This window comes from Ruegeria sp. BF10, assembly GCF_056538725.1.
This window is the reverse complement of record NZ_JBQFTR010000002.1, coordinates 628904-686574: the sequence shown is the minus strand read 5'-3', so window position 1 is coordinate 686574 and position 57671 is coordinate 628904. Positions and strand designations below refer to the sequence as shown.

Here is a 57671-nt window from a genome sequence, read left to right as displayed (position 1 = left end):
CGGCTATCGGTATTGCGGTCGCCCTTTTCGCATTGATCCGGCGCGTTCAGGTGGCCGCGCCCGCCGACACCGGCGATGTGCAGGTCGTGGGGATTATCGGCACCGGGCAACCCGGGGTTTTGCAGGCCGAAACCTGGGTTCAGGAAGAAGAAACCAGGGCAAACGCGCAAACTTCATGACAGTTTTGGCTCTGGCGTTATGAAGCCTCGGGATTGCCCGTCGCGGAACCAGTTGGTCCAGGTCGGGTGACAGGCAGATTACGCACTCCAGTCCGTATGGACCAACAGATGACCCGGGGCGTTTCCCATCCCGCCATCCGAGATATATCGGTCAAAAAATCGCTTTTTGCAGCAGGGATAGGCGGCGTCCTTAAACAAGGAAATATGTTCATGCTGCGGGTAAAGGCGGTCCTCGTGTGTTATGCACAGGTCAATTCCCGTGTCTGGGAAACACACCCGAATCCGCGCCATGGCGGGCGCAACCCGGTTTTGGGCCAAGGACTGAAGAGCACTGACGGGGATGTGGGATCAGGCCTCGATCTCCATCGGCTATTCTGTTGCGCCGGATACCGCTGTCAGAGATCCAGAGATCACCGGTGCCCTGTCGACACTGGCAGCCATCGAAGTGAAGGACGCCTGCCAGGCAGTCGAATTGCGCGCACACCAGTGATCAATCGGGGCCGTTTCTGCAAGAAATCAATCTCGGATCCTAAATGCCGACCGTCCGCTTGCCAAGGAAATCGAAGAGGTGGCAAAGGTTGTCCGTCCGCTTCATTTGGAAGAAATCCCTGTTTGACATAGAATTAGGCGCATTTCTTCATTCGCTTGACGGCATAGGATCAGAGGATTCTGAAACAGCGTGTTTCTGACCGCTTAAAGCTGGTCGACGGGTTGGGCCGGTCAAAGCAGGCAGGAAGCCGATGATAAATGCCGTCCAGCCTGCGCACCATAAAGCCGCGCCCGCGAGTTCAACCTGAAGATCCGGGAAGATCGGCACAGCCAACCGCACCACGGCGGCCAGCCAGACCAAAGCAAGACCAGTGATGAACCCAAGGTTGGCCTGCATTCCACCTGTATCCGAATGCGCCGCCGCTCTGCCCGAGATGGCCATGATCAGCCCGGACATCCCGCCGATGGTGATCGCATGGAGAGCGGCACTTGCTGGATAAAGTGTCGGGACAAGCCCCGATACCCCTACAACCAAAAGCCCGATCGGCAACCATAAGAAAGATATGTGAAGCGCCACGAGCAGAAAGTTGGAACGCACCCGCAGTGTTCGCCATCCGAGCATTTCCCAGCACAGCACCAAGGCCACAGCGATCATCGCCAGATTTGCAACAATGGTCCATTCAAACAGTTGGGCAAGGATGCTGGAAATCAACCCTGTCTGAACCAGAAACACCGCAAAGGGCAATCCTTGCCTGAGGTCGTTCAAATGGCCGGTTTGAAGCATCCAGTTTGCCGAAAAGGCCGGAATGGCGCGCATTGCGATACTGTTCATCAGCATGACCAGTCCAATGAGCAGCCCATGAACCGTGTCCAGACTGACCCACAGAGCCCCGGCCCCAATGGGCCACAAAAACAGGATTTCCCCGATACCAAGCCCTATGACAGTGCAAAAAAAGCCGAGTTTTCTGTATGCTCTGGCCGGGAACAGATGGGTGCCCATTACCGCAGCCAGCAGCACGAAATAACCCGCGTTCAGAGCGATTGGCACAGCCGGGGCCACATCACACATCAGCGCGGTCGATACCCGAGCGGACAGCCAAAAACCCAGCAGCCATTTCAGGGGTGTCCCCTGAATCGGTGGCTTTCCTGTCCAACCGGGTAATGCCGTCAGAAGATACCCACCAATGGCCGCTCCGGCAAAACCAAAGATCAGCTCGTGGATATGCCAGAGGACCTCCGGTGTACATGCCGGACCGGGAAGTCCAAAGGCTGTCCCAAGAGGCCACCAAACCACCGTAATCAAAGCGCTGACATACGAGGCCAGAAACAACGGGCGGTAGGGGGCTTTCCAGAACGCATCAAACGCCCTGCCCCCACCCGCCGATGTGATCATAAGGCAGCAGACCCCGTACCGGAATCGCCCGACCATTCAGCGCCAAAGGACCCCGTCAGAAATCCGTCGCTCAACCGAATGGCAGGATCAGCGCCTCGCAGGGCGCGCTCCAGTTCGCCCTGGGGAAGATCGCCGTCGATACGTTTTCGATACAGTTCGCACAGCTGATGGAAACCGCCAGATTGCGGCGACAGACGCAATGCCGAGATGCCAGCCTGTTGCAGCAGGTCGATCTGATGGTCCGTACAGGCATGGCTGTCTGACAGAGTCTGCACACCGTTCATTGCCATGAACGGCTTGCCGTCACCGGTAAGAACGTCCAACCCATCAGGATCGTCTTCGCAGGCAAACTGGCAATTGTCCTTGCTGCGCCCATGCAATCGCGCGTGGTAACAGCGCCCGGAAATAGCCAGCGGCAATCTGCCATGCCCCCATATTTCGATCGCGACACCCAAGTCCGATGCGGCTTGCGCCAACGTTTTGACCGAAGCGATGGGCAGTTCCGGCGGAAGACACACCCGGCGCGCACCCCGAGCTGCCAACCATCTCAAAGTGCCTTCGTTGTAGACATTTACCAACGGGCCAACGGCAAACGTGCAGGTGCCGGGCAAATGTGCCAGCGCGGTCAGATCGTTGATCTCGACCGTGACGCCCATTTCTGCAAGCTCAGCCGTCAGTTTGCGCTCGCGTTTCAGGGTCACAAGGGCCAGGCTTGTCAGTGCAACCTCTTTGCCCGCTTCGACCAATCGGGAAATCGCCTCGGGGATACGATCCTGATAAAATGGCAAGCGCTTGGAACAGACCAGTTCTCCGAGCACGACGCGGTCGACGGGGGATCGGGCCAGATCATCGTAAAACGCAGCCCAGGTTTCGGCGAGCCAGAAGAACTGGTTCGGGCCTACTGTCAGTTCCATCGGATCACCTCCACGTCTTTTTGTAAGCGCCGGTCGTCATGGCCTGCCCTTCGGACAATCGCGCCAGCATTCCTTCAGGCATCGGCTGGCCTGACTCCAGCGCATCGACCGCAGCGCGAAAATTCCGAACGACCTGTGCGACATAGGATTTGGACCGTTGGCGCCCTTCGATCTTCAAGGCCGTCACACCTGCCTTTTGCAATTGCGGGATCAGCCGTTCTGCGTTCAGGCTGACGGGATCCTCGAACAGGTGCCCGGTTTTTTCACCTGCGGAAAAACACCCTTTGCACAAAGTCGGATACGGTGCGGGCTCATCCCGTTCGACCCGGTGGATCAGGTACCCGCCAAGGCGCGCGTTCAGCGCGCCCTGCTCTTCTTGATACTGCACATGGCTGGCAGGAGAGCAGACACCGTTCATGTTTGGCGACAACCCGGTGGCATAAGACGACAGCGAGCATCGCCCCTCGGCCATGACACAAAGACCACCGAACACGAAGACTTCGGTTTCGACGTCGGTTTCAGAGTTGATCGCGGCAATTTCCGGCACGGACAAAACGCGCGGCAAGACCACCCGTTTCACACCGAAGGTTTCGGCATAGAAATTGATCACGTCAGCATTGGCCGCCGCGGCCTGCACGGACAGGTGCCTGCGCAATCCGGGATGGTGTCGCGCGGCGTAGTCCAGCAAGCCCAGATCGGCGAGAATGACAGCATCTGCACCGCAGGTTTCGGCATCCGCCACCGCTTGTTTCCAGATCCCTTCATTGCCCGCCTGCGGGAAAGTATTGATTGCAACCAACACCTTCGATCCGTGATCATGGGCAAAGGCAATTCCGGCCCGCATTTCAGCGCGGTCAAAGTTGAGCCCCGGAAAGTTCCGCGCATTGGTTTCATCATTGAACCCACAATAGACCGTGTGGGCCCCGGCCTTGACAGCTGCACGCAGGGCCGCGGGCGTTCCCGCCGGGCAAACGATTTCCATTACCATAGGATCGCGTCCTCGGGTCGGGTCAGGCACAGGCCGGTCCGACGCTCTGCAAAGGCGATGATCTGCTTCAGCGGGCGTGCAAGCGGGCCGGAAAGGGTTGCGGCCTCGTGCGCGAGGTCCAGCTCTGCGTCGTCAATTGCGTTGCGCAGCGCCAGTGCCGCGGCTGTGTCGCCCTCGATCACCAGATCGCGTGAAAAGAACAGGGCATCCCCGTCAAACGCACCATGCACCAGCCCCAGCAGCGCGGCCAGCGGGCCGGATATTCGCGCAGCCCCAGCCACGTGCCCTCGGCTCAGTCTTATTCTCGGCGTGCCACCATTCGGTTCGAGTAGAAGGACAACCGGCAGATCCGTTGGATCAAGCACAAAGGCTGCACGGCTGTACTCACCGAGCCGGTTGAGCAGGTCGGGGTGTTTCTTGGTTATTTTGCGGGAAAACACTGTCAGTGACAGCGACAAGGGCGCAAGCGGTACAAACCGCAGGGCCGCGGCCAAAGCGGCAGGGCATTGCGGTATCGGGTTTCGGGGATCGGACAAACAGACCTCCTGCTGTCTCAATAAAGTGAACCGGTGCGGCCTTCCTAAAGCCGCCCCGGCGCCCGGGACTTGACGGTTGTCAATTCGACCGGCCTCTTTCGTTGCTAGAGGGTGGGCACCACCGCCGGAGCAAACCCATTCGCACTCTGCCGCCATATCCCAGCCTTCGACATTTTCTGAAATGGTGTCAGGAAACAGGGCAGTTCAGGCGCATCCCTGACCCGGTTTCCGTGTGCCATCAAATGACCGCCGTCCACCGCGCCGTGTTGGAGGCCAATGGGCCGGTGTTACAGTTTGACACACCGACAGGTGTGCCCTCGGGGCAGTGCGACATACCGGTTGTGGTCAACCTGTTCGGAACTACGGAACGCGTCGCCGCCGGACTGGGCGTTTCTTCCGAAGGGCTGGATGATCTGGGCGCATTTCTGGCGGCGCTTCGGGCCCCGACGCCCCCGGACGGGTTGCGGGATGCGCTGTCCCGGTGGCCGATGCTGAAGGCCGCATTGTCCACGCGACCGAAGCAGGTCAAAACCGCCGTTGTTCAGCAGGTTTGCCACCGCGGGGCCGATGTTGATCTCTGTGCGCTGCCGATCCAGACACATTGGCCCCAGGACGCGGGGCCTCTGATCACCTGGCCCGTGGTCATCACCCGGCCCCGTGGCAGCGAACCCGACGCGGCACAGACCTACAATGCCGGCGTCTATCGCGTTCAGGTGCTGGACCGGAACCGTCTGATCATGCGCTGGCTGCCACATCGCGGCGGGGCCGCTCATCATCGCAGTTGGGCGCGGCACGGCGAAAAAACGCCGGTCGCGATTGTTCTGGGCGCAAACCCCGCGACCTTGTTGTCGGCGGCTCTGCCCCTGCCCGAAATGGTGTCTGAGCTGACATTTGCCGGGGCCCTGAACCAGAACCGGCCACGTTTGGTTCCGGCCAAATCCGTCCCTCTGCTTGTGCCGGCAGATGCCGAGATCGTTCTGGAAGGCTGGGTGTCGCCAAACGAGACAGCACCCGAGGGGCCGTTCGGGGATCACACCGGGTATTACAATCCCGCCGAGCCGTTTCCGAGTATGCTTGTCACGGCCGTGACCCATCGCGAAGCGCCGCTGTATCTGTCGACCTATACCGGACGCCCGCCGGACGAACCTGCCATCATCGGCGAAGTGTTCAATCGCCTTGCCTTGCCGACCATTCGCGCTCAGATCCCCGAAATACACGACCTCTGGCTGCCGCCTTCCGCCTGTTCCTATCGCATCGCCATCGTCGCCATCGACAAGCGATATCCGGGCCAGGCCCGACGTGTGATGATGGCGCTTTGGGGAATGCTGCCGCAATTCAGTTATACAAAGATGATCGTTGCGGTCGACGCTGATATCGACCCCCGAAACTGGGACGATATCGCCTGGGCGCTTGCCACACGCATGGACCCGAGCCGTGATGTGATGACCCTGGACAGGACACCTATGGATTATCTGGATTTCGCCTCACCCGAACCCGGTCTGGCCGGAAAGCTGGGCATCGACGCCACGACGAAAACAGGCAGTGAAACACGGCGGGAATGGGGGACGGTCATGCGTACCGACAAGGTTGATCACGCATTTGCGGAAGACCTGATAAACAGATTGATGCCGGAGCTGAGAACATGACGAAAACCCGTGTAGTCTTAGGCGTATCAGGCGCTTCCGGTGCGGTTCTGAGCCTTGCGGTGGCACGACATCTGACGTCGGCGGATATCGAAATCGACCTGGTCGTCAGCCCCGCCGCCCGCCTGACGCTTGCACAGGAATGCGGCCCGGATGCCCTGAAGGAACTGCGGCAGTCGGCAACCCGTCATCACGCGCCCGCCGATATCGGGGCCAGCATAGCATCCGGTTCGGTGCCGGTATCCGGGATGATCGTCGCGCCCTGTTCCATGCGCTCACTGGGTGCGATCGCGCACGGACTGGACGACAACCTGTTGACACGCGCGGCCGGCGTTCAGCTCAAGGAACGACGCCCACTGGTTCTGCTGACACGAGAAGCGCCGCTGACACTGGCGCATTTGCGCAATATGACGGCCGCCGCAGAAATGGGAGCCATCATCCTGCCCCCTGTGCCTGCCTTCTATTTGAATCCGGTCAACATAACTGAAATCGCAGATCAGATCGCAGCGCGCGCAGTTGATTGTCTGAAGGTTTGCGAACCGGCCGCGAAACAGTGGCATCCCGGAAACGAGGCGGACCCTGTCGATCGGTCCGAAAGCAAATTGCACATCCCATAGCCACAGATCGCGGATGAGATCTGTGGCCTCGGGAAGACCTTTATCCGGCGGGCCGGTTGCTTCAGCCGCGCAACCTGCCGCCCAGAGGATCGAACGGCGCTTCTGCCAGCACCCGAGCCTTATGCGGTTTGCCAATCACCTGGATCACCACTTCATCCCCTGGCTGCGCCACGTCGGGGTTGCGGAAACCCAAGGCCAAAGATTTCCCGACTGAATACCCGTACGCACCCGATGTGACACGGCCCACGGGCGCACCATCAGGTGTAAAGATAGGCTCACTGCCAGTGGCGTCGGCATCCTCGGTCACGTCCAGTTCAAAGACGGACAGGACCTCGCGCGGTGCTTTGTCCTTGATGGACAGATAGGCGTCTTTGTGCAGGAAGTCCTTGTCCAGCTTGATCAGACCCGTCAGCCCGACCTCTTGCGGCCAGTATTCCTGAGAATACTCCCGCCCCCAGGATCCATAACCCTTTTCGATGCGCAGCGACCCAAGCGCCCGCCCGCCCACGGGGCCGCCGTCGCAGTCTTTGGCGGCTTCGAGCAACGCAGAGTAAAGCGCGACCTGATCGGACTCGGCGCAGTGCAGTTCCCAACCCAGATCACCGGTAAAGCTGACCCGGATGGCCACGCAATCAACACCTGCAACGGTGATCTTCCGGGACCGCATGAAGCGGAATCCTTCGTTGGAAAGGTCAGCATTGGTCAGGCGCGCCAGCGCCTCGCGAGATTTCGGGCCGGCGATGTTGAACCCCGCAACGCGGTCCGTTGCGACTTCAAAAGCTGTGCCCTCGGGCATTTCCACCATTTGAAAGAAGCGCTGATGATAGCGTTCAGCCATGCCCGAGCCGATCATCATGTATTCGTCTTCGGCCAGCTTGGTGATGGTGAAATCACCCGCCACGCCGCCGCGCACCGAGATCAGCGGCGTCAGGCAACTGCGGCCAACCTCGGTGGGCACGCGATTGGCAACCAGACGATCCAGCCAGTCATAAGCGCCCGGTCCTTTGATCACGTAATTGGCGAAGTTCGAGATATCGATCACGCCCACGCTGTCGCGCAGCATCTGCACCTCGCGCCCCACCGGATCAAACCAGTTCTGACGGGTAAAGCCAGCGGTCTCTTCGGTGCCGGGTTCATCTGCAAACCACAAAGGGTGTTCCCAACCACAGTTGAGACCAAAAACACAGCCCATCTGTTTCTGCATCTCGTAGGCGGGGCGCACACGGGCCGGGCGGCCTGCGCTGCGTTCTTCATTCGGGAAGTGGATTATGAAGCGATGGGTATAGGCGTCTTCGACCCGGGCCTTGGTGAACTTCTTGTCGGCCCAGTCGCCAAAGCGGGCGAGATCCCAGGCGAACATGTCATATTGCGGTTCACCCTCGATCATCCATTGCGCCGCCAGCAGCCCCAGCCCGCCGGACTGCGAGAAGCCGGGGATCAGACCGCCACAGAGGAAATAGTTCTTCAGCTCGGGCACCGGCCCCCACAGCATGTTGGCATCGGGCGACCAGATCATCGGGCCGTTTATCACCCGTTTCACCCCGGCCGTGGCAGCGACCGGTACACGTTCGGTGGCGCGGATCACGTTTTCCATGATCCGGTCCAGATCGTCGGGGAACAGATCATGGGCAAAGTCGAGCGGCGTGCCGTCTTCGGCCCAGAACTTCATGTCTTTTTCATAGGCCCCGATCAGCAGGCCGTTGCCCTCTTGTCGGAAATAATACTCGCCGTCCCGGTCGGCGATAGACGGCAGACGGCGGCCCAGACTGGCCACTTCGTCGATGCTCTCGGTCACGAAATACTGATGTTCGGTCGGTTGCAGAGGCAGGGTCAGACCCGCCAGCGCCGCCACCTCGCGGCCCCAGAGACCCGCCGCGTTGACCACCCATTGGGCATGAATGTCACCCTTGGGCGTACGGACGATCCAACTGCCATCGGATTGCTGTTCCGTGGCGATCACCGGGCAGAACCGTTCGATGGTGGCCCCCATCGCACGGGCCCCGGCGGCATAGGCATGCGGTACGCCGGACGGGTCCACATTTCCGCCATCGGGTTCGTACATGATGCAGCGGATGTCATCGAACTGCGCCAGCGGGTGCAGCTCTTTGGCCTCTTCCCGGCTGACCTCGTGGAAATTCAGCCCATAAAACCGGGCCTTCGCCTCTTGCAGGCGCAACTGCTGCTCGCGCTCTTCGGTCTGGGCCAGATAGAGCGATCCGGGCTGGAACACCCCGCAGCTTTGGCCGGTTTCCTTCTCCAGTTCTTTGTACAGGTTCATCGTATAGTGCTGGATGCGGGTGATATTGTTGTTGTCATGCAGACCGTGGATGTTGGCCGCCGCATGCCAGGTCGATCCGCTGGTCAACTCGTCGCGTTCCAGCAGGATCGAATCCGTCCAGCCAAGCTTGGCAAGGTGATACAGGATCGACGTACCGGCAAGGCCGCCGCCGATGACAACAGCTTGTGCATGGGTTTTCATGAGATATGTCCTTAGATATGGCGCGGCTCAGGCGGCAATTTCTTTCATGACGGCAAGGAATTTGGCGACTTCGCCGATCGAGTTGTAGTGACACATCGAGACCCGCACACAGGCGTCATAGCCAAGCGGCGTCAGGATATTGCCGGAATAGTGATCCGCCTTGCGCAGATGCGTGCGGATACCGTGTTCGTTCAGCCGTTTGACGACCTCGGACGAGGCCACACCTTCGACACGCAACGACACCAGACCTTCTCGGGCCGGGTTGTCGGCCCCGCCCAGAATGGTGACTTTCTCCATTTCGGCCAGGCCGCTCAGGTTGCCGGTGCCGTGAATCATCGCGTCGGTCAGCGCCTTTTCCTGCGCATGGATCGCATCGCCCGCCGCAAGAAACCTGCCGCGCCGGTCTTCGGCATCACTGACCTGACTGCCCAGCCATTCGAAATAGGACACGACGTCTGACATCGTGGCATATGCCCCGGTGTCGCGCGTGCCCATCTCCCAATTGTCCGCAGGGCCATCCAGCAAGGCGTTGTGGTCCAGCGCGGTCAACCGGTCAGAGATCCACGCCACGCCGTAGCCATGACGCGAAAACACTTTGTAGGGCGAAATCACATAACCATCGACGTCATAGGCGGTCAGATCGATCCGGCCATGCGCTGCGTGCTGGATGCCATCGACGATGATGAAACAGTCCGGAGCCACGGTGCGGATGGCCTGAGAAACCGCAGCGACATCAACGCCCATTCCCGTCACCGGAGAGGTATGCAGGATCGTCGCCACTTTGGTATCCGGTGTCACAGCCGCGGCATAGGCTTCGGCCGAGACGGTGCCGGTGGCGTCATCATGGGGCACCAAAACGTGGGTTTGCCCGGAAATGCGGGCCCAACGATCACAGGCCGAACGCGTTGCCGGGTGTTCCAATGTGGACCCCAGCACAACGCCCGGACCCGTTCCCAGACATGCGTTCATGATCAGCCGGAACAACAGCTCTGTGCCGCTTTCACCCACAAAGAACTGCCCGCCGGGTGCGTTCATGAAGTCCCGCAAATCCGCCTTGGCCGCGTTGATCGTGGCAACCAGCGCATGAGATCCCGGATTGTCGCGCCCTTGATTGTCCGGGATGGCGGCATGGCGCACCGAACTTTCCAACACTGAATTCAATGTCAGTGCGCCTCCGGCATTCTCGAAAAAGATCCGCTCTCCCTGTTCGGGGCAATGATCGATCTGGGCAAAGCGGCTGCGGATTTGTTTCAGCAGGCTCTCTGAAATTTGGCTCATGGTCAGTGGTTCTTGTTTCGTTGTGAATGCAAGGCAATGCTTTGCCGAACCTAGAACGGTTCCTGCCGCAAGACATGCAAAAAAAACTGTGGCAAAGCGGTTGAATATTCTTTGCAAGTCGCGCGGGTACCAGCCCAAAGCTTGTCACGACGGATACCACCCGTTGCCGGAGCCGAGACTCCGGGCCTGCGGCGGCGGATGGCATATATCGTTGATTTCCGAACCATCTGTGGCTGGTTGATTATTCGGGCAAATACTCTTCCGACCATCTTTCGGCGGCCGATCCAGCAGAGATCATCGCGTCGATATCCTCATCTGCATAACCGACGTTTCGCAGAATGCTGCGTGTATCCGCGCCGTATTTCGGCATCGGTCCGGGAATGACGATCCGGGCGCGTTCGGGTCGCACGGCATTTGGGGCAACCAGATCGCACCACCGGCCCATGGGGTGCATGTCATGCCGAATGACGCTGAATGTTCCCCGCGTCAGGTCGATATTTCCGGCACTTTCCGGCTGCAACACGGCGTCGCGCGTGTCATGCAATGATCCCAGAGGCATGACGGTGCTGGCGGAACCGGAAAACGCCTTTTGCCAGTATTCAACAGGTTGCCTGGCAAAATGATCGGCAAGCGCATCCGGCAGTTCCTTTTCCGGCATATCGGCCACGCTGGCGAGGTCCGAGACACGGCGCAGGGCTTTGCGTTGTTCGGTGGGTGCGGCAAAGAACATCCACCCGTCCGCCGCGCGGTAACAATGGTAGAATGGTCCCCAGCCCATAGCTGCGCGCCCGGCTGGTTCGTCAAAGGCCGCGCGGCCTTCGAAATCATACATCAACTGCGCCTGAATGAGGTTGCCGGCCGCCGCCAAAGCAGCCCGCGCAATCCCGCCTTTGCCGGTTTTCTGCAATCTCAGCAGGGCCGCGCCAAGCGCAACACATGCGCAATAGCCGGTCAGCACATCAATCGTACCGAAATGCGCATGTTCTTCGGGTGTCGCCATGCCACCGCCAAAACGCACCATGACCCCTGTCGCCGCCTGCGCCAGGTCGTCATACCCCAGATGGTCCGACTTCGGTCCGCGCGCAGGGCCGCCAAAGGCATCGAGTTGCACCAGAATGAGGCGGGGGTTGATCGCCGTCAGCTCTTTTTCGCTCAACCCTAGGGCATCGCGCTGCTCATCCGTGCCGTTCATGGTGACCACATCCGAGGAGTCGATGAGCCGCCGCAACGCCTGCTGCCCGTCATCCGAGCTCAGGTTCAGCAAAACGCTTTGTTTTCCACGATGTGCGTGCAAGCCGAAAACCACGGTGTTCCACGGATCGACTGATGGCTCGGCCGGCTGGACAGAAGTCACCTGAGCGCCAAATCGCGCCAGCGTAGACCCAATCGTCGGACCGGCGATCACATTGGTCAGGTCCAGCACCTTCAACCCCTCCAGCCAGCCTTGGCCGCTTGCGGCTGGTGGTCCGCTGCGCGGCGGTTCAGCAAGTATCGTTGAAACGGGTGCGTCATCGGGATCCGGGCCCGGTTTCTTGACCAGCGCAGCGCCATCATCCGCAAGCCACGCAACATTTCCCATCTGCTTCATGTTCCCATGACGCGGGTCCTTTACCTCCAACACCAGACCTGAGGCCAAAGCATGCGGATCGGCCAGCCATTCCTTGCTGAACCTCTGCGCCGTTCCGGGCGCCTTGGCGGACCCGAAAAGGGCTTCCCACTCATGAGAGGGCCTTGTCAGAAAAGCCTTCTTCATCGCGTCGGACACACGCGCGCGATCCCTTGCTCCGACAGGATAGTTGCGCAATGACCATTCATCCGGCCAGTCTGCGGTATCGAGATAGGCGTCGAAGTCCGGCAATTGATCGGCAAGGTCTTTTAGGCCAAGCGTCTCCAACACCCGCAGTGGATGTGTTTTTACACTGCCCGCAACCACATAGAACCCGCGCCCGTCGGCGCAGGTATAAGTTCGATAGAAAGGGTCCAGGAACTCTTCCAGTTCCGCAAAGCTCAGATTCGTTGGCCAGCCTCCGGCTGCGCGCCTGTCAAGTTCCACTTCGCGCGGAGACTTGTAGCGTTCGGGATAATCTTCAATCTGCTCACAGTTGTACACCAACCCCTCCAGCAAGGCCGAAGCCAGAGGCACCTCGATGTGATCGCCTCCGTTCCGGTCACGTGCAGCCAAAGCGAACTGCACGGCCATCGCCCCGAACGAAGCGCCATAGGCCGATGCCAGCGTCAAAGGTGAAAAGGATGGGTTGATGCCCATCAGACGCCGGTTCAGCCCCATATCCGTGAATTGCCCGGTGCGGGCCGCGATCACGGCTTCCCACGCGGGATAATGTGCCAGCGCGGGATCGGTCGAGGCAAACCCCGGAAGTGACAATGACACGATGCGCGGATTTATGTCGCGCAGAGCTTTCGGACCCAGGCCCAGCCTCTGCATCACGCCGGGCCGGAAGTTCTCGATCACCACGTCAGCCCGTGCCACCAGTTCGCGTGTGACCTTCAAACCCGCGTCCGATTTGAGGTCGATCGTCACAGCGGTTTTGCCACGGGACAGCATATCAGTGGCCGGTTCTTTCAATCGCGGGCCACCGGGCGGGTCGATGCGGATCACCTCTGCCCCCAAATCAGCAAGCATCATGCCAACCAGGGGGCCAGCCAAATACTGACCGAAATCGAGGACACGAATATGATCGAGCGGCCTTGCAGTCATTCCTTGCAACCCTCCCAGGGTGTTTGGTGTGTTTGTTGCGAAGCGGCTTGCGGGCATGAGGTCACAACCCCCTGCCTCGAGCAGGCTGAGGTTCCAGGCTTGGGACATAACGCGATCAATGCAACACCTGCCCTTGTTAAACCCGCGACAAGGCGGCCGCGACCGAGCTTCACAGCCTTCTCCGGCGACCGCTGGACGTAGCATGCAGCCGTGCAAAGCCAAGAAGTTGTTCGATTTGACCAAGCTGTGTCGCAAACGAGGAACATCGTTCAAAATTCCACGTTTGACGCATATTTGGAAGCGCTCTGAGCCCCGGATGAAAGCGGACCTTCCAAGGTAGCAAACGGCGCAAAACAAATGGTCACGGCGCGACATGCCAGCGGCAATCGCAATTTCGTCATTATGTCGTTTTGTCCGATGATTTGACACATTCGTACATCAATTCGTCAATTTCGTACCTATGAAGTGTCACGGCTACTTGTCACGCTTGGTACAGGATAGGAAGAAGCGGAGATTTTTATGTCCTGGAATGTGTGCGTTGTCGGCGCTGGAAAGATCGGGCAGATGATCGCAACCCTGTTGAAAGGGTCGCCGAATTACTCTGTGACAGTGGCAGATCATGATCTGAAAGCGCTTGGCGATATCTCGAAGATGGGCATTGGAACCAGACAGATCGATGCCAATGACGCGGACGGGCTGGCCCGGGAACTGACCGGTTTCGATGCAGTCATCTCGGCAGCGCCGTTCTTCTTGACCCCTTCGATTGCGAAAGCATCGAAAACGGCCGGCGCGCATTACTTCGACCTGACCGAGGATGTCGCGGCCACGAATGCGGTGCGTGAACTGGCCGGGAACAGCGCAACTGCGTTTATGCCGCAATGCGGTCTGGCACCAGGGTTTGTCGGCATCGCCGGGGCTTCGCTGGCGGCGGAGTTTGACGAGATTGACAGCCTGCACATGCGGGTGGGGGCATTGCCGCTTTATCCGACCAACGCGCTGAAATACAACCTGACCTGGTCCACCGACGGGTTGATCAACGAATATTGCAACCCATGCGATGCCATCGTGAATGGCAAGCTGGTCAAGACCGCGCCGCTGGAGAACTACGAAGTACTGGGCCATGACGGTGTGGAATACGAATGCTTCAATACCTCGGGCGGTCTGGGCACGTTGCCGGAAACGCTGGAAGGCAAGGCGCGGGACGTGTCCTATCGCTCGATCCGCTATCCGGGTCATTGCGATATCCTGAAACTGCTTTTGAACGATCTGGGACTGGAACGCCGCCGCGACCTGCTGAAAGAGATATTCGAGGCCGCCCTGCCCCGCACCGATCAGGACGTGGTGCTGGTATATTGCACCGCAAAGGGCAAGATCGATGGTGTGCTGCGCGAGAAATCCCTGATCAACAAATCCTTTGCCCGCACCATCAACGGACAGGTCTGGAGCGCCATTCAGGTCACGACCGCCGCAGGCGTGCTGGGCGTGGTCGATCTGATGCGGATCGGAGCGCTGCCCTCGAAAGGCTTTGTCCGGCAGGAACAAGTCAAGCTGGGTGATTTCCTCAACACTGAATTCGGCCAGCTGTATCGCGCTGGTGACGTCACCGAACAGAACAAGGCGGCCTGAGATATGAAAGACATCGTTATGACAGCCCAAACCACGCTTGCAAATCTGGATCTGACCGAGGCCCAACTGAAAGGCGGCACGCTAAAGGTCACGTCGCCGATTGACGGAAGCCTGCTGGCCGAAGTGCACGAGACGCCGATCTCGGACATGGACACCATCTTTTCCCGTGCCAAGGCCGCGTTCAAGCAATGGCGCGTGGTCCCTGCCCCGCGCCGGGGTGAACTGATCCGCCTGTTGGGTGAAGAGCTGCGCGCGGCCAAGGATGACCTGGGCGCACTGGTCAGTTGGGAAGCAGGCAAGATCACCTCGGAAGGTCTGGGCGAAGTGCAGGAGATGATCGACATCTGTGACTTTGCCGTCGGTCTGTCGCGTCAGCTCTATGGTCTGACCATCGCGTCCGAACGTCCCGGCCACCGGATGATGGAAACCTGGCATCCTGCTGGCCCGGTCGGCGTGATTTCCGCGTTCAATTTTCCGGTCGCGGTTTGGTCGTGGAATGCTGCTCTGGCCATCGTGTGCGGTGATCCGGTGATCTGGAAACCGTCCGAAAAAACCCCGCTGACGGCGCTGGCCTGTCAAAAGATTTTCGAACGCGCCCTGGCCCGATTTGGCGATGCGCCGGACGGTCTGCTGCAAACGCTTATCGGTGGCTCCGATCTTGGGGAAAGGTTGGTGGCCAGCGAAGATGTTCCGGTGATCTCGGCCACGGGATCAACCCGCATGGGCCGCGCTGTCGCCCCCATCGTCGCACAACGCTTTGGCAAGTGCATTCTGGAACTGGGTGGCAACAACGCAATGATCGTCGGCCCTTCGGCTGATTTGGAGATGGCCGTGCGCGCAATTGTCTTTTCGGCAGTTGGTACCGCCGGTCAGCGCTGCACCACGCTGCGCCGCCTGATCGTGCACAACTCGATCCGCGAAGAACTGGTGAGCCGTCTGAAAAAAGCCTATTCGGGTCTGCCCATTGGCAATCCTCTGACGGACGGCACGTTGGTTGGGCCGCTTGTGGACGAAGCGGCGGGCGCGGCGATGACCGCAGCTTTGAAAGCGGCCGAAGCCGAAGGCGGTTCGGTATTCGGCGGCAACCGCGTTACCGAAGGCGTTCCGGCAGGCGTTTACATGGAACCTGCGATCGTCGAAATGCCGGGTCAGACAGCGACCGTGAAAACCGAAACCTTTGCACCGATCCTCTACGTCATGGGCTATGACGATTTCGACGACGCGGTGGGGCTTCAGAATGATGTACCGCAAGGCCTTTCATCCTGCGTGTTTACCCTGAACATGCGCGAGGCCGAGCAATTCCTGACCGCGGCCGGATCCGATTGCGGCATTGCCAACGTCAATATCGGGCCCTCAGGGGCAGAGATCGGTGGCGCCTTTGGCGGAGAAAAGGAAACCGGCGGCGGGCGCGAAAGCGGTTCGGACGCGTGGAAAGCCTATATGCGCCGCCAGACCAATACCGTGAATTACTCGGCCGAACTTCCACTGGCCCAGGGTGTCAAATTCGACATCTGAGTGTCGCCGGAAAGCTGTCGGGCATAAACGTGAAAGGCCCGCGAATACGTCACCCGGGACGGCCAGTCCCGGGTGTTTTGTCCTGCATGTTGAGGCGGTCTTTTGGCCAAGGGTTCCGATGCCGCCGCGGCGACGGTCATTCCGGTGCTGATGGATTGTCATGTGTTTCGGCAAGAGGCTTTCGGCCTGATCATTGCCGGTCACCCCTCTGCGCCACTTACTCGCCCAACAGCAGCGACAGTTTTTCTGCACCACGGCGCAATGTGTCGAGAAATGACATCAGACTGCCGACATCATGCCGTTGCGTCGGGGCATGAACTGAAAGCGTGGCAACCAGCCTGCCCTGCGCGTCCTGCACCGGAACGGCAATCGCCACCATGCCCGCCATGAATTCTTCGTCGTCGGTGGAAAATCTCCGCTCGGCGGTGATCTTGATTTCGCTCAGCAGAGCCGTCGGCTCTGTCAAAGAACGGGCGGTCTGCTGTTTCAGCTTTCCGGCTGACAGAAACCCGTTCAGAGTTTTGGGACGCAAGGTGGAAAGGTACATCTTGCCACTGGCCGTACAGTGGAACGGCACCTGGGTTCCGATCGGCAATTGAATCCGCAACGGCCATTTGGTTTCCACCCGGTCAAGATAGATCATACCTTCGCGATCCGGGATCGCCAGATTGCAGGTTTCGCCCACTTCGTCGGCCACACCGCGCAGGATGGCGAGACGCGCAGTCCGCAGGTGTTCGGCGGACATGGTATTCACGGACAACAGCCGCAATCGTCTGCCCGGACCATAAGACCGCCCGTCAAGATCACGTTGCAGAAACCCCTCTGCCTCTGCCGTTTGCAGCAAACGATGGATTGTGGGCTTGGCCAATCCCAATGCGTCGATCAGGTCCGAGGGTTTGACCGCCACCCCGCGCCGTGCCACCTCTTCAAGGATCAGCAACAGGCGCAGGTTGGTGGGAATCTGAGTTTCTCGGTCTTTTGTGTCGGTTTCGGCCATCCCTTCACATTCTAGTTATTTGGCAGCAGGATCAAGGCCAGTCCGGGCACCAGCGACACCAATATCCAGACCGACAGCAGGGCCACCAAGTACGGCACCGTATAGCGCAGCAACCGGAAATACGGCACACCCGTCACGCCTGAAGCAACGTAAAGGTTAAGCCCATATGGTGGCGTGATAAACCCGATGGACGCCCCGACCAGGAAGATGACCGAGAAATGGATTGGATCAATTCCGACCGAGGCCGCGATTGGCGCAAGGATCGGGGCCAGGATGATCGTGACCGGAAGGCTTTCCAGCACCATGCCCGAGAAGAAGACGATTACCATCGATGTGAACAGAACCGCATGGTAGCCCCCCATGGAGGTCACGAAGTTTCCGATTGTTTCCTGAGCACCAAGCAGGGACAGGATTTGCTGCATCACCACCGAAATCGCGATCAACGGGGCCAGGATACCCGTAATCTGCGCAGACCTGATGACGATTGAGGGGATCTCAGGAATCGTGAACCCTTCGACCACGAACATTTCAGCGAAGCTCTTTTCGGTTGGCGGTATATCGTTCCGGGCCCCCATGATGCGGTTGATCGGGTAGCTGACCAGCCCCGCGATGACACAAAAGCCCACGGTCACACCCGCGGCCTCTGTCGGAGAGAACTTGCCGGTATAAATGCCCCAAAGCACAAGACCAATGGCGAAAAAGCCGAGCCAGGCACCAAAGGCTGTCTTCAGCACCCGGTTCAATTGCAGTGGGATCAGATAGCCCCACCCGTTCATGCGGCAGATGATCCAGCACGCCACCTGCATCCCGATGACCATCAGCGCACCGGGCAGAATACCGGCCACGAACAATTCGGAAATCGGCAGGTTCATCAGAAAGCCATAGACGATGAAGATGATCGAAGGGGGGATGATGATACCGACAGTGCCGCCCGCAGCAGCGGTCGCTGCGCTGAACCGTTCGTCATAGCCGCCTTTTACCATCTCGGGGTGCAGCATCGACCCGATGGTCGCCGTCGTGGCCGAATTCGACCCGGAAATCGCCGCAAAAAGCCCGCAGGCACCCAGCGACGCCATTGCAAGCCCGCCGCGTATCCAGCCCAGGCAGGCATAGGCAAAATCGCTGAGCCGTCGCGCGATGCCGGATTTGTTGATCAGGTCTCCGGTCAGGATGAACAGCGGCATCGCCAACAGGGCGAAGCCCTTGTTGAAGACGTTCAGCAGTTCGGCCCCCATATTGTCCAGCGTCAGGCCAAGGACAAAGGAACAACCTATGACCCAGTAACCGATGACCAGCAACACCGGTACGCCCAGCATGAACAGAAAGGTGACCCCCAACGAGATCAGTGTAACAAGTGTTCCGTCTGTCATCAGTCTGCCCCGATCACGGCCTGCTTGATCAGCGGCTCGCCTGTTTTCCAGTTGTGCAAATCATCGGCGAGGTTCTGAAACACGCGACCGACCATCAAGAAGAATGACAATGGTGCCGCCAGCAGGAACCACCACTGCATGATATTGTCCGTGCCCAGAACGATCTGAAAGTTCGAGGCCGAAAGCGCCACCAGCCGCGAGGTGGTCACGATGACGATCACCGCAAAGATGAACCACAGCACGGCGTCAAGAAACAGGCAGGCTAATTGCCCGCCGCGGGGCATAGCGGTGCGGAATTCACTGAAACTCAGATGCGTACGCAAGCGTACGTTGTAGGACGCTCCAAACCAGGCCATCACCATGAAAAGAAGCGGAGGAATGGTCGTGGACCAGGGTTCCTGATCATTGAAAACAAACCGGTCGATCACGCCCCAGAAAATGATCAGCGCGATGGCAAGATAAGAATACACCATGACCGACCGCTCTAGATGACGTTCGATCAGCGGCACCTTGCGATAGATCAGCATGACCAACAAACCCCCGATCGCGGCAACGACCGCACCAACGATCCAAGCGGCGTCGGATTCCAGAGCGAGTTGTATCTCAAATGAATCCTGGCTGAGAAAAGCGCTGAATATTGCGCCAATGTCTGCCCAAAGTGACATGAAGCCCGTCCTCCCAGTGGGTATTGATTGAACCGGCCCCTTCGGGCCGGTTCTGGCAGTCTAATCAGGCCTCGCCCTTCCACCAGCGGCGCGGCTCGACATTTTCCGGCAGCGTGTCCGCGGGGATCTCGCGCGCGATGTCGTAGATCTCCTGGTATGTGTCGATGCCACCGGCCCACTTGTTCAGCCGCTCGCGCCACTGCGCCCATGGCTCGGGGTTGTAGTTCGGAGCGCACATTTCCTCGGCTAGCTTGATCTGGTCTTCCGGCAGGAAGGCCGGGCGCACGCCGTTTTCCGCGAATATGGTATGCGGCAATTGCGGATCCGAGAATCCGACAGTGTTCAGCAGCGCCGCCTCGTTCGCGCCCTGGATCAGCGCCTGGGTGAAGTAGGACGATTCCATCACGGCATCCTGCAACTCGCCGCCCAGCCCGTCGAACACTTTGGCAGACATCGAAGTGTGTTCGGTACCGCAGAAGAACTTCAGGTTCACCGATTGCGAGACCACAGGCGCCATGTTCGCATATGCCACCGCCGAAGCCCAGGTTTCCGCACCGTCGATCAGACCGGTCTTGAGCGCATCCAGCGTTTCTTCCCATGCCACCGGCACTGGGTTCAGGTTCAGCAGTTGCATCGCGATCCGGCCAAGCTGCGTGCCCGTCACGCGGTTCTTGGTGCCGAACAACTCTTCCAGCTTGGTGACGGTCGGCTTGTCGGCAAAGGTCGAGCCCATTTGCAGACCGCGCAGTTCACAATGGGTGAACAGGAATTTCAGCCCGTGCCGCTTTTCCAGCGGGTCGCGCAGGATGCGCTGGCTGGCGGGGCTGTAGAAGAAATGATACTGCGCCGCCCGGCTGGGGAACATGTAGGCATAGTCCAGAACGTTCAGATAAGGCGCACCGCCGGCCGAATTCTGGGTCGAGGCCGCGTAGATATCAACGATTCCCTGCTGGGTTTTTTCAACACAGCTCAGTTGTCCGCAAATCTGGTTGTCGCCGATGAACTCGATCCGAATCTCGCCATCGGTCCGTTCTTCCAGATCGCGTGCGAATTCGATGGCGCCGGCGCGCTCGATCAGCAGGTTGCGGGTGTTGAAGCCCGACGCACCAAATTTCAACGTGTGCTTCGGTTCTTTCGAAAAGCGTTTTTCATAAGTGGATTCCGCCGCCTGCGCCAGGTTGGCCAGGCTCATCGCCCCGCCAAACCCTCCTGCTGCAAGCAGCGTCGAGCTCATGCCATAGCGCCCCGCCACCCGGAAAAAATCCCGCCGCGAAATACCACTCAGTTTCCGACCAATCTCCATTGCTTACCTCCCTGTTCGCAATTATTGAGACGTTTTGTATCAAAAAATGCTAGTATATTTCTTGCATCTTGCATAGAGTTTTTTTCAACGACGTTGGAAGGAGGCGGTCATGGAAGTGGATTATGCGGTAGTTGGCGCGGGGTCTTCGGGTTGTGTCATCGCCAACCGGCTCAGCGCCGACCCCAACACGACCGTCGCGTTGCTGGAGGCCGGCGGCCGCGATACCAACCCCTGGATCCACATCCCGGTTGGCTATTTCAAGACCATGCACAACCCTTCGGTGGACTGGTGTTACAGGACCGAGCCTGATCCCGGTCTGAACGGGCGCTCGATCGACTGGCCGCGCGGGAAAGTGCTGGGCGGCTCATCCTCACTGAACGGTCTGCTCTATGTGCGCGGCCAAAAGGAAGATTATGACCGCTGGCGCCAGATGGGGAATGTCGGCTGGGGCTGGGAAGACGTGCTGCCGCTGTTCAAACGCAGCGAAGATCAAGAGCGCGGCGAAGACCCGTATCACGGCGTCGGTGGGCCGCTGTCGGTGTCGAACATGCGCATTCAGCGGCCGATCTGCGACGCATGGGTCGCGGCAGCGCAAGCCGCCGGATACCCGTTCAATCCGGATTACAACGGCGCAGATCAGGAAGGCGTGGGGTATTTTCAGCTGACCACGCGCAATGGGCGCAGGTGCAGCTCGGCCGTGGCGTATCTGAAACCCATTCGAAACCGGCAAAACCTGAACATCATCACAAACGCATTGGTGACACGCATAACGCTGGATGGGAAACAGGCGACGGGACTTGTCTATCGGGATCGCGCAGGCAATGAGAAAACCCTGAAGGTTCGGCGCGAAATCATCCTGTCCGGTGGGGCAATCAACTCTCCTCAAATTCTGATGCTGTCGGGTATCGGCGACCCGGACCACCTGAAGAAAAACGGGATCGATCCGGTCCATGCCTTGCCCAATGTCGGCAAAAGGCTGCAAGATCATTTGCAGGCCCGTCTCGTTTTCAAATGCAATGAGCCCACATTGAATGACGAGGTGCGCAGCCTGATCAATCAGGCCCGTATCGCGCTCAAATACGCTTTGTTCCGGGCAGGTCCGATGACCATGGCGGCCAGCCTTGCGACCGGATTCATGAAAACACGCCCGGACGTGGAAACACCCGACATTCAATTCCATGTGCAGCCCTGGTCCGCCGACAGCCCCGGCGAAGGCGTACATCCGTTTTCCGCCTTCACCATGTCCGTGTGCCAGCTGCGGCCGGAAAGCAGGGGTGAACTGCATCTGAACGGCCCGGACCCGTCACAGCATGTGAAGATCATTCCGAACTATCTGTCGACGGAAACGGATTGCCGGACCATCGTTGACGGTGTGAACATCGCCCGCAGAATCGCTCAGCACAATCCGCTGGCATCGAAGATTTCCGAAGAGTTCCGCCCGACGTCACAACTTTCGACCGACGATTACGAGGGCACGCTGGACTGGGTCAGGTCGAATTCCGTTTCGATCTATCACCCAACGGGGACCTGTGCGATGGGTACGAATGAAACCGCAGTCGTAGATCCTGCGCTAAAGGTGCGCGGCATCGGAAACCTGCGGGTCGCGGATTGTTCGATCATGCCCGAAATCGTCAGCGGCAACACAAACGCTCCGGCGATCATGATCGGAGAAAAAGCGAGTGACTTGCTTGCCGCCGGAACATAGCGCGGCATGCTGCGTATCCGAATACCCAGGAAAACGGGGCAATTCGGCTTGCATTTCTTCGGGATATTCCGGTGATGCCGTCCCTGCCCTGACCTAGCGCAGAGGCGGCGTCAGCCATTGCGCGGACATCCCATAATTGGAATTCTTCAACTCCTGTTTGGCAATAGCCTGAAGATGGACCTCATCCGGCCCATCCGCATAGCGCAACGCCCTGGCCCAGGTGTAACTGTCGGCCAATGGCGTGTCGGGTGTCATGCCCATTGCGCCAAAAACCTGCATTGCACGGTCCGTAACCTTTGCATGCACCTGCGGCGCCACAACCTTGATCAGGGATATTTCGCGGAACGCCTTTTTCGCGCCTACCTGATCTATCTTCCAGGCCGCCTTCAGGGTCAACAGCCGGGCCTGTTCGATCTCCAACCGGGATTTCGCGATCCATTCACGGATCACGCCTTGTTCCGAAAGCTTCTTGCCAAATGTCTTCCGTTCCTGGGCACGTTCCACCATCAGGTTCAGCGCCATTTCTGCCGCCCCGATCGAACGCATGCAATGATGAATACGCCCCGGCCCAAGCCGCGCCTGAGCCAGTGCAAAGCCGCTGCCCTCTTCACCCAACAGATTGCCGGCCGGGACGCGCACGTCCTTGAAAACCAGTTCAGCATGCCCTTCGGGATCGTGCATGTTCAGGATCGTCGGATTGCGCACGATCTCCAAACCGGGCGTATTCTTTGGAACGATGATCATGCTTTGCTGTTTATGGCGATCGGCGTTCGGGTTGGTTTTGCCCATGACGATGAACAGTTTGGTGTTGGGGTGGCACGCATTGGTGATGAACCACTTGCGGCCATTGATGACGTATTCATCCCCCGCGCGCCGGATGGATGTCGTTATGTTGGTCGCGTCCGAACTCGCCACATCCGGCTCGGTCATGGCAAAGGCCGAGCGGATCTTGCCGTTCAACAGCGGCACCAACCACTCTTCGCGCTGCTCGGGCGTGGCGAACATGTGCAGCAATTCCATGTTCCCGGTATCCGGCGCGTTGCAGTTGAACACTTCCGAAGACCAGCTCACCTGCCCCATCAACTCGGCCAGGGGCGCGTAATCAAGATTGCTGAGCCGCGTACCGGGCTCATCATCCCGCAAGGAGGGCAGGAACATGTTCCAAAGCCCCTCGGCGCGGGCCAGCGACTTGAGGTCTTCCATGAACGAAACCGGGAAATGGCCGGCTTCAATTTCCTCTTTGTGGTCGCGAATGCGCGGATAGATATGCGCCTGCATGAAGGCTTTTAGCCGGTCGTGCATTTCCTCGGCGCGTGGTGATGGGGCAAAATCCATAGTGATCCTCTTCAGTGCGTTGCAGCGGCGATTTCGTCGAGCGCCATTTGCGCCAGAGGGGCCACCAGACCCTTGAACGCCATCGCGTTCTCGTTCGATGCATTTCCCGCCAGCGCACGGCTGTAAACACCCTGTGCAATCGCAGCCATCCGGAAGAAGGAAAACGCCAGATAGAAGGTCCAGTTTTCAATCTCTGGCAGGTCACGCAGCGAACAATACCGCTCGATCATCTCAGCTTCGGAAGGGATGTTCAAAGCAGCGCGATCCAGCCCTTGCAGCCCCCGGATCAGACCGGTCGGCGGCAACCGGAGACAGACACAGAAATAGCCCAGGTCAGCCATCGGGTGGCCCAGCGTCGACAGCTCCCAATCCAGAACCGCAGCAATCTGCGGGGTATCCGAAGCGAAGATAAAGTTGTCGATGCGAAAATCGCCGTGGATCAGACTGACCGAACCGTCACCATCCGGCAGATTGCGGGCCAGCCAGCCCATAAGCTGTTCCATCTCGGGAAGATTACTGGTTTCCGCAGCGCGGTACTGTTTGGTCCAGCGGCTGTACTGGCGTTCGAAGTAATTCCCCGGTTTGCCGAAATCAGACAGGCCGACGGCACCTGTGTCAACCGAATGCAGCGCGGCCAGAACGCGGATCATTTCGTCGAAAATCGGGCGATGGTTCGCCACGCCCAACTCAGGAAGCGCCGGGTTCCAGAAGATCCGACCCTCCTGGAAGCTCATGACATAGAACATGGAACCGATGACATCCGTGTCCTCACACAGCACGTAAGGTTTGGCGACCGGAACCGCAGTGCCATGAAGTGCCTTGAGAACACGATATTCCCGATCCACGGCATGGGCCGAAGGCAGCAGGTCGCCCGGCGGTTTGCGGCGCAGCACGTATTTCGAACCACCGGCCTTCAGCAGATAGGTTGGGTTCGACTGCCCGCCCGAAAACTTTTGATAGGACAACGGACCGGCGAAACCTTCGATGTGGCGCCCCAAATATGTCGAAAGCCGCTCGGTATCGAGTTCGAGGCCGGATGATGTCATGCACAAATCTCCGTTTTCCGCCGGGATGTCTTACAGCTTACCGCCACCAATGACATTTGTGAAATTTACTTGCATGATCGTCGGCATAAATCTGGTGAATGACATGACGACCAAGCTCAACAAGATCGACCTGAATCTTTTTGTTGTTTTCGACGCCATCTATACCGAGCGAAACCTGACCCGTGTTGCCGAACGCCTGTCGATCACGCAACCGGCCGTCAGCAACGCCCTGACCCGGTTGCGCAAGACACTGAACGACCCGCTTTTCGTGAAAACCGGCACGGGGATGCAACCCACGGCCCTGGCTGAGAGCATTTCGGACAGGATCTCAGCCGCTCTCCACCAGTTGCAAGCCGCATCGGCACAGGGTGAACGGTTCGACCCGTTTACCAGCAAACGGCTGTTCCGGGTCAGTTTGGTCGACCTTCACAGCCTCATCATCCTGCCCGGGCTTTTGTCCGGGTTTCAACGCACGGCACCGCAGGTCGAACTCAGCCTCGTGCGCATTCCCCGAAGGGATACGCGCAAGGCGTTGCAGCAGGGCACGATCGACATCGCGTCGGACATTCCGATGCCGGACAGTTCAGACCTGATCAGCCGGACCATCATGAAGGACCGTTATGTCTGCGCCATGCGACCCGACCACCCTCTGGGTACGGGCCCAATGACGCTGGAGCGTTATCTTCAGCTGACACATCTGCATGTTTCCTCACGACCTCAGGGGGCGAGTCCGGTCGACATCGTCCTGCGCAAACTGGGGGCGCGGCGCAAACTCGGGCTTCAGATGCAAAGCTATCTGAACATCCGGGACATTCTGCACAAGACAGATATGGTCGCCACGCTGACCGAATGCAGCGCGCGTGAAATGGGGCTGCGCATGTTGAGGTTGCCGGTTGAAGTGCCTCCGATCGAACTTCGCCTTTATCGGCATATCCGGTCCGACGGCGACGAAGCCGTACAATGGATGTTCGACCAAATCGCAGGTCGCACCGTCAGAGCGAACGATACGGAACAGCATCATAGGGTCGATCAGAATTGATACGGAACCCCGGGCAACATGTGACATCAGGATATCAGAGGCGCCAACCGTCAGGTCCTCGAAATCTCAAGGTCGGAAACATCACGTATTGATCTGACTTTCAGACTTCTTGGGTAACGCGTCATACGTCGCCTGAAGATAGGCAAAGCCATATTTTCGGTCAGGCTCCAGATGAGTCCCCTCTGCCCACTCGTTCCATGCGTTTATGAAAACGATTTTTTCGTCGGCACTGTATTTTTCCTGCGCAAGAACCTGACGACACAAATGTTCCGTCCAGCGCCTGTAGGCATCGATTGAAAACCGGCCCATAATCCGAGGAGCATCCTGATTGCGCGCGGTATTGTCCCAGGAAAGCGTGGAGGACCGAAACAACTTGTATTCAGGTTCCGGCTTTTGAAGCTCTGCCTCGACCACGGCTTGATAATCCAGAACGGCTCCTGTGAACTCTGGATTGTAGATCCCCATCTCATCCGTGATGTCGGTGCGCTTTACCTGATGCGGAGGGAACTCCATAGCAGCGTCGAAACCCAGTTTCTCGGGATCGCCAATATCGAAAGTCTGGGCAGCGATGAGATACAGGTCCGGCTCGCCCCAGCTCTGCGCCTCTTTTCGCCATGCCGCGGTTGTTTCTTCGATATTCGGTATGATGTTCGCACGGTAAACGATGAAAACCGGTTTCCCATCAATCCGAATGTAGCGCGGATCATCAAAGTATTTGCGTATATGGCGGAGAAGATTCAGGGAATCCTCGATCGAATGGTTCTGCGCGATAAGAACGTCATGCGCCCGCCCGTCCCATCGGCGCGTCCAGTTTTCATTTGCCCATGTCAGGCAAAAAGGCATGTCGACTTCAGGATTGCCCAACATTTGTTCGAGCGGGTGTTCCATCAGGGTCTTTCCGCCGAACCAGTAGTAGTAATAGGAGAACCCTCCTATCCCGTAAGACTTCGCGATCCGCGCCTGTTCGACCATGATCTCTGGCAACCGCAAGTCGTAGTAACCCAGATGAATCGGACAATGAGGTTGGTAATGGCCCGGATAATTCGGAACGGCCTTTCCGACATTGGTCCATTCGGTGAAGCCTTTGCCCCACCATTCATCATTCTCTTTGAATGGGTGAAATTGCGGCAGGTAATGCGCGATCGCCCGTACTGCGGGATCAGCTTTCGCAGGCGGGTCGAAGGGTTTGAACTCTTCAGCCTGACCAACGGCTTCAAATCCCTGCCTGTTTGACTGCCCCGGTTTGTCCCAACCCCGTTTGGGGTCTCTTTTCTTGGCTGAATTTCTGAACCGTCTTGCCGTACGTGGCGACAAAGGTGGGCTGAGTTTCGACGCAGCGGTCAGCAGATGGTAAAGCAGGGTATCTTTGATGGACATGCAGTTTCTCGTACTAAGGCGCGTCGTGCCGACTATGACAAAGAAAACCTATTTTTCCATGCAAAGCACGAGGCAGAGTTGCATGACAAGTACTTGGGACTTTCATGCAACTCAATCCAGCGTGGTTTTCTATTTTGTACGGGCTGCGGACAGCCATTGCTTCAGCAAGCGACCGCTGACCGTATCGCGCAAAAGACGGAAAGCACGTTTGGCCAATGATTTATTGGCACCATATGGAACAGGATGCGCGATGCCTTCCGTAGTTTCGCCACGGCGCGAAATCTCGGGCACACCCACATGCGTCCAGTCGGTCAGCTTTGAACCTTGGAGAGCGGCCTTGGTCGCGTGCAAAAACCCATGCCCGTACTCGCGATCCGGTTCCAGGTGACATCCTTCCGCCCATTCATTCCATGCATTCACAAAAACAAAACGTTCCTGGTCAGGGAAATCCTGCGCGGTTTTGCGCAAGGCACGCGAAAGCCAGTATTCGTAGTTTTCCGGTGTTCCGTTCAATACGACCATGGCATTTTCCTTCCGCCGGGCAGTGTTGTCCCAGGACGGAAAAACCGATCGATGAACATTGTTCTCGGGCCCATAGCTGTGACCCAGATACTGTTCTGCGATCGCTGAAAAATCAACGCAATGGCCTTGGAATTCGTCGAACAGGTCCACCTCTGGCGAGAGGTTGGGCACGTTGATGCTGTGGGGCGGGAATTCCACACCGGAATCAAACCCGTATGACGCGTAGTCCCAGTTTCGATGCGTCAGCGCACAGGCCAGATGGATTTTCGGAATTCCGACAGAGGCGCAATAATCACGCCAGACCTGCACGGTCTTGCGCGAGTTCTTCAGATGCTGCGGCCGATAAACAATCAGGAACGGAGCGCCATCTAATGTAATGTAGCGGGGATCCCGGAAAAACGGCTCGATCGACTTGATGAACTCCAGATCATCCTCGGGCTTGTATTTCTGTTCAATGAGAATCTCGTGCTCGGCCGCATCCCAGCGGCGGGTCCAGTTCTCATTCGCCCAGCAAAGACAGAACGGCATATCGCTTTCGGGATCCGCAAGCATTTCGTCGACGGGACGTTCGAGCAGGCGCTTTCCGGAAAACCAGTAGTAATGGTAGCAGAAACCATCAATTCCGCTGGCCTTGGCCATCTCGATCTGCTCAAGCCGCGTTTCGCGGACACGCAGGTCATAATACCCCAGATCCGTAGGAAGATGAGGCTGATAATGCCCGGTGAAAAGCGGCTTGGCTTTTGCAACATTTGTCCACTCGGTGAACCCTTTGCCCCACCATTCATCGTTTTCCGGAATCGGATGAAACTGAGGTAGGTAGAAGGCAATTGTCCTGATATTGCCGAATTCACGATCCGTGATTGTCGAGGACATTACTTCTTCAACCCCAACAGCCGCGCCAGAGATTTTTTTTTCTTCTTCGCCAGTGGGCCGGGCTCGACTCGGGAAGCGGCGCTCGCGTCCACCGGCCCGATAGTCGATTGCAGATCAATCTCTTCGGACAGGGGCAGACCTGCCATCATGTTGGTCCAATGCTGCCTGGTCTCTTCATCGGGTTGTTCGACGGGCAAGCCCATCAGGTAGATATCATTCTCGGCACGTTCTTTGGGGACCGATCTGCTTACGACCTGGAAGACGTGGGAATAGCGATTGCGCTGCAAGGCGGCCTGGACATCCTGTGGCAGACGACTCCACCGGTGACAGAACTCCGTCATCTCTGGCGTACGAACCACAAATTCGGCTTGCTCAATGCTCATACCCTGCGAATTGAGCAGGTGCTGAACGTTTTTGATGCCGAAGAACCGGACATGGGTTCTATCCAACAGGCCCCAGTCACGATATTCGAAATCTTCATCGACAAGACAACCGGCAATCGCTGCATGGCCAACATGCGGCAGCGATAGAATAACCGATCCCGTGTCGTTCAACAGCGATTTCATGCCTGAAAGAACGCTCCACGGGTCGTAAACGTGTTCCAGAACGTCTGCTGCGATCACGTAGTCGAATACCCCGTCTTTTTCGCGAACGATGTCACTCCATGAAGCATCGTTGAGATCCATCGGGTACACCGAACGGGCAAACGGTTTTAGCTTTTCGATCGCCGAAGGGTCGATCTCGAGCGCCACAACATCACATTCCAAAGTACCGGAAAGATGGCGCGTGATCGAACCAGGCCCGGCCCCGATCTCAAGCACCTTGGACCCGGGCTTTACCATGCGCAGCACACGTGCGGGTGCTACATCACTGTTCATATCAATGTCGTATTCGTAAGTATGTCTATCGCTCACTGTAATTCTTCCGTGATGCTTATTTCGTGCTTCAATTCGGCTGCTATATAGTTTGGTCTGGTTCTGCAATCCCCAATACCGAACCGATACATAAGGCCTTGGATGTTGCACCCAGATAATGTTCAACTCAGAGGTTAATGTCGCACAAAACTCCCCCAGCAGCAATGACCACTCGCCCAAGGGTCAATCGCACCAAGGGCGTTTTGCAACCATCTTCAAAGAAACATGTTTTGACCGGGTTCTGTTTCGTGGCCTGATCTGCAAAAGAAGCGGCATCCGCGTGGGCGTCGGGTCGAACCTCTTGGGCTCGTGCCGCACTTCAGTTGAGGTATGCTTGATACAGTTTTCAACAGCTTACCGATATCGCGGGACGCCACGGCTTTGGGCATTGTGAGGTCATGCAAACGCGCGCAGGGTGTTGAGCGCACAAGCTTACGTCTGCAACCATCTGCGGATCTTTCTGAGAACCGCCAACGCCTTCATTCTGGCAAGCGGTCGGCGCCAGAATTCCGATACCGCCTTCAGGGCATGTCGCGACTTACTGGTTTCGACCCGACGACAGGCAACAATCTGCTCATTCACCACGGCCACCGGAAATCGAAAAATCCCAACGGGGTAGATCTTACCGCTCCGATCCAAAAGGCATGCCCCCCCAAACGCGGCTTTGCCATCCGGCCGCGCTTGATGATCGGCTTGCTGTCGTCGCTTCAGCGGAGAAGAACCAATTCAAACATTTCTCAGATTGCCGTCACTGAGTGCACAAGATCACCGACCGCATTCAGCAGCCCGGATCCGCCGTACTGGAACCGGGGTTGACCCTAACCGTGTTTGAGAGGAAGTAACGATCAGGCCCATTCCACAGACACGGCAGGCAGGTTTGTCACAGATTACGGTCATAAGCGTTTGTTACAACAGCAGTGGTGTACTGCCGGAGATGCTGAGTTCCATTCCGAAAGGCGTGCCGACGATTTTGGTCGACAATGGTTCGGATGATATTGAAGCGGTTCGGCAAATGGCCAGGGCACATGGCGCAACTCTGATCGAAAGCCCCGACAACATCGGGTTTGGCCGCGCCTGCAACCTTGGTGCAGCCAAGGCAACAACGGACCTGCTTTTTTTTCTGAACCCGGATTCTCACTTGCTGCCCGGAGCATTGGATGCGTTGCAAGAGGGGGCCGACAATCATTCGGATGCGTCAGCCTTCAACCCTGCAATTCTGGACCGGAAGGGGGCACCTCGTTTCAGGCGATACAGTGTGATCATTCCCCGAAATGAAACCCTGCCCAGGAAAACAGCCGATTCCGATTTTGAATTGCCGGTCCTCGTCGGCGCGGCCTTCCTGGTCCGCCGCGAAGCATTCGAGGCGGTCGGCGGGTTTGATCCCGAAATCTTTCTGTATCATGAGGACGATGACCTGAGCCTGCGGCTCAAAGCCGTTTGCGGGCCACTTTTCTATGTTCACAACGCGCGGATGCGCCACGCCAGAGGCAAATCTTCGCCGGGAAGTCCAGCCATCGCTGGCCTGAAAGGCTGGTATATGGGGCAATCGCGGGTTTACGTCGCCCGCAAACATGAAGTCCCGATGGCCTTTGGTCGGGCCCTGGCATCGGCGCTGCTGCAATTGCTGTCTCCGGCTGTGTTGTTTTCAGCGAGAAAACGCGCCAAGCAATGGGCCTTCTTGCGCGGTGTCTGGCATGGCCGGAATGCCCGACCAGCCCCGTTCAGACCTTGATCACAAAGCGCGAAGCCGTTTGCGGCTCAAGCAAAATCAAGCCTGAACACGTAACCATGAGACAGTTCGCGGCCTAGCTCAACAGCCCCTTCAGATAGGTGCCGTACGTGGACTTGGCGAACAGGCGCGCGCGTTCATCAAGCGCTTCGTCGCCAATCCAGCCATTTGCCCAGGCAATTTCGTCCAGGCTTCCGGTCTGCATACCCTGACGTTCCGTGATCGTGCGCACGAAGTTTCCCGCATCCAGCAAAGACCCGTGCGTGCCGGTATCCAGCCAGGCAAAACCGCGCCCCATGGTCTGCACATCCAGCAAACCTTCGTCCAGATACATCTCCAGCAGCGATGTGATTTCCAGCTCACCACGCTCTGACGGTTTGACCTCATGCGCGCGGGCCGGAGCATCGCCATCCAGAAAATATAGACCCGTCACCGCGTAGTTCGACGGAGGCACCTTGGGTTTTTCGACGATCGCGCGGGCTTTGTTCCCTTCGAAATCCACGACACCGTAGCGTTCGGGATCAGCGACCCGATACGCAAAAACCGTCCCGCCGCGCTCCAGTTGATCCGCCTCGAGCAGCAGGTCCGGAAGGCCATGTCCGAAGAAAATGTTGTCACCCAGAATCAACGCCGACGGCGCACCATCCAGGAAATCCTCGGCCAATGTATAAGCCTGCGCCAGACCGTCAGGAGACGGTTGCACGATCCAGGTCAAGGACAACCCGTATTGACTGCCATCCCCCAAAAGGCGCTGAAACTGATCCTGATCCTGGGGGGTGGTGATGATCGCGATTTCGCGGATCTGCGACAGCATCAAAACACTCAGGGGGTAAAAGATCATCGGCTTGTCGTAGATCGGCAGCAATTGCTTCGATATCGCCATGGTGATCGGATAAAGCCGGGTTCCGGACCCACCGGCAAGAATAATGCCTTTGCGCTGCATAATCTGTCCTTTCAAGGTTCAGCTGGTCGCTGACTTCAACTCGCTCAATATCTCGGCCAGTCCAGCTTTCCAGTCGGGCCTCTGAATTCCGAACACGTTTTCAAGCCGCGAACAGTCCATACGTGAGTTCAGCGGCCTGGGCGCCGGCGTTGGGTACGCCTCGGTTGGAATATCCTCGATTTCGACCGACAAGCCGGATTGAGAAACAATTTCACGGGCGAAATCCGCCCAGCTGGCATCGGGGGCCCCGGAATAGTGGAACACGCCACCTTTGGCTGCGGGGCCGGCCTTGGCCATTTTCAGCAAGGTTTCAGCAATGTCGGCAGCAGGTGTTGGCCCACCGATCTGATCTGCGACGATGGTCAGCTTGTCACGGGTCTCTGCCAGTCGAAGAATGGTCTTTACAAAGTTCTTTCCGTGGGCCGAAAACACCCAGCTTGTGCGCAAAATGGCATGGTGGCCGCCAGCCTCTACGATCTGGCGTTCGCCGTCCAGTTTGGTTCGACCATAAGCCCCCAAAGGCCCGGTCGGGTCATCGGTGCTCCGGAGGGTCGTACCAGAACCGTCAAAAACGTAGTCCGTGGAAATATGCAGAAAGGGCAGGCCTCGGGCAGCGGCGGCACGCGCCATTGCTCCGGGAGAATCTCCGTTGATCCGTTGCGCCAGATCGCTTTCTTCTTCGGCCTGGTCAACGGCAGTATAGGCTGCTGCATTGATGATCACTTTCGCATCCGTATGCCGGATAGCGTCTGCACAGTGCGACGGGTCAGACAGGTCCGCCGCGGCGCGATCCAAGGATTCAACCAAGACACCATGCGCCTGTCCGCGACGTCGCAACTCGGTCGCCACCTGCCCCCCGTGGCCGAATACCAGCGCCTTCATTTGGCAACACCCAGTCGCTCACCCACACCGCTGCGGGCCTGCAACGCGTTCAACCATGCGCTGTTGTCCAGATACCACTGAACCGTCTGTTCCAGCCCGGTTTTGGGCGTATAGGAAGGGCGCCAGTTCAGTTCCGTACGAATCCGTGTCGGATCGATGGCATAGCGCTGATCGTGACCGGGGCGGTCAGCGACGAACGTGATCAAATCCGCATAGGGCGTTTCACCCGGCTTGAGGCGATCCAGGATCGAACACAGCATTCTGACAAGATCAAGATTGGTCATCTCATTCTCGCCACCGATGTTGTAGCTGCGGCCCAGTTCACCCTTTTCGAGTACCAGCAACAGGGCTTCTGCATGGTCATCGACATGCAGCCAGTCGCGAATGTTGTCGCCTTTCCCGTAAATCGGGATCGGTTTGTCCGCCAGCGCGCTGAGGATGACCACGGGGATCAGCTTTTCCGGAAACTGGTAAGGGCCGTAGTTGTTGGAACAATTGGTAAGAACCACTGGCAGGCCGTATGTTTCGCGCCACGCCCGCACGAGATGATCCGATCCCGCTTTCGAGGCCGAATAGGGTGAGTTCGGCTGGTATGGGCTGTCTTCGGTGAAAAACCCGGTTTTACCCAAGGACCCAAAGACCTCGTCGGTTGATATATGGTGAAACCGGAAATGCTCGGGACGGCCGGCACCCACCCAGTAGGCGCGTGCGGCCTCCAGCAATACATAAGTACCGGTCAGGTTCGTGTCGATGAACGCGGCCGGGCCATCGATCGAACGGTCGACATGGCTTTCAGCGGCCAGATGCATGATCGCGTCGGGCTGGTGCCTGTCCAGTATCGCTGACATGGCGGCCGCATCCCGGATATCCGCGTGTTCAAAAACGTATCCCGGCGCATCCGCAACAGAGGCAACATTGTCCAGACAGGCCGCATAGGTCAGGGCATCGACATTGACGACCGAATGCCCATCGGCAATCGCGCGACGGATAACGGCAGAGCCGATAAAGCCCGCCCCGCCCGTAACCAGAATTTTCATTGTGTGCCCTCGAATACGAAAGGAGATTCAATTTCGCGCAGAAGTGGTGCGATCCGGTCTTTCTCGGACAGCTGGGGTTCTGAATTGCTCTGTGGCCATTCAATGCCGATCTCGGGATCGTCCCAACGAACCGCGCCTTCCGTTTCCGGCGCGTAGGTGTCGGAACACTTGTAGACGATCTCGGTCTCCGGCTCCAACGTCACGAACCCATGCGCGAACCCCGCTGGAACCAACAGCATCCGCCCGTTCTCGAAACTCAGTTCTTCACCGACCCAGTGACCATAGGTGGGCGAGCCTTTGCGGATATCGACCGCTACATCAAACAGCCGCCCACGACCGCAGCGCACCAGCTTGGCCTGCGCCCTTGGCGGAGCCTGAAAATGCAATCCGCGTACCGTGTTCACCGTGCTCGAAAGGGAATGATTGTCCTGAACGAATTGCGTATGAATCCCTTGTGCCGCAAAACTGTCGGCATTGTAGGTTTCTTCAAAGAACCCGCGATGATCGCCAAAACGCTTCGGGGTGATCAGTTTCACTTCCGGAATGGAAAGCGCCAATATTTCCATTGTTACTAATTTTCATCTCTGTGTTGATGTCTCGGCCTGCTATGTCACATTTGTTCCACCGACGCCAAGACCTATGTTGTCCGACCAGCAATTTGAGCGGCTCATCGGTTCCGAAGGTCAGGCGATTATCGCAGGCAAGTTGCGATTCTGGTAGAATACATTGAAATTATTGGGCCATCTCTGCATGAAGGCACAAGAATGGAACAGATAACGAAGCCGCAGGCGCGACAACGCTTGGGCCGAAACCGAAAGCACCGCGACATGGGGCGGCATTCGAGCGCTGAGGCCGGGACGTGTCAATTTCGCCGCGAAGGCCGATCCGCATCTTGCTGCTCAAAAAGGTACAACCCTGCTTTGGCCGAGATATCTTTCGGCGCTCAGGCCGCTTCGAGATTTCCCAACAAGATGGAGGTCATGTCCACGTTGATGACCCCATCCACCGCCACGACATCGACACCCGTCTGATAGGTTACATTGTCCTTGGTAATCCCGGAAAGGTCCGCGTTCTCATCCAGAAAGACCCATTCAGGGTCATGGGCCGTGGGCTGCCCGACGGCGACTTGCAAAATTGCAAGCGCATCCAGGGCGTTTACGGTGCCATCCCTGTTGACGTCTGCGGCTATCAGGTTTTCCGCGGTCGCAGGACCCCATGTCGGATCAAGACCAACCGAGATGCGCAACACTTGCAAAGCGTCCAGCGCGTCAATCTTTCCGCTTGCCGTGGAATAGTGTTTGGTGATGTCCAGCACTCCGGGAAAGGTGCCATCGGGCAATTCCAGATCGAACCGCCCCTGATCATCTGCGGTGGCGGATACCGTACCCCCGCCGTCCGGCGTGAACCGGATTTCCGCATCCGTCAGCCCCGGATTAGCCGCCCCACTGTCCACCGTAATCTGCCCGACCAATCCATCAGAACTGCCCGGGGTCTGCCCGCCCAGGTCCCCGAAATCCACCGGAATATGATCCGGTCCGGCGAAGCCTGCGCCAAAGATATCCGTGCTTGTCAAAGCGCCGCCCGAGGCGGATTGGACCTGCACGACCTCGCCACGATATTCGATCTGAGCCCCGTTTGCCGTGCTGGTAAAGGTGAGTTGCTGAGGCGACCGCAACAGCAGGTAATCGAACATATCCAGTCGATCCAGGCCCGCCTGAAAATCGGTGATTGTGGTCAGACCACTACCCGACTGCATCACGAAGATGTCGGCCCCTGCACCACCCGACATCGTCGTCGCACCCTTCCCTGCAATGAGAATGTCGTCTCCGGCGCCAGCCAGAAGGGTCGTGTCCAGAATACCGCCGCTGAGGATATCGTCCGATGCGCTCCCGTTCACGGTACCGAACCCCTTGCGCACCACACCAAGATCATCAACCGGGACAGTCAGGACTGTCAGTCCGGCATCCTGTTGTGACGTCACGAGAATTTGCAACTCATCACCCACATGCGCAACGCTGATCGATTCGACATTCTGTAAGCCGCTCGCCACCGTATCCGCGAAACTGTCCATATGAACCAGTTGACCTTCGGGTGTCAGAGTGAACAGAGACAGGCCATCATCGCCCCCGCCTGCAACCACGAAGACCCGCCCGTTCACGTCTATGACCGCCAGATCCTGAACCGATTCAAACCGCGTATGAAGCGTATCAAGCACATGGTCCGTCGCCTTCAAACTTCCGTCGCTGTTCAATTGAAGAACACTGAGAGAGTTGCTGCCGGACCCCGCCACCACGACCCAGGATTTACCGTATGCCTCTACGGTCTCGACATCCGTTGGGGTTGAAACACCAAGGGTTCCGAGGGCCGAATCATTGTCGATCTCGGTTAACGTGCCGGTGCCGGAGTCGATGCGATACGTCGAGACAGAGTTTGTTGCCGCGTCACCTGAGACCAGAAAATGTTCCGAACCCGACCGCAACGTCTGCATGGCATCCGCTGTGCCGGCAATCAAACCCGCAAGACTGAGCGTCCCGTTCGCGTTCACATGATAGGTTCCGATGTTGCCGGTATCCTCATGCGCCATCGCAAGGACATCCGAAGACCCAAGTGAAAACTGTACGATGGCCGAGATATCCCCGCCTCCGTTGAGAACACCTGTTTCCTTCAGGCCGCCGATCGTTCCGTCCGCGTTCACGTCATACCCGACCAGGCCCACGGCAGTGTTGATATCGAGCGCAATCTGCTCGGTTCCCGCCAGCGTGATCGGCGTGGCACTGCGCCCCACCTGGAAGGTGATCGAACCGCTGTAATACTCTGTATCAACCAACTGCGGCAGGGCACCTTCGGCCAACCGCCAGACCGCGACGCCGCCACCTGGGCCGGTCACCGAGTAGAGATACGTATTCCCGTTAAGCGTTTTTAAAGCCGTATCGCCGATACCTGAATCGAGCGCCGTGCTCCCCGTTGCCACTACACTTTCGAACTGAAGCATCACAGCCATCACCTCACACGCCACCCCTGGCAGTTACGGCAAGATGACCAGATGAGCAGACCGAAACCGAAGCAGAATTGTGGTGAAAACGAGAAGTTCGGTTTCAGTTTAACTCAATTTTTTCAGGTCCGATCGCAAAGGCAACAAATGGGAAAGACAGATGAGCAAAACGCCAAACAGCACATCCTTTCCTGTTGCGATGATCGCGGACACCACATGCGAGGGCAAGATGACCAAAGCACCTGAGGCCAACAATCGTTCGGCGGTTGACTCGACGGACGGAGATCGCAAATCTCAAGTTCAACAGTGGATCAATGGAAAGCTTGGTCGTTGGGCGGGTCGCGGCGCGGCTGGCGGCCTCATGTCCACATTGATGGCCTTGCCTGCCTTGTCACAGGCAACCATCGAAGAGCTTTACGCCTTCCAGTTCGCAGAGACTATTCCGGGTGTGCGATCCGCCAAGTTGCTGAAAAACGGCGATGTTCTTCTGAAAATGGCTGACGGTCGGACGATGATCGTGGCGGCGGAAAACGTACAGGTCCTGGACAGCGGCGCAATCATGATCGCAGAAGAGGCGGTTGCTGAAATCGCCCAGTTCAGCGCAGCTGAAGCCGGCGTAGCAGCTGGCGGAATCAGCGGCGCCGGGGCTGCACTGGGCGGCCTCGGGCTGGCTGGTGCAGCTGCCGCCGCGGGCGGAGGTGGCGGCGGCGGCGGCGATTCCCCGGAACCTGTCGCGCCTGGACCCCAACCCCAACCGGAACCGAGCTATACCAGCCTGAACCTGGCTGAACTTCAGGCAACGGCATTGAACAGCGCCATTACCAATGCCGCCGCACCAGACGGAACATCGACAGTCGAGGTCACGATAGGTTCGCTGGTCAAAACCGTAACACCCAACGGTGACGGAAGCTGGAGCGTTTCTCTCACTGCGGCCGAAGCAAATGCGCTTCCGCAAGGCGTCTCTACGGTGACAGTCAGACATCTGGACGATTCAGGCACGGAACTGTCAAGCGAATCCGTCAAGTTCGATATTGATTCAATTCCCCCTACCCTGTCGATCACCGGGTTTTCCGATGGCCCTGTTTTGAATTCGATCGAACAGGCGACGGACCTGACGATCACCGGAACAACCGATGCAGAGGACGGGCAGACCGTCACCGTCTCAATGAACGGGCAAGACTATTCGGGCACGGTATCCAACGGACAATGGAGCGTCACCGTTCCGGCAGCAGACCTCTCGGCCCTTCCTGATGGCGCGACGATTGCCGTTACCGCTGATGTTGCAGACGCGGCGGGAAATCCCGCTCAACAAGCCAGCGGAAGCTTTGATACTGACTTTACTGCTCCAACTGTTTCTCTGGATCCCGTGGCTGGCGGCTCGATAGAACTGATCGACGTAGCCGGCGACCTGGCCTTGACCGGTTCCACCACGGCAGAGGACGGGCAGACCATTGTCGTCACGTTCAACGGACAAGTGCATACCGGCACCGCTTCTGGCGGAAGCTGGAGTGTAACGATCCCCAATTCCGATCTGAGCAGTCTTTCCACCGGAGTCCCGGCATCTGTTCTGGTTGCTGTCGAAGACGTGTCGGGCAATCCGGCAGTACCGCTTCTTGTATCGGTTCCCGTGGACCTGACCGGTCCTTCCATTTCGATATCACCGCTTCCTGTTGGTTCCGTACTGAACGCAGTCGATGCCGGATCCGACTTGACCATCAGCGGACTGACGTCAAATGTTGAAGATGGTCAGCAAGTTACCGTAACCCTCGATGGTCAAACATATTCCGGAACAGTATCCGGCGGGGCCTGGAACGTGACTGTGCCAGCTGGGGATCTGGCGTCTTTATCGGATGGGGGCAACTTCTCTGTTACAGCGGATGTCGACGACGCCAGTGGCCTGACGGCACCGCAGGCCGTAGTGACACTTGCCAAGGATGTGACCGCGCCGACGCTCAGCATCGACAGTTTTTCGGACGGAGCTGTCATGAACGCAGCCGAGCGCGCCACGGATCTTTCCATCTCGGGCAGCACGTCAGCTGAAGACGGACAAATCGTAACCGTCAGTCTGAACGGGCAGTCCTATAGCGGAACGGTTACTGGCGGCAACTGGAGCGTAACTGTACCTGCTTCGGATCTGTCGGGGCTTTCTGACGCGGCGACCGTCACCGTAACCGCGGATGTCTCGGACGCTGCCGGGAATCCGGCTCTGCAAGCGAACAACAGCTTTACCACCGATTTCACGCCACCGACGGTCGGAATTTCAACCGTATCCGACGGGGCCGTCATGAACGCCGTTGAACAAGGAACCGACCTGACCGTGTCAGGAACCTCCGATGCGCCGGACGGAACCGTTGTTACCGTCGAAATCACGCGCGCTGACGGCACTACGGACGTCACCGGAACGGCAACGGTAACCGGGGGTGCTTGGACCTATACGGCAACCGTGACAGATTTGTCTGCCCTGCAAGACGACGAGACTTACAATATCAATGCGTCGATCTCGGACGCGGCGGGAAACAACAATCAAACCACGACAAGCTTTGCCACTGACTTCACAGCACCTTCGATAACCATAAACAGTCTGCCTGTGGGTGCCGTGTTGGACGTGACCGAGAGGGGCGTGGATCTTGCAATCTCAGGCACGACCACGGCTGAAGATGGCCAGACCGTTTCGGTCACATTCGGCGGGCAAACCTATACAGGCGTTGCATCAAATGGCGCGTGGGCAGTTACCGTTCCAGCAAGTGAACTTGGAATGCTCTCTGACGGAACGACCTATTCCATTTCCGCCACCGTTGACGATCTGGCCGGAAACAGTTCCGCAGCCGCGAACAACTCACTTTCCACAGATTTTCGCCCCCTGTTGACGTTGAACGATGTCGGGGTCAACAATTCGATTGCTCTTACCGATGCCAAAGCTTCCGGAATAACTCTCGGCGGTTCATCGACCGGATTGTCAATCGGCCAGTCGGTGGATGTCACGTTAAACGGCAGTTCGGTCGGATCTGCAACGGTGGCCGCAGACGGATCCTGGTCATTGGCTGTCGCGGCGTCCAACTTTTCGGCAGTGGAGGCAGGTGATGACCTTGTTTTTTCCGCGCAGGCGACAGTTGCGGGTGGACCAGATCCGCTGCCGGTTTCCGATCAAGCCGTTGCGCACGAATCCGCTGCCTATGTGATCTCTGAAGTTGGGCGCTCGGGATCTACGGTGACATTCGCAATCTATGCCGAAGCCGACCGCGATATCTCTGGCGGTCTGGCTTTGACGGCAGAGCTCGGATTTGACCCTTCGGTTGTCACATTCAACGCGGCGTCGGTTTCGGAAAACAACGCCTTCGATTTGTTCTTGGCCAGCCCGGGCGCCGGGGGCGCGATGAATTTTGCCGGCGCCGCGACAACCTTTACAGATCTTTCTCAGCCGCTTGTTACCTTCAACATGACAATCCAGGACTCCGGCCAACCTATTGAGCTGACAATCAAAACGTCTGATGGCGGACCAACCTCAGTTCAGTTTGGCACCAATGGTGATGACACACTCACCGCTGCGAATACGGACACCATCACGCGCGGCGGTGACGGCGACGATACCATTGATGTTTCTGCGCCAGGGCGAGACATCGTCGTCTTCGAGGCGGACCCGACCAACAATGGTACGGACACTGTGACTGGCTTTACGATTGGCCCGGCTGCGGATGTAACCGACGCACTGATGTTCCACGGGCTGGACACCAATACGCTTCGCGGTGATGGCACCGGATTCGAATTGCTGTCCGCAGGGGACACCTTGGGCACAAACACCGGATTTGTCGGCCTCAGCACGGTACTCGCAGACCTCAACCTCAGCACAATCGAAGCCGCTGTCGAGAGTCTTGCCGGAGCCACGGCGGGCGATGAGCTTTACGTGATGGCAACCGACGGAACAAACAGTGTTCTGGTCAAGGCAGATTTCCAGGCGGCGAACGATGCCAGCGTTGAAACCGTGGCCACGTTCCAAGACCTGAGCGATCTGAGCGGCCTGACCGCAGATAACATCCTGCACACCGACCCAACCGGGGCAACGGCCTGATCCGGACCGGCGCACATACAGACGTAATTCAACATCATGAGGCGGTTATGGCACAGAATGGCTTAACTCCGGTCAGTCTTGGACGACATGGTCATCGGTTCTGGAGGCGGTTCACCTCGTTCGATTTCGCACGGACTATGGCAAATTGCCCCGTGGTCGACGCAGAAATTCTTCAGGCGGCCGCCACATTTCCAATCACTTTTCGGAAATCCGAACACGGCTTTTACCCCATAGCTGTTTTGTCCATGCAACCGAACCAGCCTACGCCATTTGTATCAGCACATGGCAAATGGCTCGCGACTTATGTCCCTTGCGTCTTGCGCTGTGCTCCGTTTCGGCCACAACTGATTGAACCGGACGGTGACGGCAGTGACGAATTGCTTATCGACGAAACGGCGGGGCTTATCACTGACAATCCGGAGGACGAAGCTTTCTTCGACAAATCAGGTCAATTTGCGCCGGAACTGAAAAAAGTCGCAGCTTTCTTTCGCGCCCTGAAAGAGTCGATGAAATACACAACTCATCTGTGTCGTGTTCTTGCTGACATGGGATTGTTTGGTCCGCTTGACTCTTTTCACGGAGTTGAGTTCCCGTGCGGGCATTTTGGCGTCACGCAGAACGCCCTGGAGAAAATTCCCCGCGCGCACTTGTCACTACTTACTTCGAATGGGGGTTTGCGACTGATTCACGCTCATCAGATTTCGCTGACCCATAGTATCTGGCTGACACATGCTCATGCCCGCGCAGATCGGGTAGCTGATGGTTCTCTGACACAACAGACCACCGGTGTTTCTGGGTTCATGGACGCGTTGATTGCGGCACAACAGAAAGAAGAAGCCATGGACCGTTGCAGCCAGGAGGGTCACCATGCGTTCCTGTAAAGCAGTGTTGTCCTGGGTTGCGTTCGCTCTGCTTGCAATACCGTTGTCTGCCTGCACGCCGCCTCCTGATTTGACTTCAGTGGCAGTATCCTTTGCACCCGGGACCACCGGTGCCGGGGCAGCAAAGCCATCGGCAAAGCTCAGCAGCAGTGCATTCGGGCAACGCGTGCGCCAGGCGGTAGAGACAAGCCCGACACTGGCGCAAAGTAATACCAGGATGGATATCGCATCAGCCAATCAAGATGCGGCCGAAGGCGCCTTTCTTCCACAGATATCGTTGGGAATAAATGCACGGTCCGAACGGGTCGAATCGGATATTGCAGATGTTTCACCCTATCTGAGAATTTCACAATTGGTTTATGACGGTGGGGCTGCCTCGGGGGATCTGACGGCAGCCCGGGCACGTGTTCTGGAAACACGGGGCGATCAAATTCAGACGGCATCGGCCACGGCTCTGGCCGCCATCGAGACCTATGTGCTTGTCCTTGATCAACGAAAGTTGCTCCGCATCGCGGCCGACAATGTCTCGGTCCATGAAGAACTGGTGCGTCAGATTTCGGAACGCACAGCGGGTGGCGCCGGTTCAAATGCAAATGTTCTGACCGCACAATCCAGAATGGCGGATGCACGTACAAGACTTGCTGACGCACGAGCACGAACTGATCGGGCCGAAGCGCGGTTTCGAGAAGTGTTCGGGACTTTTCCTGGCTCATTGCCCCCTCCTGTACCGGCCCCACTGCTGAATAGAAGTGATGCCCAGATCGTGATGAACAGCCCTCAGATCCGCAGGGCGGATGCTGGCTTGCTGGCAGCCAAAGCGGAGTGGTCGGCAGCTCAGGCGCGGCGGAAACCGAATGTTCGGGTCGCCGCATTTGCCAACCAGGATGACACTCGGGATGCAAATTTTGGCGTCGATCTTTCTTTCAACTACGAGCTGGACAGCACCGGCCAACGCCGCGCCGCCATCGCAGCAGCAGAAGCCAAAGTGAAAGAAACGGAATTCGCGAGAGAGCAATTGGTTCGCGAAATCATGCGGGAGCTGGGCTTTATTCGATCCGATCAAAAAGCAGGCGCGGAACGGCTGCGCGCGGCCCGTATTGCGGCAAGTGCTAATGCCGACAGCGTTACTGCGTCCCGCGCACAGTTCTCGATTGGGCGTCGCAGCCTGATCGAAATCCTGGACGCTCAACGCGATTACGTAAATGCGCAAGAACGCCTGATTCTGGCCGAACAGAGTTATTTTCTGACCAACTACGCGGCTCTGAGCCTTACCGGAGACATTCTGGACCTGCTCGGAATTTCGCTTGGCAATTGGAACGAGGTGAAATGAGCACGTTGGAATCAATGCAAGACCGCGCTCGCTTGACATGCTACGAAGCCTGCCTTTTGAACATTGCCGCGACGCTTGAACGCCCTCTGACCCTTGCAACGATCCAGGCGTCGCAGACCGGTTCAGACGGGGATCTGACTGTTCGTGACATCATCTCGGTAGCGGAAAACACAGGTCTACAGGCGGGCTATGGCGAGCGGCGCATCACGAGTTTTGACGAAGCATTGGCTCCGGCCTTGTTGCTGATGACCGAAAACAAGGCCGTTGTGTACCATGGCCGCACAAAAAACGGTGCCTTGCTGGTCTATGACCCGGAACTTGGCGAAGGAATCGGCGAAGTTTCAGAAGAACGGCTGGCCAAATCCTACACCGGTTTCGCTGTCTTGTTTCGGCGAAATCATACAGATGAACTGGACGCCGGCCACACAGCTTACCGAGGTCATTGGTTTCGCGCGGCACTGTCCGCCAATCGATGGACTTACGTACAGGTTGCTCTTGCTGCGGCGCTGGCAAACCTACTTGGCTTGTCGACGTCAATTTTCATTATGGTCGTCTATGACCGTGTGTTGCCCAATGAGGCAACCGAATCGCTCATTGCCTTGACGGCAGGCGTGGCTCTGGCGCTTCTTTTTGACTTCGCGCTGAAACTGCTGCGGGCCGCGTTCATCGACAAGGCCGGGCAAAAAGCCGACTTGCTGATGGGACGGCGAATTTTCGACCACGTTCTGAATATCCAGATGAAGTCGCGCTCGGGTTCCACCGGCGCCATGACCAGTACCATCCGTGAATTCGAGACCCTGCGCGAGTTCTTTACGTCCGCAACGCTTGTTGCCGTCGTGGATCTGCCGTTCATCGGGTTGTTCGTTTTTGTCATTTACCTGGTCGGCGGACAACTGGCATTGGTCCCGGCTCTGGCCGTACCAGTGGTTCTGCTGACAGGTTTGGCCGTACAGCCGCTTCTGTCCCGCATGGCAGAAAAGAGCCTGTCTGACGGGCAATCCAAACAATCGGTCCTCGTCGAAGCTGTCTCGGGCCTGGAAACCCTAAAGACAACGGCCGCTGGCCGGCAAATGCGTTCCCGTTGGGAGCAGGCGATAGAACGGCAATCCTCGCACGGTGCTCAGAGCCGGGCCGTTACACAATTTGCCCTCAACCTGACCGGTTTTACGCAACAATCTGCTCAGGTGTTGATCGTATTTTATGGTGTTTTTCTGATCACAGACGGGCAGACAAGCATGGGCGCTTTGGTTGCCTCGGTGATGCTGACAGGGCGGGCCCTGGCACCTTTGGGGCAACTGGCTCAGACGTTGACAAGGCTTAACCAAGCCCGAAGTGCATACCGAAACCTCAACGCGCTGATGATGGCGGAAAGCGAACGCCCACAAGGCCGAACATGGGTGAACCGGCCCCATTTCAAAGGAGAGATCGCCTTCAACAACGTGTATTTTTCCTACCCTGACCAGGGGGAAGATACCCTGCAAGGCGTTTCATTCACGATCAAACCGGGTGAAAAAGTGGCGATCCTGGGTCAGATTGGCTGCGGAAAAAGCACCATCGCACGTCTGATGCTGGGATTGTATGCGCCGCGCGTTGGATCTGTTACGTTCGACGGCCTTGATATACGCCAGATCGATCCTGGCGATCTGCGCCGCAATATCGGATCCGTCCTGCAAGACATATGGCTCTTTTCCGGATCTGTCCGAGACAATATCGCAAGTGGCGCAATCCGGCCCAAAGATCGCGAACTGATCGAAGCAGGCCGCGCCGCCGGGGTTGAGGATTTCTTAGCCAACCATCCCGGGGGTTACGATCTTCAACTCGCGGAACGCGGCGAAGGCCTCTCTGGCGGACAGCGGCAAGCCATTGCCCTGGCAAGGGCGCTCATAGGCCGTCCGCCGGTTCTCCTGCTGGATGAACCAACAAGCGCGATGGATGTCAAAACCGAAGCCCAGGTTATCCAACGTCTGAAAGAATGCACGGCAGAGTCCACCATGGTTGTCATTACACACAGAACCAGCCTGTTGGAGCTTGTTGACAGAGTCATCATCCTTGAACACGGGAAAATCGCGGCGGATGGCCCCAAAAGCATGCTGACGCAACATGTTCGTCGGACAGGGAGGCACCTGAATGTCGCAGCATCCTGATCTGGCCACTCTGGCACGAGAGATGCAGGGACGCTCTCCTGTTCGGAGTTCCTTGCTGCTTTTGGTGATTCTGCTCTGCCTGATCGCCGCCGTACTGTGGGCGCATCTGACCGAACTGGACGATGTCACGCGCGTGGACGGCCGGATCGTGCCTTCCGGCGACATTCAGCTGATCGAAGCCACCGAGCCCGGCGTATTGCAGTCGTTGCACGTGCGCGAAGGCCAGCTGGTCGAAAAAGGTTCACTGCTGATGGAACTGGAAACAACTCAAATTGACAGTCAGCTCAGTCAGGAACAGCAACGCGCGTTCGGGCTGATGGCGCGCATCCAACGTCTTCGGTCCGAAATTGATGGGGCACAACTGGATTTCGATGTTCAACTGATCAACGGCGCGCCTACCGTCGTGCAATCTGAAACCGCGCTGTACCAAGGACGGCGGGCCGAATTGGAGGCAGAAATAGCCATCCTGGAGCGTCAGCGTCAGCAAAAACAGCGAGAGTTTGAGGAAGGCCTGGTCGATCAAGTGACGGCAGAGGAAACCCTGTTGGTCCTGGCCGAAGAAAGGGCGATCATGGCGCCGCTGGTCGAGCGTCAAATGGAGCCTGCAACAACATTGCTTGCGTTGCGGCGGAGTGAAGCCGAATGGCGCGGTCGCAAGGTGCGGGCAGAAGCTGTAACCAACAGATTGCAAACGGGCCTGGACGAAATCGACGATCGGATTCAGGCGGTGCGAAGCCGGTTTCGCAGCGCCGCGCTGACGGACCTGGCGCTTGCCACTGCCGAGCTGGCTGCTTTGCAACCCGCCCTGCCCGCTTTGCGCGACCGGGCGTCAAGGGCGCAGGTTCGGTCTCCGGTACGCGGCATTGTAAACCGGATTCATCGCTCAACCATCGGCGGTCTCGCCCGCAGTGGAGAGGACCTTGTTGAAATCGTGCCGCTGGACGACACATTGCTGGTTGAAGCCTATGTAAAGCCTGAGGACATTGCGTTTCTGCACGCGGGTCAGCCTGTGAAGGTCAAAATCACGGCTTATGATTTCGCACGATACGGGGCGTTGGATGGTGAAATCATCCGCATCGGTGCAGACACGGTCACACGATCAGAGCGGAATGACGAAGAGGTCTTTGTGGTCGAAATCCGAACCAAAAGCACCATGCTTGACGGGAATGGCATAGCAGTCGAAATCATACCTGGAATGATCGCCGAAGTGGACATTCTGTCTGGCCGGAAATCAGTGCTGGATTATGTTCTGCAACCGGTTGTTAAAATAAAGGATCAGGCACTGCGCGAATGAGCGATGGGGCAATTGGGGACAGTCGAGTGGGTTCCAATATGGATATCACGGTGTCAGCAGCCTCCGGGAAAACCGGGGCGGTTCAAACAGACATGGAAAACAACTCATCTGACCAAGTTTCTACCGGTCGGATCTGCATCTACTTCCAACCAACATCACCCAAGAATATATACCCTGCTCCATAGATCGTCTTGATCAACCGCGGGTTCTTGGGGTCCTCTCCCAGCTTTGTGCGTAACCTGGAAATCCGAACATCCATCGCCCTGTCAAAACTGTCGCCGGCTGCACCGCCCAGGGACTCCTGCATTTGCCCCCTGCTGATCAGCCGCTTGGGGCTTTCCAGAAACAGACGAAGGACTTCCCCCTCGGCATGGCTGAACGGTGTTTCCTCACCTGTGTCACTTTCAAGAACATATCGGTCAAAATGTGCGGTCCAGCCGTTGAATTCCGCCGTATCCGAATGTGAGGTCTGAGTGCGGGGTGTTCTTAACCTTGCCCTGATCCGCGCCACGACTTCCGCAGGGTCAAACGGTTTCGTAATATAGTCGTCTGCGCCAAGTTCCAGCCCCGTAACACGGTCCTGCACCTGCGCCCGCCCCGAAATGATGATCACGGCCGCGCCTTGTTCCAGCGCCAGACGATGAACCAACGCCAGCCCATCCGTGTCCGGCAAAGACAGGTCGACCAGACAGACATCAGGCGTCACACGATTGAGCGCAGCCTCGAACTCTCGCGCGCGGGAAAAACTCTGCGTTCGGAACCCGGCATCCTCCAGAGCGTCAGTCAGGATGCGTCGGATTTCGGGTTCGTCGTCGAGGATGGTAACCAGCGGTTGCGTCATCAGGCGGCCTCGGTTTGGATCAGAGCTGACAATTGAGCCTGCGAAAACGGTTTACGCAACACCGGGGCCAACGCAAGGGCGCGCTGGTACAACGGGTCCGAACTGGGCAGCGACGTCATAAGGATACATGGCAATCCCGGCTTCACCTGCCGCAAAATGTCCAGACCGGTACCACTTCCTTCCAGACGGATATCGGACAGGACAAGAGAAATGTCTTCAACGCTGTTTATCAACGCCAGCGCCTCATCTACCGAATTGGCCTCGATGACGGCGAAGCCCAGCTCTACCAGCATATCCCGAAACTGCCCCCGCAGATCTTCGCTGTCTTCGACCAGAAGCACCAAACCGCCTTGCACGGGCGGAGCTGGCCGATAGGGCAGCCGCAAAACAACGGACGCGCCTGATGGCGTGTTTTTGAGATGCAAATCGCCACCGGCGAGCTTCACAGTGTCATACACCATGGGCAGACCCAGCCCCGACCCGTCGCTTCCCTTGGTGGTAAAGAACGGGTTCAGCGCCTTTTCCAGCGCCTCGGGTGTAAAGCCCGGGCCAGTGTCTGATACGGCGATTTCAACCCAAATTTCTCCGATGGTGTGCGCGCTGATTGTAATCTGGCCCGAACTGCCACAGGCATCCCGCGCATTCAGCACCAGGTTCAGCAACGCATCCTGCACCATTCCCGGATCCAGCATCAAAGCCCGGTCCGGCAAAGTGTTGACCACCGACAAACCGACGCCGCGCGGCAAGGAAGGCGAGGCCAATATTCTCAGGTCTTCCAGCAGCGCCTTCATGTCCGTGGCCTGAGGCTGTGGCGTTCGGTTCCCGGTCATGTCTGCAATTCGGTTCAGCAATTGCCCACCCCGACGCGCGGTTTGCTGTGTCGCGGCAACCAGTTCATGTGCTTCATCCGGCAGGTCCATTTTGTTCAGTTTGGACTGCATCCCAAGGATGATCGTCAGCAAATTGGAGAAGTCATGAGCCAATCCACTGGTCATCTGGGCGGCCATGGCCCGCCGGCGCGTTTGCTGCAAAACGACGCGCGCCTGCGTTTCTTCGGTGATATCAACCGACATTACATAGACGCCTCCGGCGTCATCCGGCGTGAACGAAACCCGGATGCGGCGGGAATCCTGATCCTCGTTGAACTCGAATACGGAAGCTTCTCCGCCATATGCTTTTGCCAGATGCGCTTCGACCCGCCGAAACGCGGCGGCACCAAGCGCTTCAGATATGTGAAGCCCCAGAATTTCCGACGGGCGCCCGGGCAGGACCGCACTCAAACGGCGGTTGGAGTAGTCATATCGACCAGTGCTATCCAAATGCGCGATATGAGCCGGCATCATTTCCGTCATCATGCGTGTGCGGGCTTCGATCTCGGTCAGCTCGCGTTTGGCCTCTTCCAATGCCTTGATGGTGGCCGCAAGCTTTCGGTTGGTTGCTGACAGTTCTTCGGCGTGGCCGAGCAATTGTTCCGACAGTTCTTCCGATCGCGCCCGCAGCAGGTTTTCTGCACGCCGGGTGCCGGTTATGTCGGTATAGACCGCAACCCATCCACCCTGCGGCAGCGGCGCGCCTTCTATCGAGATAACCTGCCCGTTGGGCCTTACGCGTTCCATGTAATGAGGCTCAAACGCCAAAGCCTGCTCGACGCGCAGGTTCACCATTTCTTCCACACTTTCTTCGTCACCGTATTCGCCACGGCTGGCGAGAAAATGGATGGTATCCCGAAACAAGGCTCCGCGTTCGACCAGCTCGTCCGGCAGGTCGAACATTTCCTTGAACCGACGATTGCTCAGCACCAGTTTCAGGTTGCTGTCATAGATCGAAAGCGCCTGACCGATGAGATTCAGTCCGGCAGTCGTCATCGCCTTTATGCGCTGTTCGGTGATGTCCAGGTTCGTCTTCTCCACACCCCATGGGTACCATCAGAATTGATGCGCCGGTAGTGGAATTGATGAACGACAAAAAGTCCCATGCAACTTGCCTGATCCAACTGAAAAGAGGACGAAAGCGGGCAGTGATCCTAATACCTGGAACGGGACTTCGCGCCTTCGGAAGTGATGGAGTGCAACGACAAGGTATGATCCATGTTTCGCATCCGATGGCGCAGCATCTGTCTGCCCAACCGGGCAAGATCGTCCGCAAACTCGGGGTTTTCCGCAAGATTTTCGAATTCTCCCTGTCCCTGGTGGTCAAACAGGATCGGCGGGAGGTCAGCTGCAAATTCGATCAACGTGAATCGTTCGTCCCGCAATATTCCCAGACATGAATCACTGTTGCCCGTTCCCAACCGCTGTTGCCAGACGGTCGGTTCTTCGGGTTCCGAGAAATCCAGCTCGCTGAAGGAATAGCTGCGCCAGTCATCGGGAACGTCGCCATGCAACAAGGGTAGCAAAGACCTGCCATCCATGGCGTTTGGAACTGTCTGCCCAATCCAATCAAGGATTGTCGGCGTGACATCAATTGATTCGGTAGGAACGGTGACTTTTGCGCCGGCCCGTGCCTCGTTCCCCGGCAGGCGTATCATCAACGGTGTGTGATAGGCCGCATCGTACACAGTCATTTTCCCCCAGCTGTACCTATCGCCCAGCATTTCGCCATGATCAGCCGTTATGATCAGCATGGTATCGTCGTATTGCCCGCTGTCCTTGAGATACTGAACAACGCGCCCGATATGGTGATCGACCTCGGTCGCCAATCCCAGATAAACGGCGCGCAAAGTGCGTATATTTTCATCCGTTGGCTCAACATCAGCAAAGCCATGAACAAACTTTTCTGCCGTATAGGCGTCCAGCTTTGGCCCGAAAAACGGATGAAGCGCCTTCTCAGCGGCTTCGCTCGGCAATCGCTGCGGCAGCGGTATATCCGCCGGATCGTACATGTCGTTATACGGAGCAGGCGCAACCAAAGGTGGATGCGGACGGATGTACGTCAGATGAGCAAACCACCCCTGGCCACGATGAGGTGCAATACCGTCCAGAAACGCATCGGTCAGGAAGGCTGTGTCGCTGTGTTCCGCCCGATACATGGCCGGGTCGTTCAGCTTGGGAGCGTGACCATCCGGAGAGACAGGCTTGTAGACATCCCAATATGTATCGAACGTGTAGCCTTTCTTCATCAAATACGATTGCCAGGGGTATGACTCTTCCAGGCGCATTTCGACAACTTCAAGGAACCCGTTCATCGGTTGCTCGTAAGATTTGAGCACGGGGTCGTTGGGATCATGGACTCGGGGGTCGGCAGACGTATCGGTGTACCCGAACAGCATCGGCATATAACCCGCCTTTCGCATTTCCGTGGCGATGTTCGGCGTATCATGACGCAGCGGCGTACCATTTCGCACGGAACGATGGTTCATCGCGTATTGGCCGGTCAAAATCGATGCGCGGGATGGCCCACAGGGGTTGGTGACAGAGAAGTGGCGCGTAAAACTCACCGCTTCGTCCATGAAAGCCCGCAGGTTCGGTAGCTTCACGTGCTCGGCCAGAGCGCCGTTCAGGCAATCTGCCCTCAATTGGTCGATGATGATGAACAGAACGTTCTTGGCGTTATGCATACCGACTTCTCCGAATTCCGCACCCAGGGTTCCGCAGCGGAATGTGTCCCGCTTCCGATCTTCGCGCAACCGATTAGTCGAACAGCCCTGCGTTTTCTTTTCCGGCCTGACTTGAACCGAAAAAAATACGTTCCTGGTGCCCAGTTACGCTTGCTCCAACTCATGGTCCGGCGTGACGCCAAGGCCATTCTTTGCGGCAAAAACCGGGTCACATGGCACAAAGTCATTGCGGGCATTGAATGTTTTACTTCACATGGCACCATGACGCAGCCAACGATAACATCAGAGCGCGACGCCAGCGGTAAACAAGTGCGCATTTCTGGTGAGTTGCTCACACAATCCCTGCAAACCGTGGAGCGTGATTTTGCGGCGGTCAAACCTTGCGGGGGCAATGTCATTTTTGATCTGTCCGGCGTCGAAGCACTGGACACGGGCGGAGCCTGGCTGGTTGCAGACCTGGGCCGGAGGTTCACGTCAAACGGTGCCACGCTGGAAATTCAAGGCGTGAAACCCGCGCATGCGGCGCTGATAGAAACCGTGACCCGCAGTATCCCGGACAAACCCGGCAAGCTCGAGGACCCTCGTGGATTTCTGGACTGGGTTGCTCATGTGGGTCAGGGCACATTCGGAGCCTGGAAGGATACCCTGTCGATCCTCGAATTTCTGGGCCTCACCCTGCACCGCTTGTTTCGGACCCTGATCATGCCGTGGCGCCTGCGCAAAGCGGCCCTTGTCACTCATATGGAGGAAACCGGGGTCAAAGCCCTTCCCATCGTGGCCCTGATGGGTTTTCTGATCGGTGTCGTGCTGGCCTTTCAGGGTGCGACACAATTGAAACAGTTCGGGGCCGAAATCTTTGTGGTCGAACTGATTTCGATCTCGATTCTGCGAGAGCTGGGAATTTTGCTGACCGCCATTATCGTCGCCGGCCGCTCGGGTTCGGCATTCACGGCCTCGATTGGTTCGATGAAAGTACAGGAAGAGATCGACGCCATGCGAACACTGGGCCTTGACCCGATCGAGGTTCTGGTCATTCCGCGTGTGTTGGCGTTGCTGATCATGCTGCCCATTCTTGGCTTTGTCGCAGATATGGCCGGCCTATTCGGCGGCGCCCTGATGAGCTGGATCGATCTGGGCGTAAGCCCGGGCATGTTTGTCACTCGTCTGAAAGAAAACACCGATGTCTGGCAACTTGCAGTTGGCTTGATCAAGGCACCGTTCTTTGCATTGGTCATCGGGGTCATAGCCTGCTGGCAGGCCTTGCAGGTCAAAGGGTCGGCCCAGAGTGTGGGGCAGCGCACAACCGCCTCGGTCGTGCAATCCATTTTCATGGTGATTGCAATCGACGCATTGTTTTCGATTTTCTTTTCCGAAATCGGAATCTGACATGAACGATAGCACGCAACACGAAACGGAACAGAACGCATCGCAGCGTGACGCCGTAATCCGCGTTCGCGGTCTCAGAAGCCAATTCGGAACGCAGGTGGTTCATGACGATCTGAACCTTGATGTCTGGCGTGGCGAGGTTCTGGGCATTGTTGGCGGGTCCGGAACCGGAAAATCCGTTTTGCTTCGTACGATTGTGGGTCTGAACAAGCCAGCCGCCGGCAGTATCGAAGTGCTGGGCGTGGATGTCTTGAACGGCCCTGAAGAAGATCGCCGCAGGATCGAACGCCACTGGGGCGTGGCCTTTCAGGACGGCGCGCTGTTTTCATCGCTGACCGTATTGCAAAACGTGATGGCCCCACTGCGAGAGCACACGGGCATCAGTGAAAAACTGATGGAGTCACTGGGTGCGTTGAAGATCAGCCTCGTGGGTCTGCCCCAGCTGAGTTGCGGCAAGTTTCCATCGGAACTGTCGGGCGGCATGCGAAAGCGCGCCGCACTGGCGCGGGCGCTGGCGCTTGATCCCGAAATCGTTTTTCTGGATGAACCGACTGCCGGATTGGACCCGATTGGCGCGGCTGCATATGATGAACTGATCGGCGAATTGCAGCAGGCACTTGGGTTGACTGTTTTCATGGTCACCCACGATCTGGACAGCCTTTACGCCATCTGCGACCGAATTGCAGTGCTTGCAGAAAAACGCGTGCTGGTTGAAGGTCCGATTGAGGATATGACCAAAGTGGACCATCCTTGGGTGCAGGAATATTTCACAGGCCCCCGCGCCCGCGCGGCGCAACAGAAGGGTCAGGGCAGGTAAAAGCGATGGAAACCAGAGCAAATTACATCCTGATCGGCGCGTTCACCCTTGCGGGGCTGTTGGGCGTATTCGGCTTTTTCCTGTGGTTGGCGAAATTCGAAGTGACCCGCCAATACGCTTATTACGATGTATTGTTCGACAACGTCTCGGGGCTTTCGGCGGCGGGTGGGGTAAATTTCAACGGTCTTCCTGTTGGGCAGGTGCTCTCTTTGAACCTGGACAAGGACGATCCGTCCAAGGTTCGCGTGCGTATAGAAGTGGATGCAGATATTCCGATCACCGAAGAAACGATCGCCCAGCTTCAATCGCTGGGTGTAACCGGCGTCGGTTACGTTGAACTTACCGGCGGGTCGCCGACTGCCAAAAGGCTGCCGCAGGACAGCGTGATCAAAAGCAAGCGCAGCACCATCCAGTCATTGTTTGAAGGCGCACCGAAGGTGCTGGACGAAGCCGTAACCCTACTGGAAAGCCTGAACAAGGTCGTTGACGACAAGAACCGCCAAGCCGTGAACAGCATTCTGGACAACCTTGCCTCTGCGACGGGCCGGCTGGACAAGACTTTGACAAGTTTTGAATCCGTGGCCAGCGACATTGGCAGTGCAGCCAAGGATATTGGTGAGTTTTCGAAACGTCTGGACCCTCTGATCGAAACGGCCGATACGACCCTCAAGACTGGCACGGAGACGCTCAATTCGGTTAAATCCGCGTCCGAGTCAGCCAGGGCCGCGCTGGACGAAGCGAAAACGACGATCGAAACAGCAGACCGCATCTTGCAGCAGGACGTTCGACCTTTCATCGAACGCGGGTCGCAACTGGCCGAACGGTTGACCCTCTTGTCGGATGAGGGCAGCGTCACTTTGGGGATCGTGAACGAGACCGTGTTGAACGCCAACACGACACTTGGTTCGATAACATCCACAATGGACACGGCCAAAGGGGCGTTATCTTCGGCGGAAACGGCCTTTGAATCAGCCAACCGCGTCATGGAAGAAGACGTGGCGCCCGTTGCGGAAGATATCCGGAAGGCGGCCAACCAGGTCACCGAAACAGTCTCGAACATCACCGGCAAGATCGATCAGATTTCAGACGATGTCCTGAGCGCTTCGAACTCTGCCTCAGAGCTGCTGGGGACAATTGACGGCATCGTTCAGACCAACCGCCGGCAGGTATCGGACTTCCTGCGTGTGGGTCTGCCGCAATTCATCCGCTTCATCGAAGAATCCCAACGTCTGGTGATCAGCCTCGACCGTCTGGTGGACAAGGTCGAACGTGATCCTGCGCGGTTTCTGCTGGGCACCCAAGCATCGGAGTTCCGTCAATGATCAAGCCTGCAATTGCAATTCTGACGTTTGCATTGGTCGGTGGATGTGCCGGGTTGGGCACTTTGAAACAAGCCGCGAAACCCAACGATCTGTATCTGTTGACACCCAAAAGCACGTTTTCGTCGGCGCTGCCGCGAATACAGAAACAGATCGTCGTTGAAGAACCAACAGCAACCGCCGCGGTGAACACGGATCAGATCGCCATTCAGCCCACCCCGTTTCAGGTCCAGTATCTGCCACAGGCACGTTGGGTGGATCGGGCACCTCTGATCGTTCAGACGCTGTTGATCGAAAGCTTTGAGAATTCTGGCAAAGTCGCCGCCGTTGGCCGGTCAACGGTTGGGTTGCGCGCTGATTACGTGATCGCACCGGACCTGCGCGAGTTTCAGGGCATTGTTGTCGCGGACCCCGAGAACGGAGACAAAATCCGTATCGAAGTGCGCATGAACATCAAGGTCATCGATGAATACGACGACAAGATCATCGCCTCGAATTCGTTTCAGGAAAACGTCATTTCAGCGAGCGACCAGACATCAGATCTGATCAAAGCGTTTGATTTGGCCTTGGGGCGCGCGATGCGGGATGCCGTTGAATGGAGCATTCGCAGGATCAACACGCATGTGGTCAACAATCCCAGATCGAACCCCAGTTGAGGTAAGCCACATGTCGAAACGGCGGGCGCGGGCGCAATTCGCCCACACCCCTTCTGGGTAAACGGTTGTTTGTTCCGGATCCCGCCTCAGAAATGAGATGCCGAAGCGCGTTTCCAATCCGCCGCGAATTCCTCGGGAACCACATCTGCCAGCAATGCACCATCCTCGAGATAGGTGTAAAGCTCGCCATAGGTGCGCTCATGCTCGTCCGCCGTGCGCCGCAAAATGTCGCGTGGATGCAGCTCGGACACTTTTTCCTTTCCCATCGCACCCAAGAGTTCGCGGAAGCTTTCCAGTGTTGCATCGTGATACCGGTGAACGCGCCGCCGCTTTTGCGGGATGTTCACCGCGCGCCCCCGAACGGGATCCTGGGTGGCGACCCCGGACGGGCAACGGTTGGTGTTGCAATGCAAGGCCTGAATGCAACCTACGGCAAACATCATCGCCCGCGCGGCGTTGCACATATCTGCACCAAGCGCGAATTTCTCGACCATGTCGTATCCGGTCGCCACTTTGCCCGCACAAATGATCCGGATCTTGTCACGCAGCCCAACCCCACGCAGGCAATTGTTTGCGAAAATCAGCGCCTCGTTCAGGGGCATGCCCAGACGGTTGGTGAACTCGACCGGAGCCGCGCCCGTTCCCCCTTCCGATCCATCAATGGTGATGAAGTCCGGCAAAATCCCTGTCTCGAGCATGGCCTTGCAGATCGACATGAATTCGGACGGGTTGCCAATACACAATTTGAAGCCGACAGGTTTGCCGCCTGACATTTCGCGCAGATGTTGAACAAAATGCATCAACCCCGAGGGCCCGTCAAAAGCACTGTGAGTTGGGGGGGAAATCACATCCTGATGCTCGGGCACCCCGCGGATTTCGGCTATTTCGGCATCGACCTTGGCAGCGGGCAGAACGCCCCCATGCGCAGGCTTGGCACCTTGGGACAATTTGATCTCGATTGCCTTGACCACATCCTTTGTGGCCCTTTCGGCAAACTTGTCCTTGTCAAATCCGCCTTCCGGCGTTCGACACCCAAAATAGCCCGTCCCGATCTGCCAGATGATGTCGCCGCCTTCGGCCAGATGGTGAGGAGACAACCCGCCTTCACCGGTGTTGTGGGCAAAGCCTCCGTCCTTTGCCCCGCCATTCAGCGCGCGGATGGCGTTGGCGCTAAGCGCGCCGAAACTCATGGCCGAAACATTGAGACGCGAGGCGCTGTATGGCTTTGTGCATTGCGGTCCACCCAGCATCACGCGGAGTTCACTTTCATCTACGTGTTTGGGCGCAAGTGAGTGATTTGCGCGGTGATAGCCAACCTCGTTAATGTCGTATTGTGTTCCGAAAGCCTGCGTGTCCATCTGGCCCTTGGCGCGAGAATAAACCAGCCCGCGAATGATCCGGTTGTAAGGTCTGCCGCTTTCGTTGGTTTCAACGAAATACTGTCGGATTTCCGGGCTGACGAATTCAAGCATGTACCGGAAATGACCCAGAACCGGATAGTTGTTCAGCACATTGTGCTTGGTTGTCAGAATGTCGTAAAGGCCGATGACCGCGTAGGGCACCAAGATGACCAAAAGCCAATGTAGGGGTGGCCAGAAGAACCCCAACAGCAACACGAGCGGCAAGCAGACATAGCTCAGAAAATAGTAGATCCTGCGTACAATCATGTTCCTGTCTCCTTGTGTTTCCGACCGGTCGTTGCGCGTTCCAACAGCACTCAACGTGAAACAGATTGATTTTTAATTGCAAGCTTTCGCAGGAATTTATCCGCTCAAAGACGAAAACGTGAAAACGCGTTACGGCCGCTCGACAGTTGAACAGGGTGTCGCCAGTGGATATGCCACGCATACCAGAACACGACAGGCATACACGTGACAAAGACGCATTCCCAACCCCGGCGCGACCGAAAGAGCCTTATGTTTCTCGCTGTCTTTGCCGGCGGGGCGCTGGGATCGTTGCTGCGCGAAGTATTCGCGCTGGAAATCCCCGGCCTCGGTTTCCTGACGTCGACCTTCGGCATCAACGTGGCGGCCTGTTTCGTCCTGGGGTGGCTGTATTCAATACGTCACAAGGTGCACGCGCATGTGCTGCATCTGGGCGCGGTCGGGTTTTGTGGTGGGTTGTCCACCTTTTCGTCTTTTGTGGCTGATCTGGAACGTATTGCCGGAAGTGATCCGTGGGCCGTGCCGCTTGCCGTCGGGTTGGAAATCGCTTTCGGAATTGGCGCTGCGCTGGTCGGAGAGAAGCTGGGCAACCGTTTTCATTCCGAAAGGTCACCG

44 protein-coding genes (2 of these 44 running past the window's edge) are annotated in these 57671 nt (G+C 57.5%); 19 read left to right on the top strand and 25 right to left on the bottom strand.

The window, feature by feature from the left end; all coding sequences use genetic code 11:
• Both ACR0DJ_RS12840 and ACR0DJ_RS12835 read left to right on the top strand, forming a co-directional pair.
• Positions 1–179, top strand: partial view of an MFS transporter gene (locus tag ACR0DJ_RS12840; RefSeq protein ID WP_480685223.1) — the 3' portion only. The gene continues 1075 nt to the left of window position 1, outside the view; only the last 179 of its 1254 coding nucleotides appear in the window; its start codon lies beyond the left edge, outside the window; the stop codon is at positions 177–179.
• A gap of 340 nt (positions 180–519) precedes the next feature.
• Complete coding sequence (locus tag ACR0DJ_RS12835) at positions 520–669, top strand: hypothetical protein (protein ID WP_257601297.1); 150 nt, start codon at positions 520–522, stop codon at positions 667–669.
• Positions 670–816: 147 nt separating this feature from the next.
• On the opposite strand, the gene ACR0DJ_RS12830 is transcribed toward ACR0DJ_RS12835, so the two are convergent.
• From ACR0DJ_RS12830 to ubiT, 4 genes are read right to left on the bottom strand one after another with little or no spacing between them, the layout of a single operon-like run.
• Positions 817–2061: an NnrS family protein gene (locus ACR0DJ_RS12830; RefSeq protein WP_480685222.1), complete on the bottom strand. Its 1245-nt coding sequence runs from the start codon at positions 2059–2061 to the stop codon at positions 817–819.
• Positions 2058–2975: a ubiquinone anaerobic biosynthesis protein UbiV gene (gene ubiV, locus ACR0DJ_RS12825; RefSeq protein WP_480685221.1), complete on the bottom strand. Its 918-nt coding sequence runs from the start codon at positions 2973–2975 to the stop codon at positions 2058–2060. Before ubiV ends, ACR0DJ_RS12830 begins: the two co-directional genes overlap by 4 nt.
• A 4-nt stretch (positions 2976–2979) precedes the next feature.
• On the bottom strand, positions 2980–3957 hold the full coding sequence (gene ubiU, locus ACR0DJ_RS12820) for a ubiquinone anaerobic biosynthesis protein UbiU (RefSeq protein WP_480685242.1): 978 nt from the start codon (positions 3955–3957) through the stop codon (positions 2980–2982).
• On the bottom strand, positions 3957–4499 hold the full coding sequence (gene ubiT, locus ACR0DJ_RS12815; RefSeq protein WP_368040380.1) for a ubiquinone anaerobic biosynthesis accessory factor UbiT: 543 nt from the start codon (positions 4497–4499) through the stop codon (positions 3957–3959). The genes ubiU and ubiT overlap by 1 nt, the downstream gene beginning before the upstream one ends.
• A 137-nt stretch (positions 4500–4636) precedes the next feature.
• On the opposite strand from ubiT, the gene ACR0DJ_RS12810 reads away from it, so the two are divergent.
• Positions 4637–6145, top strand: coding sequence for a UbiD family decarboxylase (locus tag ACR0DJ_RS12810; protein WP_480685241.1), 1509 nt, complete (start codon positions 4637–4639; stop codon positions 6143–6145).
• The gene (locus ACR0DJ_RS12805) at positions 6142–6759 is read left to right on the top strand and encodes a UbiX family flavin prenyltransferase (protein WP_480685219.1); all 618 of its coding nucleotides are present in this window, start codon (positions 6142–6144) and stop codon (positions 6757–6759) included. The genes ACR0DJ_RS12810 and ACR0DJ_RS12805 overlap by 4 nt, the downstream gene beginning before the upstream one ends.
• A 61-nt stretch (positions 6760–6820) precedes the next feature.
• Here the strand turns inward: ACR0DJ_RS12805 and ACR0DJ_RS12800 are convergent, their stop codons facing one another.
• The 3 genes from ACR0DJ_RS12800 to ACR0DJ_RS12790 all read right to left on the bottom strand — a co-directional run bounded on the left by ACR0DJ_RS12800 (position 6821) and on the right by ACR0DJ_RS12790 (position 13232).
• Positions 6821–9238 (bottom strand): GcvT family protein, encoded by a 2418-nt coding sequence (locus ACR0DJ_RS12800; protein ID WP_480685218.1) that lies wholly within the window; start codon positions 9236–9238, stop codon positions 6821–6823.
• A gap of 27 nt (positions 9239–9265) precedes the next feature.
• Positions 9266–10516, bottom strand: coding sequence for an aminotransferase class V-fold PLP-dependent enzyme (locus ACR0DJ_RS12795; protein ID WP_425079066.1), 1251 nt, complete (start codon positions 10514–10516; stop codon positions 9266–9268).
• Between the two features lie 241 nt (positions 10517–10757).
• Positions 10758–13232: a CoA transferase gene (locus ACR0DJ_RS12790; protein ID WP_480685217.1), complete on the bottom strand. Its 2475-nt coding sequence runs from the start codon at positions 13230–13232 to the stop codon at positions 10758–10760.
• Between the two features lie 519 nt (positions 13233–13751).
• On the opposite strand from ACR0DJ_RS12790, the gene ACR0DJ_RS12785 reads away from it, so the two are divergent.
• Positions 13752–14858, top strand: a complete 1107-nt coding sequence (locus ACR0DJ_RS12785) for a saccharopine dehydrogenase family protein (RefSeq protein WP_170347157.1) — start codon at positions 13752–13754, stop codon at positions 14856–14858.
• Positions 14859–14876: 18 nt separating this feature from the next.
• Positions 14877–16373, top strand: coding sequence for an L-piperidine-6-carboxylate dehydrogenase (gene amaB, locus ACR0DJ_RS12780; RefSeq protein WP_480685240.1), 1497 nt, complete (start codon positions 14877–14879; stop codon positions 16371–16373).
• Between the two features lie 217 nt (positions 16374–16590).
• Here the strand turns inward: amaB and ACR0DJ_RS12775 are convergent, their stop codons facing one another.
• The 4 genes from ACR0DJ_RS12775 to ACR0DJ_RS12760 all read right to left on the bottom strand — a co-directional run bounded on the left by ACR0DJ_RS12775 (position 16591) and on the right by ACR0DJ_RS12760 (position 20708).
• Positions 16591–17370, bottom strand: coding sequence for an IclR family transcriptional regulator (locus ACR0DJ_RS12775; protein WP_425079068.1), 780 nt, complete (start codon positions 17368–17370; stop codon positions 16591–16593).
• Between the two features lie 11 nt (positions 17371–17381).
• Positions 17382–18740 carry a TRAP transporter large permease gene (locus tag ACR0DJ_RS12770; protein WP_170347151.1) on the bottom strand — a complete coding sequence of 453 codons (1359 nt, stop codon included), beginning with the start codon at positions 18738–18740 and terminating at the stop codon, positions 17382–17384.
• Positions 18740–19405 (bottom strand): TRAP transporter small permease, encoded by a 666-nt coding sequence (locus tag ACR0DJ_RS12765; RefSeq protein WP_152460474.1) that lies wholly within the window; start codon positions 19403–19405, stop codon positions 18740–18742. The genes ACR0DJ_RS12770 and ACR0DJ_RS12765 overlap by 1 nt, the downstream gene beginning before the upstream one ends.
• A gap of 64 nt (positions 19406–19469) precedes the next feature.
• Entirely contained in the window at positions 19470–20708 is a 1239-nt protein-coding gene (locus ACR0DJ_RS12760; RefSeq protein WP_170347147.1) for a TRAP transporter substrate-binding protein, read from the bottom strand.
• A gap of 109 nt (positions 20709–20817) precedes the next feature.
• Here ACR0DJ_RS12760 and ACR0DJ_RS12755 point away from each other — a divergent pair, with 109 nt between their 5' ends.
• Positions 20818–22413 (top strand): GMC family oxidoreductase, encoded by a 1596-nt coding sequence (locus ACR0DJ_RS12755; RefSeq protein WP_152460476.1) that lies wholly within the window; start codon positions 20818–20820, stop codon positions 22411–22413.
• A 93-nt stretch (positions 22414–22506) separates the two neighbouring features.
• Here ACR0DJ_RS12755 and ACR0DJ_RS12750 read toward each other — a convergent pair whose 3' ends face one another.
• Positions 22507–23748: an acyl-CoA dehydrogenase family protein gene (locus tag ACR0DJ_RS12750; protein ID WP_480685215.1), complete on the bottom strand. Its 1242-nt coding sequence runs from the start codon at positions 23746–23748 to the stop codon at positions 22507–22509.
• Positions 23749–23759: 11 nt separating this feature from the next.
• Positions 23760–24794, bottom strand: coding sequence for a phosphotransferase family protein (locus ACR0DJ_RS12745; RefSeq protein WP_480685214.1), 1035 nt, complete (start codon positions 24792–24794; stop codon positions 23760–23762).
• Positions 24795–24843: 49 nt separating this feature from the next.
• On the opposite strand from ACR0DJ_RS12745, the gene ACR0DJ_RS12740 reads away from it, so the two are divergent.
• Entirely contained in the window at positions 24844–25833 is a 990-nt protein-coding gene (locus tag ACR0DJ_RS12740) for a LysR family transcriptional regulator (RefSeq protein WP_480686273.1), read from the top strand.
• 81 nt (positions 25834–25914) lie between these two features.
• Here ACR0DJ_RS12740 and ACR0DJ_RS12735 read toward each other — a convergent pair whose 3' ends face one another.
• The 3 genes from ACR0DJ_RS12735 to ACR0DJ_RS12725 all read right to left on the bottom strand — a co-directional run bounded on the left by ACR0DJ_RS12735 (position 25915) and on the right by ACR0DJ_RS12725 (position 29699).
• Positions 25915–27210 (bottom strand): glycosyltransferase WbsX family protein, encoded by a 1296-nt coding sequence (locus ACR0DJ_RS12735; RefSeq protein WP_480685212.1) that lies wholly within the window; start codon positions 27208–27210, stop codon positions 25915–25917.
• 129 nt (positions 27211–27339) lie between these two features.
• Complete coding sequence (locus ACR0DJ_RS12730) at positions 27340–28605, bottom strand: glycosyltransferase WbsX family protein (protein WP_170347138.1); 1266 nt, start codon at positions 28603–28605, stop codon at positions 27340–27342.
• Complete coding sequence (locus tag ACR0DJ_RS12725; RefSeq protein WP_480685210.1) at positions 28605–29699, bottom strand: class I SAM-dependent methyltransferase; 1095 nt, start codon at positions 29697–29699, stop codon at positions 28605–28607. Before ACR0DJ_RS12725 ends, ACR0DJ_RS12730 begins: the two co-directional genes overlap by 1 nt.
• Positions 29700–30396: 697 nt before the next feature.
• Between ACR0DJ_RS12725 and ACR0DJ_RS12720 the strand changes: the two genes are divergently transcribed.
• Positions 30397–31251 carry a glycosyltransferase family 2 protein gene (locus ACR0DJ_RS12720; RefSeq protein WP_170347134.1) on the top strand — a complete coding sequence of 285 codons (855 nt, stop codon included), beginning with the start codon at positions 30397–30399 and terminating at the stop codon, positions 31249–31251.
• Positions 31252–31324: 73 nt separating this feature from the next.
• On the opposite strand, the gene rfbA is transcribed toward ACR0DJ_RS12720, so the two are convergent.
• The 5 genes from rfbA to ACR0DJ_RS12695 all read right to left on the bottom strand — a co-directional run bounded on the left by rfbA (position 31325) and on the right by ACR0DJ_RS12695 (position 37102).
• The gene (rfbA, locus tag ACR0DJ_RS12715) at positions 31325–32191 is read right to left on the bottom strand and encodes a glucose-1-phosphate thymidylyltransferase RfbA (protein ID WP_170347133.1); all 867 of its coding nucleotides are present in this window, start codon (positions 32189–32191) and stop codon (positions 31325–31327) included.
• 18 nt (positions 32192–32209) lie between these two features.
• Positions 32210–33073, bottom strand: coding sequence for a dTDP-4-dehydrorhamnose reductase (gene rfbD / locus ACR0DJ_RS12710; RefSeq protein WP_480685209.1), 864 nt, complete (start codon positions 33071–33073; stop codon positions 32210–32212).
• Entirely contained in the window at positions 33070–34110 is a 1041-nt protein-coding gene (rfbB, locus tag ACR0DJ_RS12705) for a dTDP-glucose 4,6-dehydratase (protein ID WP_480685208.1), read from the bottom strand. The genes rfbD and rfbB overlap by 4 nt, the downstream gene beginning before the upstream one ends.
• Positions 34107–34676, bottom strand: a complete 570-nt coding sequence (rfbC, locus tag ACR0DJ_RS12700; protein ID WP_170347126.1) for a dTDP-4-dehydrorhamnose 3,5-epimerase — start codon at positions 34674–34676, stop codon at positions 34107–34109. Before rfbC ends, rfbB begins: the two co-directional genes overlap by 4 nt.
• 377 nt (positions 34677–35053) lie before the next feature.
• Positions 35054–37102 (bottom strand): dockerin type I domain-containing protein, encoded by a 2049-nt coding sequence (locus ACR0DJ_RS12695; RefSeq protein ID WP_480685207.1) that lies wholly within the window; start codon positions 37100–37102, stop codon positions 35054–35056.
• 160 nt (positions 37103–37262) lie between these two features.
• Between ACR0DJ_RS12695 and ACR0DJ_RS12690 the strand changes: the two genes are divergently transcribed.
• Genes ACR0DJ_RS12690 through ACR0DJ_RS12670 form a run of 5 tightly spaced genes read left to right on the top strand, consistent with a single transcriptional unit; the run spans position 37263 to position 46817 of the window.
• Complete coding sequence (locus ACR0DJ_RS12690) at positions 37263–41168, top strand: beta strand repeat-containing protein (RefSeq protein WP_480685205.1); 3906 nt, start codon at positions 37263–37265, stop codon at positions 41166–41168.
• A 47-nt stretch (positions 41169–41215) separates the two neighbouring features.
• Entirely contained in the window at positions 41216–42049 is an 834-nt protein-coding gene (locus ACR0DJ_RS12685) for a SapC family protein (RefSeq protein ID WP_480685204.1), read from the top strand.
• Positions 42036–43379: a TolC family protein gene (locus ACR0DJ_RS12680; protein ID WP_480685202.1), complete on the top strand. Its 1344-nt coding sequence runs from the start codon at positions 42036–42038 to the stop codon at positions 43377–43379. Before ACR0DJ_RS12685 ends, ACR0DJ_RS12680 begins: the two co-directional genes overlap by 14 nt.
• Before the next feature lie 32 nt (positions 43380–43411).
• The gene (locus ACR0DJ_RS12675; protein WP_425079078.1) at positions 43412–45523 is read left to right on the top strand and encodes a type I secretion system permease/ATPase; all 2112 of its coding nucleotides are present in this window, start codon (positions 43412–43414) and stop codon (positions 45521–45523) included.
• Positions 45507–46817: an HlyD family type I secretion periplasmic adaptor subunit gene (locus ACR0DJ_RS12670; protein WP_425079079.1), complete on the top strand. Its 1311-nt coding sequence runs from the start codon at positions 45507–45509 to the stop codon at positions 46815–46817. The genes ACR0DJ_RS12675 and ACR0DJ_RS12670 overlap by 17 nt, the downstream gene beginning before the upstream one ends.
• Before the next feature lie 139 nt (positions 46818–46956).
• Here ACR0DJ_RS12670 and ACR0DJ_RS12665 read toward each other — a convergent pair whose 3' ends face one another.
• The 3 genes from ACR0DJ_RS12665 to ACR0DJ_RS12655 form a co-directional block, all read right to left on the bottom strand.
• Positions 46957–47658 carry a response regulator transcription factor gene (locus ACR0DJ_RS12665; protein WP_170347119.1) on the bottom strand — a complete coding sequence of 234 codons (702 nt, stop codon included), beginning with the start codon at positions 47656–47658 and terminating at the stop codon, positions 46957–46959.
• Positions 47658–49523, bottom strand: coding sequence for a PAS-domain containing protein (locus ACR0DJ_RS12660; RefSeq protein WP_425079309.1), 1866 nt, complete (start codon positions 49521–49523; stop codon positions 47658–47660). Before ACR0DJ_RS12660 ends, ACR0DJ_RS12665 begins: the two co-directional genes overlap by 1 nt.
• Before the next feature lie 158 nt (positions 49524–49681).
• Positions 49682–51214, bottom strand: a complete 1533-nt coding sequence (locus ACR0DJ_RS12655) for an alkaline phosphatase family protein (protein WP_480685198.1) — start codon at positions 51212–51214, stop codon at positions 49682–49684.
• 261 nt (positions 51215–51475) lie between these two features.
• Between ACR0DJ_RS12655 and ACR0DJ_RS12650 the strand changes: the two genes are divergently transcribed.
• The 4 genes from ACR0DJ_RS12650 to ACR0DJ_RS12635 are packed head-to-tail and all read left to right on the top strand — an operon-like array spanning position 51476 to position 55392.
• Positions 51476–52600, top strand: a complete 1125-nt coding sequence (locus ACR0DJ_RS12650; protein WP_171614558.1) for an ABC transporter permease — start codon at positions 51476–51478, stop codon at positions 52598–52600.
• Between the two features lies 1 nt (position 52601).
• A complete protein-coding gene (locus ACR0DJ_RS12645; protein WP_170347114.1) occupies positions 52602–53417 on the top strand; it encodes an ABC transporter ATP-binding protein in 816 nt (271 codons plus the stop codon).
• A gap of 5 nt (positions 53418–53422) precedes the next feature.
• The gene (locus tag ACR0DJ_RS12640; RefSeq protein ID WP_425079082.1) at positions 53423–54739 is read left to right on the top strand and encodes an MlaD family protein; all 1317 of its coding nucleotides are present in this window, start codon (positions 53423–53425) and stop codon (positions 54737–54739) included.
• A complete protein-coding gene (locus ACR0DJ_RS12635; protein ID WP_425079083.1) occupies positions 54736–55392 on the top strand; it encodes an ABC-type transport auxiliary lipoprotein family protein in 657 nt (218 codons plus the stop codon). The genes ACR0DJ_RS12640 and ACR0DJ_RS12635 overlap by 4 nt, the downstream gene beginning before the upstream one ends.
• Before the next feature lie 86 nt (positions 55393–55478).
• On the opposite strand, the gene ACR0DJ_RS12630 is transcribed toward ACR0DJ_RS12635, so the two are convergent.
• On the bottom strand, positions 55479–57059 hold the full coding sequence (locus ACR0DJ_RS12630; RefSeq protein ID WP_425079084.1) for an FMN-binding glutamate synthase family protein: 1581 nt from the start codon (positions 57057–57059) through the stop codon (positions 55479–55481).
• Between the two features lie 249 nt (positions 57060–57308).
• Between ACR0DJ_RS12630 and ACR0DJ_RS12625 the strand changes: the two genes are divergently transcribed.
• Positions 57309–57671, top strand: partial view of a fluoride efflux transporter FluC gene (locus ACR0DJ_RS12625; protein WP_170347106.1) — the 5' portion only. 6 nt of this gene lie beyond the right edge of the window; 363 of the gene's 369 nt are visible here — the first part of the coding sequence; its start codon is at positions 57309–57311; the stop codon falls past the right edge of the window.

Excerpts from the sequence above, each read along its gene's own strand:
- ACR0DJ_RS12835 (WP_257601297.1), top strand. The coding sequence starts at position 520 with ATGTGGGATCAGGCCTCGATCTCCATCGGCTATTCTGTTGCGCCGGAT.
- ACR0DJ_RS12830 (WP_480685222.1), bottom strand. The coding sequence starts at position 2,061 with ATGATCACATCGGCGGGTGGGGGCAGGGCGTTTGATGCGTTCTGGAAA.
- ubiV (WP_480685221.1), bottom strand. The coding sequence starts at position 2,975 with ATGGAACTGACAGTAGGCCCGAACCAGTTCTTCTGGCTCGCCGAAACC.
- ubiU (WP_480685242.1), bottom strand. The coding sequence starts at position 3,957 with ATGGAAATCGTTTGCCCGGCGGGAACGCCCGCGGCCCTGCGTGCAGCT.
- ACR0DJ_RS12805 (WP_480685219.1), top strand. The coding sequence starts at position 6,142 with ATGACGAAAACCCGTGTAGTCTTAGGCGTATCAGGCGCTTCCGGTGCG.
- ACR0DJ_RS12800 (WP_480685218.1), bottom strand. The coding sequence starts at position 9,238 with ATGAAAACCCATGCACAAGCTGTTGTCATCGGCGGCGGCCTTGCCGGT.
- ACR0DJ_RS12795 (WP_425079066.1), bottom strand. The coding sequence starts at position 10,516 with ATGAGCCAAATTTCAGAGAGCCTGCTGAAACAAATCCGCAGCCGCTTT.
- ACR0DJ_RS12790 (WP_480685217.1), bottom strand. The coding sequence starts at position 13,232 with ATGACTGCAAGGCCGCTCGATCATATTCGTGTCCTCGATTTCGGTCAG.
- ACR0DJ_RS12785 (WP_170347157.1), top strand. The coding sequence starts at position 13,752 with ATGTCCTGGAATGTGTGCGTTGTCGGCGCTGGAAAGATCGGGCAGATG.
- amaB (WP_480685240.1), top strand. The coding sequence starts at position 14,877 with ATGACAGCCCAAACCACGCTTGCAAATCTGGATCTGACCGAGGCCCAA.
- ACR0DJ_RS12775 (WP_425079068.1), bottom strand. The coding sequence starts at position 17,370 with ATGGCCGAAACCGACACAAAAGACCGAGAAACTCAGATTCCCACCAAC.
- ACR0DJ_RS12770 (WP_170347151.1), bottom strand. The coding sequence starts at position 18,740 with ATGACAGACGGAACACTTGTTACACTGATCTCGTTGGGGGTCACCTTT.
- ACR0DJ_RS12765 (WP_152460474.1), bottom strand. The coding sequence starts at position 19,405 with ATGTCACTTTGGGCAGACATTGGCGCAATATTCAGCGCTTTTCTCAGC.
- ACR0DJ_RS12760 (WP_170347147.1), bottom strand. The coding sequence starts at position 20,708 with ATGGAGATTGGTCGGAAACTGAGTGGTATTTCGCGGCGGGATTTTTTC.
- ACR0DJ_RS12755 (WP_152460476.1), top strand. The coding sequence starts at position 20,818 with ATGGAAGTGGATTATGCGGTAGTTGGCGCGGGGTCTTCGGGTTGTGTC.
- ACR0DJ_RS12750 (WP_480685215.1), bottom strand. The coding sequence starts at position 23,748 with ATGGATTTTGCCCCATCACCACGCGCCGAGGAAATGCACGACCGGCTA.
- ACR0DJ_RS12745 (WP_480685214.1), bottom strand. The coding sequence starts at position 24,794 with ATGACATCATCCGGCCTCGAACTCGATACCGAGCGGCTTTCGACATAT.
- ACR0DJ_RS12740 (WP_480686273.1), top strand. The coding sequence starts at position 24,844 with ATGACATTTGTGAAATTTACTTGCATGATCGTCGGCATAAATCTGGTG.
- ACR0DJ_RS12735 (WP_480685212.1), bottom strand. The coding sequence starts at position 27,210 with ATGTCCATCAAAGATACCCTGCTTTACCATCTGCTGACCGCTGCGTCG.
- ACR0DJ_RS12730 (WP_170347138.1), bottom strand. The coding sequence starts at position 28,605 with ATGTCCTCGACAATCACGGATCGTGAATTCGGCAATATCAGGACAATT.
- rfbA (WP_170347133.1), bottom strand. The coding sequence starts at position 32,191 with ATGCAGCGCAAAGGCATTATTCTTGCCGGTGGGTCCGGAACCCGGCTT.
- rfbD (WP_480685209.1), bottom strand. The coding sequence starts at position 33,073 with ATGAAGGCGCTGGTATTCGGCCACGGGGGGCAGGTGGCGACCGAGTTG.
- rfbB (WP_480685208.1), bottom strand. The coding sequence starts at position 34,110 with ATGAAAATTCTGGTTACGGGCGGGGCGGGCTTTATCGGCTCTGCCGTT.
- rfbC (WP_170347126.1), bottom strand. The coding sequence starts at position 34,676 with ATGGAAATATTGGCGCTTTCCATTCCGGAAGTGAAACTGATCACCCCG.
- ACR0DJ_RS12695 (WP_480685207.1), bottom strand. The coding sequence starts at position 37,102 with ATGCTTCAGTTCGAAAGTGTAGTGGCAACGGGGAGCACGGCGCTCGAT.
- ACR0DJ_RS12690 (WP_480685205.1), top strand. The coding sequence starts at position 37,263 with ATGAGCAAAACGCCAAACAGCACATCCTTTCCTGTTGCGATGATCGCG.
- ACR0DJ_RS12685 (WP_480685204.1), top strand. The coding sequence starts at position 41,216 with ATGGCACAGAATGGCTTAACTCCGGTCAGTCTTGGACGACATGGTCAT.
- ACR0DJ_RS12680 (WP_480685202.1), top strand. The coding sequence starts at position 42,036 with ATGCGTTCCTGTAAAGCAGTGTTGTCCTGGGTTGCGTTCGCTCTGCTT.
- ACR0DJ_RS12670 (WP_425079079.1), top strand. The coding sequence starts at position 45,507 with ATGTCGCAGCATCCTGATCTGGCCACTCTGGCACGAGAGATGCAGGGA.
- ACR0DJ_RS12665 (WP_170347119.1), bottom strand. The coding sequence starts at position 47,658 with ATGACGCAACCGCTGGTTACCATCCTCGACGACGAACCCGAAATCCGA.
- ACR0DJ_RS12660 (WP_425079309.1), bottom strand. The coding sequence starts at position 49,523 with ATGACGACTGCCGGACTGAATCTCATCGGTCAGGCGCTTTCGATCTAT.
- ACR0DJ_RS12655 (WP_480685198.1), bottom strand. The coding sequence starts at position 51,214 with ATGCATAACGCCAAGAACGTTCTGTTCATCATCATCGACCAATTGAGG.
- ACR0DJ_RS12650 (WP_171614558.1), top strand. The coding sequence starts at position 51,476 with ATGACGCAGCCAACGATAACATCAGAGCGCGACGCCAGCGGTAAACAA.
- ACR0DJ_RS12645 (WP_170347114.1), top strand. The coding sequence starts at position 52,602 with ATGAACGATAGCACGCAACACGAAACGGAACAGAACGCATCGCAGCGT.
- ACR0DJ_RS12640 (WP_425079082.1), top strand. The coding sequence starts at position 53,423 with ATGGAAACCAGAGCAAATTACATCCTGATCGGCGCGTTCACCCTTGCG.
- ACR0DJ_RS12635 (WP_425079083.1), top strand. The coding sequence starts at position 54,736 with ATGATCAAGCCTGCAATTGCAATTCTGACGTTTGCATTGGTCGGTGGA.
- ACR0DJ_RS12630 (WP_425079084.1), bottom strand. The coding sequence starts at position 57,059 with ATGATTGTACGCAGGATCTACTATTTTCTGAGCTATGTCTGCTTGCCG.